57 protein-coding genes and 5 pseudogenes (2 of these 62 cut by a window edge) are annotated in these 54,552 nt (G+C 71.4%); 20 read left to right on the top strand and 42 right to left on the bottom strand.

Annotated features, from left to right (window positions below; all coding sequences use genetic code 11):
- Nucleotides 1–132: the 3' end of a hypothetical protein gene (locus D3105_RS09310; RefSeq protein WP_240646848.1), read on the top strand. Its footprint begins 498 nt before the window's first position; the window shows 132 of its 630 coding nt (coding positions 499–630); its start codon lies off the left edge, out of view; the stop codon is at nt 130–132.
- A 69-nt stretch (nt 133–201) separates the two neighbouring features.
- On the opposite strand, the gene D3105_RS09305 is transcribed toward D3105_RS09310, so the two are convergent.
- From D3105_RS09305 to D3105_RS09290, 4 genes are all read right to left on the bottom strand, one after another.
- A complete protein-coding gene (locus D3105_RS09305; RefSeq protein WP_010071835.1) occupies nt 202–1,326 on the bottom strand; it encodes a GuaB3 family IMP dehydrogenase-related protein in 1,125 nt (374 codons plus the stop codon).
- A gap of 104 nt (nt 1,327–1,430) precedes the next feature.
- A complete protein-coding gene (gene guaB, locus D3105_RS09300; protein ID WP_032782905.1) occupies nt 1,431–2,933 on the bottom strand; it encodes an IMP dehydrogenase in 1,503 nt (500 codons plus the stop codon).
- 138 nt (nt 2,934–3,071) lie between these two features.
- A complete protein-coding gene (locus D3105_RS09295; protein ID WP_006126954.1) occupies nt 3,072–3,647 on the bottom strand; it encodes a sigma-70 family RNA polymerase sigma factor in 576 nt (191 codons plus the stop codon).
- A gap of 279 nt (nt 3,648–3,926) precedes the next feature.
- The gene (locus D3105_RS09290; protein WP_003948568.1) at nt 3,927–4,538 is read right to left on the bottom strand and encodes a response regulator transcription factor; all 612 of its coding nucleotides are present in this window, start codon (nt 4,536–4,538) and stop codon (nt 3,927–3,929) included.
- A gap of 453 nt (nt 4,539–4,991) precedes the next feature.
- On the opposite strand from D3105_RS09290, the gene D3105_RS09285 reads away from it, so the two are divergent.
- Entirely contained in the window at nt 4,992–5,333 is a 342-nt protein-coding gene (locus tag D3105_RS09285) for a WhiB family transcriptional regulator (RefSeq protein ID WP_006126953.1), read from the top strand.
- A gap of 133 nt (nt 5,334–5,466) precedes the next feature.
- Here the strand turns inward: D3105_RS09285 and D3105_RS09280 are convergent, their stop codons facing one another.
- A complete protein-coding gene (locus D3105_RS09280) occupies nt 5,467–6,357 on the bottom strand; it encodes a LysR family transcriptional regulator (protein ID WP_118901961.1) in 891 nt (296 codons plus the stop codon).
- Between the two features lie 80 nt (nt 6,358–6,437).
- On the opposite strand from D3105_RS09280, the gene D3105_RS09275 reads away from it, so the two are divergent.
- The 4 genes from D3105_RS09275 to D3105_RS09260 all read left to right on the top strand — a co-directional run bounded on the left by D3105_RS09275 (nt 6,438) and on the right by D3105_RS09260 (nt 11,495).
- The gene (locus tag D3105_RS09275; protein WP_118901958.1) at nt 6,438–7,106 is read left to right on the top strand and encodes an MOSC domain-containing protein; all 669 of its coding nucleotides are present in this window, start codon (nt 6,438–6,440) and stop codon (nt 7,104–7,106) included.
- A 170-nt stretch (nt 7,107–7,276) separates the two neighbouring features.
- Nucleotides 7,277–8,872: a PQQ-binding-like beta-propeller repeat protein gene (locus D3105_RS09270; protein ID WP_118901956.1), complete on the top strand. Its 1,596-nt coding sequence runs from the start codon at nt 7,277–7,279 to the stop codon at nt 8,870–8,872.
- A gap of 105 nt (nt 8,873–8,977) precedes the next feature.
- A complete protein-coding gene (locus D3105_RS09265) occupies nt 8,978–10,711 on the top strand; it encodes a multicopper oxidase family protein (RefSeq protein WP_240646847.1) in 1,734 nt (577 codons plus the stop codon).
- Nucleotides 10,712–10,721: 10 nt separating this feature from the next.
- Nucleotides 10,722–11,495, top strand: coding sequence for an SDR family NAD(P)-dependent oxidoreductase (locus D3105_RS09260; protein WP_118901953.1), 774 nt, complete (start codon nt 10,722–10,724; stop codon nt 11,493–11,495).
- Nucleotides 11,496–11,597: 102 nt separating this feature from the next.
- Here D3105_RS09260 and groL read toward each other — a convergent pair whose 3' ends face one another.
- Together groL and groES are read right to left on the bottom strand one after the other, a co-directional pair.
- Nucleotides 11,598–13,223, bottom strand: a complete 1,626-nt coding sequence (gene groL / locus D3105_RS09255; protein ID WP_006126942.1) for a chaperonin GroEL — start codon at nt 13,221–13,223, stop codon at nt 11,598–11,600.
- Nucleotides 13,224–13,320: 97 nt separating this feature from the next.
- Nucleotides 13,321–13,629 carry a co-chaperone GroES gene (gene groES / locus D3105_RS09250; protein ID WP_003966899.1) on the bottom strand — a complete coding sequence of 103 codons (309 nt, stop codon included), beginning with the start codon at nt 13,627–13,629 and terminating at the stop codon, nt 13,321–13,323.
- Nucleotides 13,630–13,907: 278 nt separating this feature from the next.
- On the opposite strand from groES, the gene D3105_RS09245 reads away from it, so the two are divergent.
- The gene (locus tag D3105_RS09245) at nt 13,908–14,396 is read left to right on the top strand and encodes a DUF6234 family protein (protein ID WP_118901996.1); all 489 of its coding nucleotides are present in this window, start codon (nt 13,908–13,910) and stop codon (nt 14,394–14,396) included.
- Between the two features lie 36 nt (nt 14,397–14,432).
- Here D3105_RS09245 and D3105_RS09240 read toward each other — a convergent pair whose 3' ends face one another.
- Nucleotides 14,433–15,389: a polysaccharide deacetylase family protein gene (locus D3105_RS09240; protein WP_118901993.1), complete on the bottom strand. Its 957-nt coding sequence runs from the start codon at nt 15,387–15,389 to the stop codon at nt 14,433–14,435.
- 109 nt (nt 15,390–15,498) lie between these two features.
- Here D3105_RS09240 and D3105_RS09235 point away from each other — a divergent pair, with 109 nt between their 5' ends.
- Nucleotides 15,499–16,725 (top strand): THUMP-like domain-containing protein, encoded by a 1,227-nt coding sequence (locus D3105_RS09235; RefSeq protein WP_118901950.1) that lies wholly within the window; start codon nt 15,499–15,501, stop codon nt 16,723–16,725.
- 690 nt (nt 16,726–17,415) lie between these two features.
- On the opposite strand, the gene D3105_RS09225 is transcribed toward D3105_RS09235, so the two are convergent.
- The 5 genes from D3105_RS09225 to tsaB form a co-directional block, all read right to left on the bottom strand.
- On the bottom strand, nt 17,416–17,880 hold the full coding sequence (locus D3105_RS09225) for a VOC family protein (protein WP_118901947.1): 465 nt from the start codon (nt 17,878–17,880) through the stop codon (nt 17,416–17,418).
- A 113-nt stretch (nt 17,881–17,993) separates the two neighbouring features.
- A complete protein-coding gene (locus D3105_RS09220) occupies nt 17,994–18,263 on the bottom strand; it encodes a hypothetical protein (RefSeq protein WP_118901944.1) in 270 nt (89 codons plus the stop codon).
- Entirely contained in the window at nt 18,260–19,378 is a 1,119-nt protein-coding gene (tsaD, locus tag D3105_RS09215; RefSeq protein WP_118901941.1) for a tRNA (adenosine(37)-N6)-threonylcarbamoyltransferase complex transferase subunit TsaD, read from the bottom strand. The genes D3105_RS09220 and tsaD overlap by 4 nt, the downstream gene beginning before the upstream one ends.
- Nucleotides 19,378–19,887, bottom strand: a complete 510-nt coding sequence (rimI, locus tag D3105_RS09210) for a ribosomal protein S18-alanine N-acetyltransferase (protein ID WP_240646846.1) — start codon at nt 19,885–19,887, stop codon at nt 19,378–19,380. The genes tsaD and rimI overlap by 1 nt, the downstream gene beginning before the upstream one ends.
- Entirely contained in the window at nt 19,884–20,531 is a 648-nt protein-coding gene (gene tsaB / locus D3105_RS09205; RefSeq protein ID WP_118901987.1) for a tRNA (adenosine(37)-N6)-threonylcarbamoyltransferase complex dimerization subunit type 1 TsaB, read from the bottom strand. Before tsaB ends, rimI begins: the two co-directional genes overlap by 4 nt.
- Nucleotides 20,532–20,666: 135 nt before the next feature.
- Between tsaB and D3105_RS09200 the strand changes: the two genes are divergently transcribed.
- Nucleotides 20,667–21,260 carry a hypothetical protein gene (locus tag D3105_RS09200; RefSeq protein WP_165890986.1) on the top strand — a complete coding sequence of 198 codons (594 nt, stop codon included), beginning with the start codon at nt 20,667–20,669 and terminating at the stop codon, nt 21,258–21,260.
- Nucleotides 21,261–21,281: 21 nt separating this feature from the next.
- On the opposite strand, the gene D3105_RS09195 is transcribed toward D3105_RS09200, so the two are convergent.
- The 10 genes and pseudogenes from D3105_RS09195 to D3105_RS09150 all read right to left on the bottom strand — a co-directional run.
- On the bottom strand, nt 21,282–21,485 hold the full coding sequence (locus D3105_RS09195) for a hypothetical protein (protein ID WP_118901935.1): 204 nt from the start codon (nt 21,483–21,485) through the stop codon (nt 21,282–21,284).
- A 134-nt stretch (nt 21,486–21,619) separates the two neighbouring features.
- Nucleotides 21,620–22,189 carry a tRNA (adenosine(37)-N6)-threonylcarbamoyltransferase complex ATPase subunit type 1 TsaE gene (gene tsaE, locus D3105_RS09190; protein ID WP_118901932.1) on the bottom strand — a complete coding sequence of 190 codons (570 nt, stop codon included), beginning with the start codon at nt 22,187–22,189 and terminating at the stop codon, nt 21,620–21,622.
- Nucleotides 22,158–23,408 carry an alpha/beta fold hydrolase gene (locus D3105_RS09185; protein ID WP_118901929.1) on the bottom strand — a complete coding sequence of 417 codons (1,251 nt, stop codon included), beginning with the start codon at nt 23,406–23,408 and terminating at the stop codon, nt 22,158–22,160. Before D3105_RS09185 ends, tsaE begins: the two co-directional genes overlap by 32 nt.
- Nucleotides 23,405–24,400: pseudogene (locus D3105_RS36005) on the bottom strand (alanine racemase). The gene D3105_RS09185 and the pseudogene D3105_RS36005 overlap by 4 nt, the downstream one beginning before the upstream one ends.
- A gap of 60 nt (nt 24,401–24,460) precedes the next feature.
- A pseudogene (locus D3105_RS09175) lies at nt 24,461–24,725 on the bottom strand (hypothetical protein).
- 9 nt (nt 24,726–24,734) lie between these two features.
- Nucleotides 24,735–26,094 (bottom strand): annotated as a pseudogene (locus tag D3105_RS09170) (NAD(P)H-hydrate dehydratase).
- A gap of 226 nt (nt 26,095–26,320) precedes the next feature.
- Nucleotides 26,321–26,689: a holo-ACP synthase gene (locus D3105_RS09165; RefSeq protein ID WP_073820354.1), complete on the bottom strand. Its 369-nt coding sequence runs from the start codon at nt 26,687–26,689 to the stop codon at nt 26,321–26,323.
- A 35-nt stretch (nt 26,690–26,724) separates the two neighbouring features.
- Entirely contained in the window at nt 26,725–28,572 is a 1,848-nt protein-coding gene (gene glmS, locus D3105_RS09160; RefSeq protein ID WP_118901926.1) for a glutamine--fructose-6-phosphate transaminase (isomerizing), read from the bottom strand.
- A gap of 115 nt (nt 28,573–28,687) precedes the next feature.
- Nucleotides 28,688–30,061 carry a M14 family metallopeptidase gene (locus tag D3105_RS09155; RefSeq protein WP_118901922.1) on the bottom strand — a complete coding sequence of 458 codons (1,374 nt, stop codon included), beginning with the start codon at nt 30,059–30,061 and terminating at the stop codon, nt 28,688–28,690.
- Nucleotides 30,062–30,245: 184 nt separating this feature from the next.
- A pseudogene (locus tag D3105_RS09150) lies at nt 30,246–30,791 on the bottom strand (DUF6596 domain-containing protein); the annotation flags it as partial.
- Here D3105_RS09150 and D3105_RS36000 point away from each other — a divergent pair.
- Nucleotides 30,750–31,034: a DUF6596 domain-containing protein gene (locus tag D3105_RS36000; RefSeq protein ID WP_425315727.1), complete on the top strand. Its 285-nt coding sequence runs from the start codon at nt 30,750–30,752 to the stop codon at nt 31,032–31,034. The pseudogene D3105_RS09150 and the gene D3105_RS36000 sit on opposite strands and share 42 nt — an antisense overlap.
- Here the strand turns inward: D3105_RS36000 and D3105_RS09145 are convergent.
- From D3105_RS09145 to D3105_RS09135, 3 genes and pseudogenes are all read right to left on the bottom strand, one after another.
- Nucleotides 30,920–31,636: pseudogene (locus D3105_RS09145) on the bottom strand (RNA polymerase sigma factor); the annotation flags it as partial. The gene D3105_RS36000 and the pseudogene D3105_RS09145 sit on opposite strands and share 115 nt — an antisense overlap.
- A gap of 5 nt (nt 31,637–31,641) precedes the next feature.
- A complete protein-coding gene (locus D3105_RS09140; protein WP_118901919.1) occupies nt 31,642–31,992 on the bottom strand; it encodes a YciI family protein in 351 nt (116 codons plus the stop codon).
- Nucleotides 31,993–32,114: 122 nt separating this feature from the next.
- The gene (locus tag D3105_RS09135) at nt 32,115–33,473 is read right to left on the bottom strand and encodes a BTAD domain-containing putative transcriptional regulator (RefSeq protein ID WP_118901916.1); all 1,359 of its coding nucleotides are present in this window, start codon (nt 33,471–33,473) and stop codon (nt 32,115–32,117) included.
- Nucleotides 33,474–33,602: 129 nt separating this feature from the next.
- Here D3105_RS09135 and D3105_RS09130 point away from each other — a divergent pair, with 129 nt between their 5' ends.
- The gene (locus D3105_RS09130) at nt 33,603–34,142 is read left to right on the top strand and encodes a hypothetical protein (RefSeq protein ID WP_206272694.1); all 540 of its coding nucleotides are present in this window, start codon (nt 33,603–33,605) and stop codon (nt 34,140–34,142) included.
- Between the two features lie 20 nt (nt 34,143–34,162).
- On the opposite strand, the gene D3105_RS09125 is transcribed toward D3105_RS09130, so the two are convergent.
- A complete protein-coding gene (locus D3105_RS09125; RefSeq protein WP_118901913.1) occupies nt 34,163–34,789 on the bottom strand; it encodes a class I SAM-dependent methyltransferase in 627 nt (208 codons plus the stop codon).
- 62 nt (nt 34,790–34,851) lie between these two features.
- On the opposite strand from D3105_RS09125, the gene D3105_RS09120 reads away from it, so the two are divergent.
- Nucleotides 34,852–35,535, top strand: a complete 684-nt coding sequence (locus D3105_RS09120) for a TetR/AcrR family transcriptional regulator (protein ID WP_118901910.1) — start codon at nt 34,852–34,854, stop codon at nt 35,533–35,535.
- A 340-nt stretch (nt 35,536–35,875) separates the two neighbouring features.
- Here D3105_RS09120 and D3105_RS09110 read toward each other — a convergent pair whose 3' ends face one another.
- A complete protein-coding gene (locus tag D3105_RS09110) occupies nt 35,876–36,295 on the bottom strand; it encodes an ATP-binding protein (protein ID WP_118901907.1) in 420 nt (139 codons plus the stop codon).
- Between the two features lie 141 nt (nt 36,296–36,436).
- On the opposite strand from D3105_RS09110, the gene D3105_RS09105 reads away from it, so the two are divergent.
- The 7 genes from D3105_RS09105 (at nt 36,437) to D3105_RS09075 (ending at nt 41,777) form a co-directional block, all read left to right on the top strand.
- On the top strand, nt 36,437–37,279 hold the full coding sequence (locus D3105_RS09105; protein WP_118901981.1) for a helix-turn-helix domain-containing protein: 843 nt from the start codon (nt 36,437–36,439) through the stop codon (nt 37,277–37,279).
- A complete protein-coding gene (locus D3105_RS09100) occupies nt 37,276–37,467 on the top strand; it encodes a DUF397 domain-containing protein (RefSeq protein ID WP_118901904.1) in 192 nt (63 codons plus the stop codon). The genes D3105_RS09105 and D3105_RS09100 overlap by 4 nt, the downstream gene beginning before the upstream one ends.
- A 3-nt stretch (nt 37,468–37,470) precedes the next feature.
- A complete protein-coding gene (locus tag D3105_RS09095) occupies nt 37,471–37,869 on the top strand; it encodes a VOC family protein (protein ID WP_118901901.1) in 399 nt (132 codons plus the stop codon).
- A 129-nt stretch (nt 37,870–37,998) separates the two neighbouring features.
- Nucleotides 37,999–38,655, top strand: a complete 657-nt coding sequence (locus D3105_RS09090; protein ID WP_118901898.1) for an RNA polymerase sigma factor — start codon at nt 37,999–38,001, stop codon at nt 38,653–38,655.
- Nucleotides 38,643–39,644, top strand: a complete 1,002-nt coding sequence (locus tag D3105_RS09085) for a CU044_5270 family protein (RefSeq protein WP_118901895.1) — start codon at nt 38,643–38,645, stop codon at nt 39,642–39,644. Before D3105_RS09090 ends, D3105_RS09085 begins: the two co-directional genes overlap by 13 nt.
- Before the next feature lie 146 nt (nt 39,645–39,790).
- Nucleotides 39,791–40,786 carry a type I pantothenate kinase gene (coaA, locus tag D3105_RS09080; RefSeq protein WP_030084349.1) on the top strand — a complete coding sequence of 332 codons (996 nt, stop codon included), beginning with the start codon at nt 39,791–39,793 and terminating at the stop codon, nt 40,784–40,786.
- A 25-nt stretch (nt 40,787–40,811) separates the two neighbouring features.
- Nucleotides 40,812–41,777 carry a DUF389 domain-containing protein gene (locus D3105_RS09075; RefSeq protein ID WP_118901891.1) on the top strand — a complete coding sequence of 322 codons (966 nt, stop codon included), beginning with the start codon at nt 40,812–40,814 and terminating at the stop codon, nt 41,775–41,777.
- A gap of 33 nt (nt 41,778–41,810) precedes the next feature.
- On the opposite strand, the gene glmM is transcribed toward D3105_RS09075, so the two are convergent.
- The 4 genes from glmM to D3105_RS09055 form a co-directional block, all read right to left on the bottom strand.
- Nucleotides 41,811–43,169: a phosphoglucosamine mutase gene (gene glmM, locus D3105_RS09070; RefSeq protein ID WP_118901888.1), complete on the bottom strand. Its 1,359-nt coding sequence runs from the start codon at nt 43,167–43,169 to the stop codon at nt 41,811–41,813.
- A 244-nt stretch (nt 43,170–43,413) separates the two neighbouring features.
- The gene (gene rpsI / locus D3105_RS09065) at nt 43,414–43,950 is read right to left on the bottom strand and encodes a 30S ribosomal protein S9 (protein WP_006126903.1); all 537 of its coding nucleotides are present in this window, start codon (nt 43,948–43,950) and stop codon (nt 43,414–43,416) included.
- Nucleotides 43,951–43,994: 44 nt separating this feature from the next.
- Complete coding sequence (gene rplM / locus D3105_RS09060; protein ID WP_006126902.1) at nt 43,995–44,438, bottom strand: 50S ribosomal protein L13; 444 nt, start codon at nt 44,436–44,438, stop codon at nt 43,995–43,997.
- Between the two features lie 349 nt (nt 44,439–44,787).
- Nucleotides 44,788–46,407, bottom strand: a complete 1,620-nt coding sequence (locus tag D3105_RS09055; RefSeq protein ID WP_118901885.1) for an ABC-F family ATP-binding cassette domain-containing protein — start codon at nt 46,405–46,407, stop codon at nt 44,788–44,790.
- Nucleotides 46,408–46,474: 67 nt separating this feature from the next.
- Between D3105_RS09055 and D3105_RS09050 the strand changes: the two genes are divergently transcribed.
- Entirely contained in the window at nt 46,475–47,326 is an 852-nt protein-coding gene (locus tag D3105_RS09050; protein WP_118901882.1) for a hypothetical protein, read from the top strand.
- 21 nt (nt 47,327–47,347) lie between these two features.
- On the opposite strand, the gene truA is transcribed toward D3105_RS09050, so the two are convergent.
- From truA to secY, 10 genes are all read right to left on the bottom strand, one after another.
- Entirely contained in the window at nt 47,348–48,202 is an 855-nt protein-coding gene (truA, locus tag D3105_RS09045) for a tRNA pseudouridine(38-40) synthase TruA (protein ID WP_118901880.1), read from the bottom strand.
- Nucleotides 48,203–48,291: 89 nt separating this feature from the next.
- Nucleotides 48,292–48,795 (bottom strand): 50S ribosomal protein L17, encoded by a 504-nt coding sequence (gene rplQ / locus D3105_RS09040; RefSeq protein WP_030578028.1) that lies wholly within the window; start codon nt 48,793–48,795, stop codon nt 48,292–48,294.
- A 220-nt stretch (nt 48,796–49,015) separates the two neighbouring features.
- Nucleotides 49,016–50,038, bottom strand: coding sequence for a DNA-directed RNA polymerase subunit alpha (locus D3105_RS09035; RefSeq protein ID WP_003966937.1), 1,023 nt, complete (start codon nt 50,036–50,038; stop codon nt 49,016–49,018).
- 137 nt (nt 50,039–50,175) lie between these two features.
- Nucleotides 50,176–50,580, bottom strand: a complete 405-nt coding sequence (gene rpsK / locus D3105_RS09030) for a 30S ribosomal protein S11 (RefSeq protein WP_003956432.1) — start codon at nt 50,578–50,580, stop codon at nt 50,176–50,178.
- A 105-nt stretch (nt 50,581–50,685) separates the two neighbouring features.
- Entirely contained in the window at nt 50,686–51,066 is a 381-nt protein-coding gene (gene rpsM, locus D3105_RS09025; RefSeq protein WP_006126897.1) for a 30S ribosomal protein S13, read from the bottom strand.
- A 194-nt stretch (nt 51,067–51,260) separates the two neighbouring features.
- Nucleotides 51,261–51,374 carry a 50S ribosomal protein L36 gene (gene rpmJ, locus D3105_RS09020; RefSeq protein WP_003956441.1) on the bottom strand — a complete coding sequence of 38 codons (114 nt, stop codon included), beginning with the start codon at nt 51,372–51,374 and terminating at the stop codon, nt 51,261–51,263.
- Between the two features lie 59 nt (nt 51,375–51,433).
- The gene (infA, locus tag D3105_RS09015) at nt 51,434–51,655 is read right to left on the bottom strand and encodes a translation initiation factor IF-1 (protein WP_003956442.1); all 222 of its coding nucleotides are present in this window, start codon (nt 51,653–51,655) and stop codon (nt 51,434–51,436) included.
- 182 nt (nt 51,656–51,837) lie between these two features.
- Nucleotides 51,838–52,674, bottom strand: a complete 837-nt coding sequence (gene map, locus D3105_RS09010) for a type I methionyl aminopeptidase (RefSeq protein WP_118901877.1) — start codon at nt 52,672–52,674, stop codon at nt 51,838–51,840.
- A gap of 131 nt (nt 52,675–52,805) precedes the next feature.
- Nucleotides 52,806–53,465 carry an adenylate kinase gene (locus D3105_RS09005; RefSeq protein ID WP_118901874.1) on the bottom strand — a complete coding sequence of 220 codons (660 nt, stop codon included), beginning with the start codon at nt 53,463–53,465 and terminating at the stop codon, nt 52,806–52,808.
- Nucleotides 53,465–54,552, bottom strand: the 3' portion of a protein-coding gene (gene secY, locus D3105_RS09000) for a preprotein translocase subunit SecY (RefSeq protein ID WP_118901871.1). It continues 226 nt past the right edge of the window; 1,088 of the gene's 1,314 nt are visible here — the last part of the coding sequence; its start codon lies off the right edge, out of view; the stop codon is at nt 53,465–53,467. Before secY ends, D3105_RS09005 begins: the two co-directional genes overlap by 1 nt.

Raw genomic sequence — 54,552 nt, 5'->3', positions numbered from 1 at the left:
TTCTCCGAGGTCGTCGGCGACCACTTCGACGCGGTGACCAAGGCCTGGTCGCAAGAGGCCGACTTCATGACGTACCTCTTCCTCGGCCTCGGCGCGGTCGCCGCCGTCGGTGGCGCGAAGAAGGCCGGCTGACACCCCGCAGGACATACGGAAGGGCCCGGACCGCTGAGCGGTCCGGGCCCTTCCGGTACGGGGGGCGTGTCAGCGGCGGTGCTGCGAGTCCGCCACCGTCACCTCGACGCGCTGGAACTCCTTGAGGTCGCTGTAGCCGGTGGTGGCCATCGCGCGGCGCAGGGCGCCGAAGATGTTCATCGAGCCGTCCGGAGTGTGCGAGGGGCCGGTGAGGACCTCCTCCGTCGTCCCGACCGAGCCGAGGTCGACCAGCTTGCCGCGCGGCACGTCCTCGTGGACGGCCTCCATGCCCCAGTGGCGGCCGCGGCCCGGCGCGTCGGTGGCACGGGCCAGCGGAGAGCCCATCATCACGGCGTCGGCGCCGCAGGCGATGGCCTTCGGCAGGTCGCCGGACCAGCCGACACCACCGTCGGCGATGACGTGCACGTACCGGCCGCCGGACTCGTCCATGTAGTCGCGGCGGGCGCCCGCGACGTCCGCGACTGCGGTGGCCATCGGGACCTGGATGCCGAAGACGTTGCGCGTGGTGTGCGCGGCGCCGCCGCCGAATCCGACGAGGACGCCGGCCGCGCCGGTCCGCATCAGGTGCAGGGCGGCGGTGTACGTGGCGCAGCCGCCGACGATGACCGGGACGTCCAGCTCGTAGATGAACTGCTTCAGGTTCAGCGGCTCGGCCGCGCCGGAGACATGCTCGGCGGAGACCGTCGTACCGCGGATGACGAAGATGTCGACGCCCGCGTCGACGACCGCCTTGGAGAACTGCGCGGTGCGCTGCGGGGAGAGCGCGGCGGCGGTGACGACACCGGAGTCGCGCACCTCCTTGATGCGCTGCCCGATCAGCTCCTCCTGGATCGGCGCGGAGTAGATCTCCTGGAGCCGCCGGGTCGCGGACTCGACCGGCATCTCGGCGATCTCGTCGAGCAGCGGCTGCGGGTCGGCGTGCCGGGTCCAGAGCCCTTCCAGGTTGAGGACGCCCAGGCCGCCCATCTCGCCGATGCGGATGGCGTGCTGCGGGGAGACCACGGAGTCCATGGGAGCGGCCAGGAACGGCAGCTCGAAGCGGTAGGCGTCGATCTGCCAGGCGATCGAGACCTCCTTCGGGTCCCGGGTGCGGCGGCTCGGAACGACAGCGATGTCGTCGAATGCGTAAGCCCGGCGGCCGCGCTTGCCGCGCCCGATCTCGATCTCAGTCACGATGTGTGGCCTTTCCCTCTACGTCTGCGCTGACCAGTATCCCCGACACGTGCCTGAGGGGCGGTACCGGGAACTCCGGTCCGCCCCTCACCTGCGGTGATGCGTTACTTCCTGCTGTAGTTCGGTGCTTCCACCGTCATCTGGATGTCGTGCGGGTGGCTCTCCTTGAGGCCCGCCGAGGTGATCCGGACGAAGCGGCCCTTGCTCTCCATCTGGTCGACGGACGCGGCGCCGACGTAGCCCATGGTCTGGCGCAGGCCGCCGACGAGCTGGTGGAGGACGTTGGCCAGCGGGCCGCGGTAGGGCACCTGGCCCTCGATGCCCTCGGGGACGAGCTTGTCGTCCGAGGAGACCTCGGCCTGGAAGTAGCGGTCCTTGGAGTAGGACCGGCCCTGGCCACGGGACTGCATGGCGCCCAGCGAGCCCATGCCGCGGTACGACTTGAACTGCTTGCCGTTGATGAACATCAGCTCACCCGGCGACTCCTCGCAGCCCGCGAGCAGGCTGCCCAGCATCACGCTGTCCGCGCCCGCGGCAAGCGCCTTGCCGATGTCGCCGCTGTACTGGAGGCCGCCGTCGCCGATCACCGGGACACCCGCGGCACGGGCGGCGAGCGCGGCCTCGTAGATCGCGGTGACCTGCGGGACGCCGATACCGGCGACCACACGGGTGGTACAGATCGAGCCGGGTCCGACGCCGACCTTGACGCCGTCGACACCGGCGTCGATCAGGGCCTGGGCACCGTCGCGGGTGGCGACGTTCCCGCCGATGACGTCGACGCCGACACTCGACTTGATCTTCGCCATCCAGGCGAGGGCGTTGCTGTTGTGGCCGTGCGAGGTGTCGACGATGAGGAAGTCGACCCCGGCGGACGCGAGGGCCTGCGCACGCTCCAGCGCCTCGGGGCTGGCGCCGACGGCCGCGCCGACCAGCAGGCGGCCCTCGGCGTCCTTGGCGGCGTTCGGGTACTGCTCGGCCTTCTTGAAGTCCTTGACCGTGATGAGGCCCTTGAGGAGACCGGCCTCGTCGACCAGCGGCAGCTTCTCGATCTTGTGGCGGCGCAGCAGCTCCATGGCCTCGACGCCGGAGATGCCGACCTTGCCGGTGACGAGCGGCATCGGCGTCATGACCTCGCGCACCTGGCGCGTACGGTCCGACTCGAAGGCCATGTCGCGGTTGGTGACGATGCCCAGCAGCTTGCCCGCGCCGTCGGTGACCGGCACACCGCTGATGCGGAACTTCGCGCAGAGCGCGTCCGCCTCGCCGAGCGTGGCGTCGGGGTGGACGGTGATCGGGTCGGTGACCATGCCGGACTCGGACCGCTTGACCAGGTCGACCTGGTTCACCTGGTCCTCGATGGAGAGGTTGCGGTGCAGCACGCCGACGCCGCCCTGGCGGGCCATGGCGATGGCCATGCGGGCCTCGGTCACCTTGTCCATGGCGGCCGACAGCAGGGGGATGTTCACCCGCACGTTGCGCGAGATGAGGGTCGAGGTGTCGACCGCGTTGGGCAGGACCTCGGACGCGCCGGGCAACAGCAGCACGTCGTCGTAGGTCAACCCGAGCGTCGCGAATTTCTCGGGCACTCCGTCGACGTTTGCAGTCATGACACCTTCCCCAAATGGCCTTGATCGGTGCGGATGTCCATGCTAACGGCCCCGGGAGGTGTCTCATTCCACGATCAAGATCACTTGGCAGTTCTGGAGCTTCGCACGAAGCGGTCGGCGGCGGGCCCCGCCGTGCCGTTACTGCTCGGCGAGCGCCCGCAGCCTGCTGAGCGCCCGGTGCTGGGCGACCCGGACCGCACCCGGTGACATCCCGAGCATCCGTCCGGTCTCCTCGGCGGTCAGCCCCACCGCGACCCGCAGGACCAGCAGCTCGCGCTGGCTCTCCGGGAGGTTGGCGAGGAGCTTCTTCGCCCAGGCGGCATCGCTGCTGAGCAGGGCGCGCTCCTCCGGGCCGAGGGAGTCGTCTGGCCGCTCCGGCATCTCGTCGGAGGGGACGGCGGTCGACCCCGGGTGTCGCATCGCGGCGCGCTGGAGGTCGGCGACCTTGTGTCCGGCGATGGCGAAGACGAAGGCTTCGAAGGGCCTGCCGGTGTCCTTGTAGCGCGGCAGCGCCATCAGCACCGCGACGCAGACCTCCTGCGCGAGGTCCTCCACGAAGTGGCGAGCATCACCGGGAAGGCGGTTCAGCCGGGAGCGGCAGTAGCGCAGAGCGAGGGGGTGGACGTGGGCCAGCAGATCATGGGTGGCCTGCGCGTCTCCGTCGACGGCGCGGTGCACCAGGGCACCGATCACCGTGGTCTCGTCATCGCGCATCGAACCATGGTGCCCTGATGCCACTCGGTCCGCTGCACCGCCTCCGGAGTTGTGCACCGAAGCGTTATGAGCGGGTGCGCCGGATGTCATGTCCTGCGCCCTCCCCTTCCGCTCGACCGAATCGTTCCTGAGGAACTCCACGACTCAAGGATGCGTCATCGGCCGGGAAGCGTCACATGGCACCGCTGGGCGGGCGCCCGGTTACGGGGTGTGGAGCCGGTGGCCCGCTCCGTCCCCCGTCCGCCGGTCTGCGGACGGGGCGCGGTCCGGGCCGCGTCCTCAGCGGACCAGGCCCCAGCGGAATCCGAGGGCCACCGCGTGGGCTCGGTCCGAGGCCCCGAGCTTCTTGAACAGGCGGCGGGCGTGGGTCTTGACCGTGTCCTCGGAGAGGAACAGCTCCCGGCCGATCTCCGCGTTGGAGCGGCCGTGACTCATGCCTTCGAGCACCTGGATCTCCCGCGCGGTGAGCGTGGGGGCCGCCCCCATCTCGGCGGACCGCAGCCGGCGCGGGGCGAGCCGCCACGTCGGGTCGGCCAGCGCCTGGGTGACGGTGGCCCGCAGCTCGGCGCGCGAGGCGTCCTTGTGCAGATATCCGCGGGCCCCGGCGGCGACCGCGAGCGCGACCCCGTCCAGGTCCTCGGCGACGGTCAGCATGATGATCCGGGCGCCGGGGTCGGCGGAGAGCAGTCGACGGACGGTCTCCACACCTCCCAGACCGGGCATGCGTACGTCCATCAGAATCAGATCCGAACGATCGGCACCCCAGCGGCGGAGGACTTCCTCGCCGTTGGCCGCGGTCGTCACGCGCTCGACGCCGGGCACGGTGGCCACCGCGCGACGGAGCGCTTCTCGGGCAAGCGGGGAGTCGTCGCAGACGAGGACGGATGTCATGACCGTCCTCCGCAGCTGATGCGCGTCACCTTGAGCCTCCAGGCTGATACAAGTCGTCACCTGTGCGGTTGACCCCCTCGGACATGTGCCCGAGCCGGATATCCGTCAACCGCATCCGTTCCTTTAACGACGGTCACTCGAAAGAGTTACGGGTCGCGCGACCGGGTTCGGCACTCTACGTGAAGGCTCGGACACGGAGGAGAACGGCGCGGGTGATTCACCCGTCAACCGGATCTTCACTCCACGGCATGCCCTATTTGGCAGCTTTTCTTCCCTTTCGAGGGTGTCTGTGGCTAGATTCGCAATCAGTCATATTTACATCTACTAGCACCGTAGATGTACGGTCGAGACTTCGGTCACACCGATCAGAGACGGTCCGAACACAGCAGGCCGTCGATCAGGGACGGTCGAGGATGCCGCTTCCGACGCAGCACAGCTCCGAGGGGACAAGCAATGGCAGATTTCTCCCGCCTTCCCGGACCCAACGCAGACCTGTGGGACTGGCAGCTGCTCGCCGCCTGCCGAGGCGTGGACAGCTCCCTGTTCTTCCACCCGGAGGGTGAGCGCGGCGCGGCGCGGAGCGCCCGCGAGACCTCCGCGAAGGAGGTGTGCATGCGCTGCCCGGTACGGGCCGAGTGCGCGGCCCACGCCCTGGCCGTACGGGAGCCCTACGGCGTGTGGGGCGGCCTGACCGAGGACGAGCGCGAGGAGCTGATGGGCCGGGCCAGAACCCGGCTGATCAGCGCGGCGCCCTCCGGGGTCCCGGCCGCGGGACCGGGCTCCGGCGCCACCTGACACCCGTACGCCCCAACGCAACGCAGAAACGTTTCTTCGACACCTTCAGCCATCCGGCCCGCGAACGGCCGCGGCGGGCGTCCGCGTGCCGTCGCGCCCCGCGGGGCGCCTGCGCGTCGCGCCTCGCGCGGTCTCAGCGGGCGGCGGTCCGCGCCAGCTGGTCCAGGGTGGCCGCCACCGCCGGGACCCGGGCCAGGTCCGGCAGGGTCAGCGCGACGATCTCCCGCTCGATCGCGGGCTCGACCGGTACGGCCCTGGCCCCCTTGGGGCGTACCGACTCGACGGCCAGCTCCGGCAGCACCGCCACGCCGAGCCCGGCCCCGACGAGGCCCATCACCGCCGGGTAGTCGTCGGTGGCGAAGTCGATGCGGGGGGCGAAGCCGGACTGCTCGCAGACCTCGACCAGCTGGCGGCGACAGCGCGGGCAGCCCGCGATCCAGGACTCGTCGGCCAGCTCGCCGATGGAGACGCTCGGCGCCTCCGCCAGCCGGTGCCCCTCCGGGAGGAGGCCGATCAGCCGGTCGGTGAGCAGCGGCCGGACCACCAGGTCATCCCATTCGCCGCCGGTCGCCCCGTAACGGAACGCCAGCGCGATGTCGCAGTCGCCCTCGCGCAGCAGGTCCACCGAGCGCGGCGGCTCGGCCTCGACGAGCGAGACGCGGGTGCCGGGGTGGTCGGCGCGCAGGGCGGCCAGCGCGCCCGGGACCAGGGTGGAGCTGCCGCTGGGAAAGGAGACCAGCCGGACCCGGCCGGCCCGCAGTCCGGCGATGGCGGCGACCTCCTCCTCGGCGGCGGTCAGCCCCGCGAGGATGCCGGAGGCGTGCCGCACGAGCGCCTCACCGGCCTGGGTGAGGCGCATCTCGCGTCCGGTGCGGATCAGCAGCGTGGTGCCGGCGGAGGCCTCCAGGGCCTTCATCTGCTGGCTGACGGCGGGCTGGGTGCAGCCCAGTTCGCGGGCGGCGGCGGAGAACGAGCCGGTGGTGGACACGGCGCGCAGGACACGGAGGTGGCGAGCTTCGATCACCGCTCCATCATAAGGAATTCTTGGGGAAGAGGCCAATTAATAACGTACTTCTTTGGGTCGGGGGCGGTTAACGTACCCGCATGAAGCTGCTCACCGTGAACATCGGCCGTCTCCGCCCCAACCCCCAGACCGACGGCCCGAACGGCCTCTCCGGGATCGACAAGCGCCCGGTGGAGGGCCCCGTGGAGGTGCGCGACCCCGGCCCCAAGGGCGTCGGCGGCAGCGGGCTGTCCGGGGACGCGGTGTGCGATCTGCGCCATCACGGCGGCAGCGACCAGGCGGTGTACGCCTTCGCCCGCGAGGAGCTGGACGACTGGGAGCGGGAGCTGGGCGGCCGGAAGCTGGCCAACGGGATGTTCGGCGAGAACTTCACGACCCTGGGTCTCGATGTCAGCGGTGCGCTGATCGGCGAGCGCTGGCGGGTGGGGGCGGACCTGGTGCTGGAGGTGACCTCGGGGCGGATCCCGTGCCGGACCTTCGCCGAGCACGTCCAGGAGAAGGGGTGGGTCAAGCGTTTCACCCAGCAGGGCGTGACCGGCGCGTATCTGCGGGTGATCGAACCGGGTACGGTGCGCGCCGGGGACCCCATCGAGATCGTGCACCGGCCGGACCACGAGATCACCGCCGCCCTGCAGTTCCGGGCGTCGACGACCGAACGCACCCTGCTGCCGTCCCTGCTGGCCGCCGGGGAGGCACTGCACCCCGAGGCGCTGCGCAAGGCCCGGGAGTACGCGGCACAGCAGGGCTGAGGGCCGGGCGGGAAGCCGTTCGGAGAGTCTGTGGGTGACACGGCGTCACCCACGCTGCGGTTTCCGGGTCGTTGACCGGGAACTGGATCGTCCGGTGACGCGTCCACCACCAGTGACCTGCGCCCGAGAACCGGGCTTCGCGCCGAGTGGCACGTCTTGAGGGGAAGACCATGCCCGATCCGCAGCAGCCCTGGTACACGCCGGGCCCGCCGCAGCAGCCCGTTCCCGGTAACCCGTACGCCTCCGGGGGCGACGCGCAACAGGGCTCCGGGCCCCAGGGGTTCGGGCCGCCGACGCCCCCGCCTCCGCCCCCGCGGCGCCGCTCCGGCCGGGGGCCGGTCGTCGCCGCGGTCGTCGCGCTGGTGCTCGTCATCGTGGCGGGCGGGGTGTACGGCCTCACCGACTGGGGACGGGGCGAGCCCACGAAGCCCGTGGCGAAGAAGTCGCCCGGCCCTTCCGGTTCGGCGTCCCCGTCCCGTACGCCCGCGGCCGGCGGCCCGGAGCTGAGCCACATTCCGACGACGAAGGAAGTCGCGGCCGCGCGGAAGCCGGGCGAGGCCTCGGCGTGGATCGCCGACGACAAGACCGATATCCCCAAGCAGATCAACCCGGTCCACGACCTGTGGATCGTCGGCGACACCGCAGTCCAGGCGCTGTACCGGAAGGTGACGGCCTACCGGCTCTCGGACGGCGCCGAGGTCTGGAGCGTGACGCTCCCCTCCGCCGTGTGCGAGACCCCGGCCAATCCGACGCCCGACGGCAAGGTCGTGGTCTTCCGGCACGAGAGGCCCGACAACGAGCGGAGCAATCTGTGCAACCAGATGCAGATGATCGACCTGAAGACCGGGAAGCAGGGGTGGCAGAAGAAGCTCGACGAGCCCGGTGACGAGGACGGCACGTTCCTCGTCTACAGCGCCATCAGCGGCGACGTCCTCTCCGTCGCCCGGGGCCAACGGGCCACCACCTACCGGATGGACGACGGGAGCAAGCTCCACAGGATTCCCTCGGAGAAGAAGGGGGCGTGCTTCCCCACCGCAGTGGCGGGCGGCGCCGCCCGGCTGCTGGTGAGTTCCGACTGCATGGTCTCCATGGACCGGGGCAAGAACTACGGCCAGCTGCGCGAGTTCGATCCCCGGACCGGCAAGCTCCTGTGGCGCTACCGGACGAAGACCGGCTGGAGCTTCGGCGCTCTGATCTCCATGGACCCGGTCGTCTTCACCGTCTACAACAACGAGGACACCGCGAAGGACTGGCGGATCACGGTCCTGGACCCCAAGGGCAAGCACCGCGTCACCTTCGACGCCAGGGACAAGGGGTTCGAGCACTGTGCCGGCGACGGGGGCGGCGACGACATCCAGCCCTGCCGGGGCGCCTCCGTCGACAAGGGGCTCATCATGCTGGGCGGAACCGACCAGGTCGGCGCGTACGACGTGAAGTCCGGGAAGTTCCTGTGGGGCATCAAGTCCGACGATCTTCGCTACCTGTACGCGCTGCGCGCCGAGGACGGCAGGTCGATGCGCATCTACGAGGCGGCAAGTTCGCGTGAGCCCGGCCGGACCTTCCTCATGGGCCCGCGCGGCGCCGGCACGGAGACCGAGGTCGTGAAGCACCCGGCGGCGACCGCCCGGTGGGAGTACGAGATGTTCATGGGGCACACGGCCTACGTCGACGGACGGCTGGTCCTGACATCGACGATCATGAGCGGGGACGAAAACAAGAAGCCCGTCCGCGAGGCCCGCATGCTGTCCTTCGCCGCTTCACCCTGACCGGTACTGAGGGATCTCCCCCGGTCGGGCCGTAGGGGCCCGGTCGGGGGCCGTTCAGGGCTCTGCCCCATGCCCGGGGCCGGTCGCCTCGGAACGCTGATGAGCATGGAGAAGACCAGGGGACGACGGCGGCTGAAGCGGGTGCTCATCACGCTGACGGTCGTGGTGGGGGTGCTCGCGGCGGGGATCGGCGGCTCGTTCGCGTGGCTGTGGACGAGCGCCGATCTGAGCACGGTGGGCAAGGTCCGCTTCGGCAACGAGCTGGCGGTGCCGCCGCTCGCGCCCTCGACGGTGGACGAGGACGGCACACGCGTCTTCGATCTGCGGATGCAGGCGGGGAGCACGGAGTTCCGGGACGGGACGGCGACGCCGACGTGGGGGTTCAACGGGGACCATCTGGGCCCGACGCTGCAAGCCGAGCGCGGCGAGCGGGTGAAGGTCCGGGTGCGCAACACCCTGGACGAGGCGTCCAGCGTGCACTGGCACGGGATGCACCTGCCCGCAGCGATGGACGGCGGACCGCACCAGATGGTCGACGCGAGCTCCACGTGGACCCCGCACTGGAAGGTCGACCAGCCGGCCTCGACGCTCTGGTACCACCCGCATCCGCACGGGGCGACGGAGCGGCACGTCCAGCGGGGTCTCGCCGGGATGTTCCTGCTCGACGACGAGAACTCCGGCCGGCTCGCGCTGCCGAAGACGTACGGGGTGGACGATCTGCCGGTGATGGTGCAGGACGTCACCTTCGACGGCGCGAAGTTCGACCACGGGCACCGGTTCCTGGCCAACACCGGCTTTCTGGGCGAGCGGACGATGGTGAACGGCACGCTCGACCCGTACGCCGAGGTCGGCGACGAGCGCGTACGGCTGCGCCTGCTGAACGCGTCGACCGCCCGGATCTACACCTTCGGCTTCGACGACGACCGGGCCTTCGACCTGGTGGGGACCGACGGCGGGCTGCTGTCGGCGCCCGCGTCGATGAACCGGGTGCAGCTCTCGCCGGGTGAGCGGGCGGAGGTCGTCGTGACGATGCGGCCGGGCGAGCGGACGGTGCTGCGCAGCTACCCGTGGCGGGACGGGAACGGCTGGGAGCGGCGGTTCGACGGGGGCGACGACTCCTTCGACGTACTCCAGCTGCGGGCGGCCGAGCGGCTGCGCCCCTCCCCCGAGGTGCCGGGACGGCTGGCCGAGGACCGGGGGCTTGAACTGCCGGAGGCCGACGACGCGGTGCGCAGCCGCCACTTCGAGCTGCGCAGGTCGGGGATCAACGGGCAGCCGATGGCGATGGACCGGATCGACGAGACGGTCACCCGGGGCACGACGGAGGTGTGGACGCTGCGCAACGGCGGCGACATGACGCACAACTTCCATGTGCACGACGTGCAGTTCCGGGTGCTGGACGTGAACGGGAAGCGCCCGGAGCCGGCGCTGCGGGGCCGTAAGGACACGGTGGCGGTACCGATGGGCGCGACCGTGCGGATCGCCCTGCGGTTCGACGGGCCCTCCGATCCCGATGCCCCGTACATGTACCACTGCCATCTGCTGTCCCACGAGGACGACGGGATGATGGGCCAGTTCGTGGTGGTGGAGAAGGGGCAGCGGGCGGGTGAGGTGCCGGACCATGCGGGGCATCAGGGCGTGACCGGTGGATCAGGACCGGACAGGCCGCGGCGTCTGGTGCGGTCCACCGCAAGGCGCTGGAACGCCCTCATCGCGGAGCGATTCCGGCGTTTCGGCAACGCGGCGAGGGATGGGGCCTCCCCTGCTCGAGCGAAGCCGAGAGCTCGGGGAAGTGCCAGGCATCGGGGCCCCGGTCAAGATCCACCGGACATGCCCTAACGTGCCGCGTATGACGACTGCACTGATCACAGGCGCGACGGCGGGTATCGGGGCCGCGTTCGCGCGGCGGCTCGCGGCTCAGGGGCACAACCTGGTGCTGGTGGCACGGGACACCGCGCGACTGCGCGAGCAGGCCACGGAACTGCACGACCGGCACGGCATCGAGGCCGAGGTCCTGAGCGCCGACCTGTCCACGGACAGCGGTATCGAGGCGGTCAAGAAGCGGCTCGCGGACCGCAGGCACCCGGTCGATCTGCTGGTCAACAACGCGGGGTTCGGCAACAAGGGGCGCTTCCTGGAGGTGTCGATGGCCGATGAGCTGACGATGCTGAAGGTGCACTGCGAGGCGGTCCTGCGGCTGACCTCGGCGGCGGTCGCCGGGATGCGGGAGCGGGGCCGGGGCGGGGTCGTCAACGTGGCGTCCGTCGCGGCGTTCGTGCCGCGCGGTACGTACGGGGCGTCGAAGTCCTGGGTCGTGCAGTTCACCCAGGGCGCGGCGCGGGACCTGGCCGGATCGGGGGTGCGGCTGATGGCGCTGTGCCCCGGGTTCGTCCGGACGGAGTTCCACGAGCGGGCCGGGATGGGCACGGACAACATCCCGAACTGGATGTGGCTCGACGCGGACAAGCTGGTGGCGTCCGCGCTGACGGATCTGACCCGGGGGAAGACGGTGTCGATCCCGGACCCGCGCTACAAGGCGCTGATGGGGCTGGTGAAGGTCGCCCCGCGGGGGCTGCTCGGCGGGGTCACCTCGCGGACGGGGCGCAAGTACGGTCCGCAGTAGGCGCGTCGGGTGCCTTGCGGGCCGCCGCGGGCCCGCCCGGAACGCACCGAGGCCCGGTGCCCCCGCGACGGGGGCACCGGGCCTCTGACGTACCGGCAGGTACTAGTGGGAGTGGCCGTGGCCGCCGTGACCGGCGTCGGCCTCTTCCTCGGCCGGCTTCTCGACGACCAGGGTCTCGGTCGTGAGCAGCAGCGACGCGATGGACGCGGCGTTCTCCAGGGCGGAGCGGGTGACCTTGACCGGGTCGATGACGCCGGCCTTGACCAGGTCGCCGTACTCGCCGGTGGCGGCGTTGAAGCCCTGGCCCTTGTCGAGGTCGGCGACCTTGGAGGTGATGACGTAACCCTCCAGGCCGGCGTTCTCGGCGATCCAGCGCAGCGGCTCGACGGCGGCGCGGCGGACGACCGCGACACCGGTGGCCTCGTCGCCGGTCTTGCCGAGGTTGCCCTCCAGGACCTTCACGGCGTGGACGATGGCGGAGCCACCGCCGGAGACGATGCCTTCCTCGACCGCGGCGCGGGTGGCGGAGATGGCGTCCTCGAGGCGGTGCTTCTTCTCCTTCAGCTCCACCTCGGTGGCGGCGCCGACACGGATGACGCACACGCCGCCGGCCAGCTTCGCGAGGCGCTCCTGGAGCTTCTCGCGGTCCCAGTCGGAGTCCGTGGACTCGATCTCGGCCTTGATCTGGTTGACGCGGCCCTTGACGTCCTCGGTGTTGCCACCGCCGTCGACGATGGTCGTGTCGTCCTTGGAGACGGTGACGCGGCGGGCGGTGCCGAGCACGTCCAGACCGGCCTGGTCGAGCTTGAGGCCGACCTCCTCGGCGATGACGGTCGCACCGGTGAGGGTGGCGATGTCGCCGAGCATGGCCTTGCGGCGGTCGCCGAAGCCCGGGGCCTTCACCGCGACGGCGTTGAAGGTGCCGCGGATCTTGTTGACGACGAGGGTGGAGAGCGCCTCGCCCTCGACGTCCTCGGCGATGATCAGGAGCGGCTTGGAGCCACCGGACTGGATGACCTTCTCCAGGAGGGGGAGCAGCTCCTGGATGGAGCCGATCTTGCCCTGGTGGATCAGGATGTACGGGTCGTCGAGGACGGCCTCCATACGCTCCTGGTCGGTCACCATGTACGGGGACAGGTAGCCCTTGTCGAAGGCCATGCCCTCGGTGAACTCCAGGTCCAGACCGAAGGTGTTGGACTCCTCGACGGTGATGACACCGTCCTTGCCGACCTTGTCCATCGCGTCCGCGATGAGCTCGCCGACCTGCGGGTCCTGCGCGGAGAGCGCGGCGACGGCGGCGATGTCGGCCTTGTCGTCGATCGGGCGGGCGGTCGCGAGGAGCTCCTCGGAGACGGCCTTGACGGCGGCGTCGATGCCCTTCTTCAGGGCGGCCGGGGAGGCGCCGGCCGCGACGTTGCGCAGACCCTCGCGGACGAGCGCCTGGGCCAGGACGGTCGCGGTGGTGGTGCCGTCACCCGCTACGTCGTTGGTCTTGGTCGCCACCTCCTTGACGAGCTGGGCACCGAGGTTCTCGTACGGGTCGTCGAGCTCGACCTCGCGCGCGATGGTGACACCGTCGTTGGTGATGGTGGGGGCACCGAACTTCTTGTCGATGACGACGTTGCGGCCCTTGGGGCCGATCGTCACCTTGACCGTGTCGGCAAGCTTGTTGACGCCGCGCTCAAGGGCGCGACGGGCGTCCTCGTCGAACTTCAGAATCTTCGCCATGGGCTGCATCCCTCTCAAAATGAACTGCGCCCCTCGCCGCCCGGCTAGTTGTTACGCAGGGGGCCAGGGGCGCAGAACACAAGCAAACGTGGGTGAATTACTTCTCGACGATCGCGAGGACGTCGCGGGCCGAGAGGACGAGGTACTCCTCGCCGTTGTACTTCACCTCGGTGCCGCCGTACTTGCTGTACAGGACGACGTCGCCGGTCTTGACGTCGAGCGGAAGCCGCTCGCCGTTCTCGAAGCGGCCCGGGCCCACGGCGAGGACGACGCCCTCCTGGGGCTTCTCCTTCGCGGTGTCCGGAATGACCAGGCCGGAAGCCGTGGTCTGCTCGGCGTCGAGCGGCTGGACCACAATGCGGTCCTCGAGCGGCTTGATCGCAACCTTGGAGCTGGTGGTCGACACGATCCGGTCTCCCCCTTCGGAGATCTCACGGGGTTTAACAGTCTGTGGGTGGCGATCGGACCGATCCGTCGTCGCGGGTGCCGGACCTGCCCTGTCGCGCAGAGTGGTGCTGGCACTCTCCAGGGGGGAGTGCCAGACCCGAGACTATGACCGCGATTAGCACTCGGTCAAGCGGAGTGCCAATTCACCACCCGCGCGCCGTCTCGATCGGGGCTCCGTCGGATCACCGTCCGGACAACGTGGGGACGGAGCTTCACGTTCCGTACGACGGTACGGAGATGACGCACTCGGAGAGCCGCCTGCCGGGACGACCGGACGAGAGGGCCGCAGCGCGGCAGCCGTCGTCGGATCCCGGCGGGTGCGCGGACCCGCTGACGGGCGTGCTGCTGGTGGTCGCGGAGGCGGCGGTGGGGGCGCTGCTGTTGCTCGTGATCGCGTTGAGGACCCTGGCGCCGCCACACGGTCCCTCCGAAGGCTTCGCCGACGCGTGGGGCCCGGCCATCGCCCTCGCCGCCCTGGCCGTGATCCCCGCCGGCCTCGCCGTGGCCCTGCTGCGCGGTCGGTGGCACTGGGCGGGCGGGATGCAGGTGCTCGTCGCGGTGGCCCTGTGCGCCGCCGCGCTCGCGTCCGCGGTGCAGAAGCGGCCGGACCCGTGGGCGGACCGCGGCCCCGTCCCCACGATCTCCCCGTCCTCGGCCCCCACCTGGAACTCCCCGCCCTGCCGCAGCGGGGGCGACAGCGACGAGTGCGCGCGCAGCGGACGCTGAGCGCGCACTCGGGGCCGGGTACGGGGAAGGGGCGGGTCAGACGTAGTCCTCCAGCTTCGCCACCGCGTACCCCTTGTCCGTGATGGTCTTCATGACGCGGCGGACCATGTCGGGCATCGAGCCCTTCCAGTCCTCCTTGCCCCGGAAGTGGGTGAGGACGATGTCGCCGGGGTGCAGGTCCTGGTCCCACTCGCGCCATTCCATGCGGTCGGGGAAGGCCTCGGACGACCACAGGGGTACGGCGGTGATCCCGCAGGACTTGGCGACGACGAGGGTGTCGCGGTTGTAGTTGCCGTAGGGCGGGCGGAAGAGGGTGGGGCGCTTGCCGTAGTGCTGGAGGATCTTCTCCTGCTGGCCGCAGATCTCCCGCTTCTGCTCGGAGTAGGAGAGGCCGGGCAGATAGCGGTGGTTGAGGGTGTGGTTGCTGATGGTCACCCCGCGCCGCTGCATCTTCTTGAAGTAGCCGTAGTCGTCGTTGATGACGTAGTCGCTGACGAACGCGCTGTACGGGATGTCCAGCTCCGTCATCATCCGCAGCAGCTCGGGATCCTTCTCCGCCCCGTCGTCCATCGTCAGGAAGACGATCTTCTCCTTGGTCGGGACGGTGGTGAAGACCGGCGGCAGCCCCTTGTCGTTCCGGACCTCGAAGCCCTTGCGGGTGGTGATGGACGGCTTGGTCTTCGGCGGTTCGGGGGCCGCGAGCGGAACCTTGGCGAGACCCCACTTCTTCGCGGCGACGGCCCGCGCGGCCTGCTTCTTCCTGACCGTCTCGGCGTACGTGTCCGGGGCCCGGGCCGGCCCGGCCTGCGGGGCCGCGTCGCCCGACCGGCCCGCGGTGGGCTTCGCGGGTCCGCCGGGAGCCCCCGCCCCGCTGCCGCCCGTCTCCGCCGCGCATCCGGAGGCGACGGCGGCGGCCAGCAGGGCCGCCAGCACGACGACGCCCGACCTGTGCCACTTTCCGCCTGATTTTTCGTTTTGTCGTACTAGCTGCATGGCGCCGCATCCTTCCAGCCGCCACCCCGTCCGCCCTTTCGACACCGCGAGCGGGCCGGCGCCGTCCCCCGGGCGGCCCACACGGACCTCCACCGGCGCACCGGTCACAATGGACCGGGTGAACGCAACGACCCCCTCCGCCGCCTCGGCCCACGACCCCGCCCGCGCCGCCTTCGCCGCGCTGCGCACCCCCGAGGGCGAACAGCTGCTGGCCGAGCTGCGCGACCACGACCCCGCCGACGAGCTGGCCACCGCGACCCGGCTGCGCCGCACGCACCCGGCGGAGCTGGTGTCGGCGGCCCTGGGCCAGGCCCGGCTGCGGCAGCGGGCGGTCGCCAAGTTCGGGGCCGAGGACGCGTACCGGATGTACTTCACGCCCAACGGGGTCGAGCAGGCCACCCGCACCTCGGTCGCCGCCCACCGCGCCGCCCGGTTCGCCGGGCTCGGCGTGCGGAGCGTGGCCGACCTGTGCTGCGGCATCGGCGGCGACGCGATCGCCCTGGCCCGCGCCGGGATCTCCGTGCTCGCCGTGGACCGCGACCCGCTGACGGCCGAGGTGGCCCGCGCCAACGCCGAGGCGCTGGGGCTCGGGGAGCTGATCGAGGTGCGGTGCGCCGACGTCACGGAGGTCGACACCGCCCCGTACGACGCGGTCTTCGTGGACCCGGCGCGGCGCGGCGGACGCGGCAGGATCTTCGACCCGGAGGCCTACTCACCGCCGCTCTCCTGGGCCACGGCCGCCGCGCTGAAGGCCCCCAGGGCGGCGCTGAAGATCGCCCCGGGCATCCCGCACGAGGCGATCGGTCCGGAGGCGGAGGCCGAGTGGATCTCGGACGGCGGGGACGTGAAGGAGGCGGTGCTCTGGTACGGGGAGGGCTTCGCGCCCGGCGCGTTCCGGGCCACGCTGCTGCCGTCCGGGGCGACCCTGAGCGCCCCGGCCCCGCTTCCGGCCCCGCCGGTGGGCCCGGTCGGGCGCTATCTGTACGAGCCGGACGGTGCGGTGATCCGGGCCCATCTGGTCGCGGACCTCGTGGAGCGGTGCGGCGGGCGGCTGGTGGACGAGACGATCGCGTACATCACGAGCGACGAGCCGTACTCCTCGCCGTACGTCGCCGGGTACGGGATCACCGACGAGCTGCCGTTCAACATGAAGCGGCTGAAGGCGCTGCTGCGGGAGCGTCAGATCGGCGTGCTGACGGTCAAGAAGCGGGGTTCGGCGGTCGAACCGGAGGAGCTGCGGCGCCGGATGAAGCTGAGCGGTCCGGGCTCGGCGACGGTGTTCCTGACCCGGGTGGCGGGGGCTCCGACGATGCTGATCGGCCACCCGCTGGGCTGACCGGTACGACCCCGGCCCCCGTGCCCGCGCCGCCGCCGCCCATCAGCACGCGCACCACCCAGCGGCGGTGGGCCAGGGCCGTCACTCCGCCGACCAGCGCGGTCAGCCAGGCGACCATGCCGACACCCATCACCAGGGCGACCAGCCCGTACGTCTCGCGGCCCGGCCGTGCGCTCGCCGGTCCGATGACGCAGAGGGCGAGCCCCACCGCGCCCAGGACGAACGACAGCAGCAGCCAGGTGAGGCTCATCCCGGGCATCCGCAGCCGCCGGTCGCGCTCCGGGTCGCGGTCCAGCGCGCCCCACGCGTCGAGCAGCGAACGGACCTCGCGGTCCCGGGAGATGCCCAGGCAGGCGAAGACGACGGCCGGAATCAGGGCCGCCGCGCCGACGACCAGACTGAAGACTCCGGCGATCCCGCTGAAGATGTCGGCCCCCTGCTCGATGAAGACGAGCCCCGAGCCCACCACGCTCCAGCCGGTCGCGGCGAGCGCCGCCCACATCCACAGCAGCCCGAGCCGCCCCGGCCCCACGTGCATTCTCACCAGCTCGCCCAGGACCACGGCCCGGTCGGCGAGCATCGCCTCGCGGTCGGGCCAGGACCGGATCTCGACGGGCGGAGGGGGAGGCGGGAGCGGGGCACGGCGTGGCATGCGCAGAACACTACCGATCCGGCCCCGGGGGCCCGCGTTCAGGCGTCGCGCAGGGCCTGGACGTCCAGCTTCGTCATACCGAGCATGGCCTTCATCGCCCGGCCCGCCTTCGCCGGGTCCGGGTCGGCCAACAGGTGCGGCAGCTCGTTGGGCACGATCTGCCAGGACACCCCGAACTTGTCCTTGAGCCAGCCGCACCGGCCCTCCTCGCCGCCCTCGGAGAGCGCGTACCAGAACCGGTCCACCTCGGTCTGGTCGGCGCAGTCCACGGAGAGCGAGATCGCCTCGGTGAAGGGGAACTGCGGTCCGCCGTTGAGCCCCATGTAGTCCTGCCCGGCGAGCCGGAAGCCGACGGTGAGCACCGAGCCCTTCCGGCCGGGGGCCTCGTCGCCGTAGTAGGTGATGTCCCCGATCCGGGAGTCACCGCCGAAGATCGCGACGTAGTGCTCGGCCGCCTCCTTGGCCTGACCGTCGAACCAGAGACAGGGGGTGATCTTCTGCATTGACCTTCACCTCTTCGGGCCGTCCACACGTCCGGGCCGGGCGGTCCGGACGTCGTGGAAGGTAGACCGGGCCCGCCACCGGAACTCATCGGCCACGCGACGGGCCCCGCGCCTCACCCCACTGCTTCGAACCGCCACCGGTGCACGGCCCGGGTGATCAGGGCGGCGTCGGGCTCGGGGAGTTCGGGGAGGTCGTCCCCGTACGAGGCGTCAGGCCACCAGGTCATCACGAGCACCCGGTCCTGCGGCGCGCGCAGCAGTTCGCGGCGGGCGGGCTCGCGGGCCAGTTCGGCGGAGCGGGCGCGGGCCCACTCCAGGAGCTCGCCGCCCCGGCCCTCGGCGGCGCGGGCCTCCCACATCAGGACGATGGCCGTGCCGCTCATGAGTACAGGTTGTCCTTGCTGATCTCGTGCACGTGATCGTGGTCGTGGGAGTGCGCGTGGGCGTGGGCGGCCCCCGGCACGTGCGGCTCCGTCACCGGCAGCGAGGAGTCGGCCGACAGCTCCAGGTCGGAGGGGAGCCGGTTGCGGGCGACCATCTCCGCACCGAGCGCCGCGACCATCGCGCCGTTGTCGGTGCAGAGCTTCGGGCGGGGCACCCGCAGCCGGATACCGGCCCGCTCGCACCGCTCCTGGGCCAGGGCGCGCAGCCGGGAGTTGGCCGCGACGCCGCCGCCGATCATCAGGTGGTCGACGCCCTCGTCCTTGCAGGCCCGCACGGCCTTTCGCGTGAGCACGTCCACCACGGCCTCCTGGAAGGACGCCGCCACATCCCGTACGGGCACGTCCTCGCCCGCCGCGCGCTTCGCCTCGATCCAGCGCGCCACCGACGTCTTCAGCCCGGAGAAGGAGAAGTCGTACGGGGCGTCGCGCGGGCCGGTCAGACCGCGCGGGAACGCGATGGCCTTCGGGTCGCCCTCCCGCGCCAGCCGGTCGATGACCGGGCCACCGGGGAAGCCGAGGTCCAGGACACGGGCGATCTTGTCGAAGGCCTCGCCCGCCGCGTCGTCGATCGTCGCGCCGAGCGGGCGGACGTCGGCGGTGATGTCGGGGGCCAGGAGCAAGGACGAGTGGCCGCCGCTGACCAGCAGGGCCATCGTCGGCTCGGGCAGCGGGCCGTGCTCCAGCTGGTCGACGCAGATGTGCGAGGCGAGGTGGTTGACCCCGTAGAGCGGCTTGCCGAGGGCGTACGCGTACGCCTTGGCGGCCGAGACGCCGACGAGCAGGGCTCCGGCGAGCCCGGGTCCGGAGGTGACGGCGATCCCGTCGAGGTCGCGGGCGCTGACGCCCGCCTCCTCAAGGGCGCGCTCGATGGTGGGGACCATTGCCTCGAGGTGGGCGCGGGAGGCGATCTCCGGGACGACGCCGCCGAAGCGGGCGTGGGTGTCGACGCTGGAGGCGACGGCGTCGGCGAGGAGGGTCGTGCCGCGCACGATGCCGACGCCGGTCTCGTCGCAGGAGGTCTCGATGCCGAGTACGAGGGGTTCGTCGGCAGCCATCATTCCGTCCCGGTTTCTTGTTCCGTGTGCTCGTGCAGGGTGAGGCGCATGACCAGGGCGTCGATGTTCCCCGGCTGGTAGTAGCCGCGCCGGAAGCCGATGGGCTCGAAGCCGAAGCGCTCGTACAGCTTCTGTGCGCGGGTGTTGTCGACCCGGACCTCCAGCAGCACGGTGGCGCACTCGAAGGCGGTCGCGGCCTTCAGCAGGTCGGTGAGGAGTTCGGATCCGAGGCCGGTGCCCCAGGCCTCGCGGCTGACCGCGATGGTCTGGACGTCGGAGAGGTCGCCGAGGGCGGCGAGCCCCGCGTACCCGACGATACGCCCGGTGGCGGGCTCCTCGGCGACGACGTAGTGGCGGGTGGCGCCGGGGCCTCGGGCGTGGGCCAGCTCGGACCAGAACATGCCGGGCGACCAGGCGTCGTCCGGGAACAGCTCGTGTTCGAGCTCCAGCACCGGTTCGATGTCCCACCAGCGCATCTCGCGCAGGACGGCGGTGGTGGCGGCGCTCACTTGGGGGTGACCACCTTGTAGTTCTTCGGGACCTGCGCGTCGGGCCGGCGCAGGTACAGCGGCTGCGGCGCCGGCAGCTCCTGCCCGGCGGCCAGACGCTCGGCGGCGAGCGCGGCCAGCGCCCCGGCGGAGACGTGCTCGGGGCCGCGCCGGTCCGGGAAGGACTCCGGGTAGAGCACCGCGCCCGCGCCGACGACGGGGAGCCCGGCGACGGCTCCGGCGATGTCGGCGGGCCGGTCGACGGCGGGCTCGCCCGTACGGGTGCGGGCGTTCTCGTACCGCGCCCAGTACACCTCCTTGCGGCGGGCGTCCGTCGCCACGACGAAGGGCCCTTCCAAGCCGTCCTGCCCCGCGGCGTACGCGATCCCGTCCAGGGTGCACAGGCCGTGGACCGGCACGGAGAGGGCGGAGCCGAAGGTGGCGGCGGTGACCAGGCCGACGCGCAGGCCGGTGTACGGGCCGGGGCCGACGCCGACGACCACGCCCGTCACGGCGTCGAGCTTCGTCCCGGCCTCGGCGAGGACCCGGTCGACGGCGGGGAGCAGCAGCTCCCCGTGCCTGCGGGCGTCGACCTGTCCGGAGGAGGCGATGACGGACGTACCGTCGTGCAGGGCGACGGTGACGGCGGGTGTGGCGGTATCCATGGCGAGCAAGAGCACAGCAAACAGCCTACGGCTCCGCCGACGGCGTTACGGCGCCCGTACGGCGTCCCGGCCCGCACCCGCGCTGCTGCTACCGTCACCGGGTATCCGCGGGTACGACCTAAACGCTTGTACGACATGCGGCAGACGGCCGCCGAAAGGGGAGTTCAGGTGGCAAGGAGCAGCTCGGGAATCGTGGCCGGGCTCACCGCGGCGGCGGTCGCCGCGGTCGCCTTCCTCGCTTACCAGGCCTCGGTGAACGCCCCCGACTCGGTGGCTTCCACGCCCGGCCCGAAGACCTCCGCCACGGCCCCGGCCGAGCCCTCCGCCAAGCCGAAGCCGGCCGACCCGCTGGCGATCCCGGCGGCGTCCGGCACGGGCGAGCGCGTGGTGTACGCGCTGAAGGACCGCCGGGTGTGGCTGGTCAACGAGGACGAGAAGTCGATCCGGACCTTCACGGTCATGCCGAGCCCCATCAGCCCGCCGCCCGGGGTCCACAAGGTCACGTCGCGCTCCGGCACGGTCCAGGGCTCGGACGGCGTCCCGATCGAGCACGTGGTCCGCTTCGCGAACGTGGACGAGGTGGCGATCGGCTTCAGCGCCGCGCAGGACGGCTCGATGGCCAGCCCGGACCCGACGTCGAAGACCGGTGGCGTGCGGATGAAGCGCGCGGACGGCAACGCGATGTGGACCTTCGCGACGGTCGGCGCGAAGGTCGTCGTCGTCCCGTAGCCGTCGGGTCCGCGCCTTGCTCTAGGCCGCGTGGCGCCGGACGGCGTCCGCGTGGCCGCCGGTCCCATCCCGGTCTGCCGCGTCGGACGCTTCGCAGGCCTCCGTGGTGTCGCTCGGCGGGGTGGAGACCGCGGTGGCCGCGGCGCACGAGGCCAGCAGGTCTCTCATCGACAGGACGGACGGGGCGGACGGAGTCGGTCGCGCTGCGCGCTCGGGCGTCGGCATGGATGCCTCCTGGGGGCTCCGGTGGAGGGCGCGGTTAGGTAAGCCTAACCATGCCTCGTACCCATGTGACCATGACCACGGTCTCCCGCGCAACAATTTACCGACGCCGTGTCGGGAAGGCCACCCCCGGGGTGTTACGCCAGCTGCTCCCGGAGCCCCGCCCAGCGCGCCCCGATGCCCACCAGGGTCACCTCGCGCCGCTCGTCGTCGGTGTCGCCGGTCGCACGGTCGATGAGGACCCGCAGCCGGTCCTCCGAGAGCTCCTCGACCTTGCCGTCGCCCCACTCCACGACCACCACCGACTCGGGCAGCGACACGTCCAGGTCCAGGTCCTCCATCTCGTCGAGCCCGCCGCCCAGGCGGTACGCGTCGACGTGGACCAGGGCGGGGCCCTGGACCAGCGAGGGGTGGACGCGGGCGATGACGAAGGTGGGCGAGGTGACCGCGCCGCGCACGCCGAGGCCTTCGCCGAGGCCCCGGGGCAGGGTCGTCTTCCCGGCGCCCAGCTCGCCCGTGAGCATCACGAGGTCGCCGGGGGCCAGGACCCGGGCGAGGCGGCGGCCCAGGTCCTGCATCTGTTCGGGGGAGGTGACGGTGAGCGTCACCGCGACGGCCTCGGGTACGGGCCTTACGGCCTCGGGAACGGTCGCCCCGGCGGGCTCGGATACGGTCTCAGCGGCCGGGCTGTTGTGCGGTGCTTCCATGTCCGCCAACGTTAGCGGCCGACACCGTGCCGCTGCGTACGAGCAGGTCGGCCAGCCGGTCCGTGACGGTCTCCGGGTGTTCCAGCATCACCAGGTGCCCGGCGTCCGGCACGATCACCAGCTCGGCGGCGGGCAGGACGTCCGCGATGGCCTCGCTGTGCGAGCTGGGCGTCACCAGGTCCTTGTCCCCGGCCAGGATCAGCACGGGCACGTCCCGGAACCCGGGCAGCGCACCGCTCTTGTCGTGCTCGGTGAACGCCGGGTAGAACTCGGCGACCACGTCGATCGGGGTGGCCTCGATCAGCCGCTCCGCGAACCGGGCGACCGCCGGGTCCACGTCCTTCGAGCCGAACGAATACCGCTTGATCAGCCCGGCGAAGAGGTCCGCGGTGGCCCGTCGCCCCTTCTCCACCAGCTCCGCCTGCGAGCCGAGCGCCTTCAGCACGCCCGGCAGCACCCGGCGCACCGCGTTCACGCCCGCCACCGGCAGCCCGAAGTCGACCTCGCCGAGCTTGCCGCTGGAGGTGCCGATCAGGGCGACGGCGGCGACCCGGTCCCGGATCAGCGCCGGGTACTGGTCGGCCAGCGCCATCATCGTCATGCCGCCCATGGAGTGCCCGGCCAGCACCACCGGGCCCTCGGGGGCCGCCGCGTCGATGACCGCCTTCAGGTCGCGGCCGAGCTGGTCGATGCCGACCGGCACCCCGTCCGCCTGGGACCGCCCGCGCCCGGAGCGGCCGTGGCTGCGCTGGTCCCAGTAGACGGCGCGGACGAGGCCGCGCAGGGCGGCCCGCTGGAAGTGCCAGGAATCCTGGCCGAGGCAGTAGCCGTGGCTGAAGACGACGGTGACCGGGGCGGGGGCCTTGCGCCCGAAGAGCCGGCGGCGACGGGAGCCGGAGGCGCCCTCGTCGGCCGACGAGGGCGCGGCCTCCACCTCGTCGATCTCGTAGTACAGCTCGGTCCCGTCGTCGGCCACGGCCCGGCCCGGCGTACCGCGCAGCGAGCCGTAGGGCCCGGTCGCGTCCAGCGCGAGGCGGGCCTTCTTGCGCATGCCGCGCCCGACGGTGAGCCGCTCGACGGCGACCCCGGCCGCCGCCCCGGCGGCGAGCACCCCTATCGCGGCCCCGGCGATCCCGGCCCGCCGCCAGCCCGCCGCACCGGCCGCGCCCGCCACGTTCGCGGTCGCGGCCACGACGGCCTCCGCGCTGCTCTCGCTCACCGCGGCACGCCTCCGGTCACCTCGTCGGCCGTCTCGTTCACGTACACCCGGGGCACGCGGGCGCCGATGCGGGTGACGATCTCGTACGCGATGGTGCCGGCGGCCTCCGCCCAGTCCTGCGCGGTCGGCTCGCCCCGGTCGCCCGGCCCGAACAGCACCGCTTCCGCGCCCGCATCGGGCCGGGTCGCCATGGACCAGTTCGTCGTCGACCTCGAAGGCGACCGGCCCGATGCGGGCGCGGAAGCGGTGCTGTTCGGGCCGGGCGACCGGGGCGAGCCGACCGACCGGGCGCAGCCCGAGCTCGGCGGATGTGCCCAGCTCGGGGGCGGGCGAGATGCCGTACATCGCGATGCCGGTCCGTACGAGGTCGAAGTGCGCCTCGGGGATCGTGAGCGTGGCCGGGGAGTTGGCCAGGTGCCGCACCTCGGGCTCCACGCCCTCCTTCTCGGCGTACGCCACCAGGTCGCGGTAGACGGCGAGCTGGGCGGCGATCGAGGGGTGGCCGGGCTCGTCGGCGCAGGCGAAGTGGGACCAGAGTCCGGTGATCCGGAGGTGTCCGGCCCGTTCGGCGTCGCGGGCGGCGCCGACCAGTTCGGGCCAGTCGGCGGGCTGGCAGCCGCCCCGGCCGAGGCCGGTGTCGGGGCGGCGACGATCTCGCGCAGCGCCCACATGCCGCCGGCCGACACGTCGATGTCGGCCTCGATGGCCTCGCGCCAGGGCCCGCCGGGCGTCCACAGCCAGCACATGATCCGGCCGTCGAGCCCGGCCGCCCGCAGCGCGAGCGCCTCGTGCGGGGTCGCGGTGCCGAGCCAGGTCGCCCCGGCCGCCCGCGCGGCCCGCGCGCAGGGCACCGCGCCGTGCCCGTACCCGTCGGACTTCACGACGGCCATGAGCTGCGCACCGGCCGCCCGCTCGCGCAGGACGCGCACATTGGCGCGCAGCGCGGCGAGGTCGATCTCGGCACGGGCTCTCAGGGACGCTGTCTCGTTCATCGCGCCCAGTCTCTCAGAGGCGTCCGCCGCCTCCCCGGCAGCGCACGCCGGTATCCGGACTTATGTACGTTTCATCACATGCTTGAGGTGGTCGACCAGCACCGGGACATGGCTGTCGGCGACGTCCTTGGCGGCGGTGATCAGGGTGACCGGGCCGCCCTTGCGCACGAGAGCGGCCAGCTGCCCGACCGCTTCCGTGTGGGGCGGGTCGTCCAGCGGGTCGACCAGGCCAGAGCCGGTCGACCAGCACCCGGGTGCCGTCGTCGTCCTCGACCGGGTCGTAGGCCCTGCGTACGCGTACGGATTCCCTCACGTTCTCCACCATCGCCCGGCCTCACCCCGCCCGCACGTCGCGCCAGGCCGCCGGGATGCCGTCGGCGACGTCCTGGGCGGAGACCGGGGCCCCGTCGGAGCCGTGCCGGGCGGCGAGCCCGTGCAGATAGGCGCCCACGGACGCGGCGTCGCGCGGGGCGAGCCCGGCCGCGAGCAGGGAGCCGGTGAGACCGGAGAGGACGTCGCCGCTGCCCGCCGTGGCGAGCCAGGACGTGCCGGTCGGGTTGACCCGTACGGGGGTGTCGCGGGCCTCCGCGATCAGGGTGGTGGAGCCCTTGAGGAGCACGGTGGCTCGGTAGCGGGCGGCCAGTTCGCGCACGGCGGTGAGCCGCCCGGACTCGACTTCCTCGCGGGCCGTGCCGAGCAGCGCGGCGGCCTCCCCCGCGTGCGGGGTGAGGACGGTCGGGGCGGTCCTGGTCCGTACGGTCTCGGCGTCCAGCAGCCGCAGCCCGTCCGCGTCGACGAGCACGGGCACGTCGGCGGCCAGCACGTCGGCGACGGCGGATTCCGCTCCCCGCCCGTCCCCGAGCCCCGGCCCGACCACCCAGGCCTGCACCCGCCCGGCCTTCGACGGCGGCCCGGCGTGCACCAGCGCCTCGGGGAACCGGGCGATCACCGCGTCCGCGCCCGGTCCGACGTACCGCACGGCCCCGGCCCCGCCGCGCAGCGCGCCCGCGACGGCGAGGACGGCGGCGCCCGGGTAGCACTCGGACCCGGCGACGACGCCGACGACGCCACGCCGGTACTTGTCGCTCTCCGCGCCCGGCACCGGCAGCAGCGCGGCCACGTCCGCGTACTGGAGCGCCTCCAGGTCCGGCGTACGTCCCGAAGGTGACGGTGGCGTCGGCCCGGACGGCCTCGCCGTGCACCTCCCCGGTGTCGGCCTCGACCCCGCTCGGCAGGTCGACGGAGATCACCGGCGTACGGTCCCGGGTCACCGTGTGCACCAGCTCGGTGGCGTCCTCGCGCAGCCCGCCGCGCCCGCCGATCCCGGTGATGCCGTCCACGACGAGGTCGAGCACGCCGAGCCCGTCCGGCCCGTCGACGACCTGTCCCCCGGCGGCGCGGAACGCGGCGAGCCCGCCGGGGTGGGCCCGGTCGGGGGCGAGCAGCAGGGCCCGCACGCCCGCGCCCCGGCGGGCGAGGCGGGCGCCCGCGTGGAGCGCGTCACCGCCGTTGTCGCCGCTGCCGACGAGGAGCAGGACCCGGGACCCGTACACCCGCCCGTTGCGCCGCAGCAGATCGCCGCAGGCGGCGGCGAGCCCGGCGGCGGCGCGCTGCATGAGCGCACCCTCGGGCAGGCGTTGCATGAGGGCGGCCTCGGCGGCCCGTACGGTCTCCACGCTGTAGGCACGTCGCATGGGTCCAACCCTCCGCGATCACGGGGCGGGACGCCAGCGTCGTGGGGCGTGGCGGAGTTCATCGGTGCGGGCGCTCACCCCTCCGCGAGGGCGACGGCCGAGGCGCGCCGCGCGGCGACGGAGGCCGAGTGCGCGATGCCTCCGCGACGACGAAGGCCGACTGCGCGATGTCCCCACGACGACGAAGGCCGACACGGCGGCACACCGCGAGGGGCACCGGGCGCGCTCACCCCTCCGCGATCACCACCGCCGACGCCACCCCCGCGTCGTGGCTGAGCGAGACGTGCCAGCCCCGTACGCCCAGTTCGGCGGCGCGGGCGGCGACCGTGCCGCTGACCCGCAGCCGGGGCTGCCCGCTCTCCTCGACCCAGACCTCCGCGTCGCTCCAGAGCAGCCCGCCCGGTGCGCCGAGCGCCTTGGCCAGGGCCTCCTTCGCGGCGAACCGGGCGGCGAGCGAGGCGATCCCGCGCCGCTCGCCGCTCGGCAGCGTCAGCTCGCTGCCGACGAAGAGGCGTTCGGCCAGCTGGGGCGTACGCTCCAGCGCCGCGCCGAAGCGCTCGATCTCGGCCACGTCGATGCCGACCCCAATGATCACGGCCCCCACCCTCGCTCGCTCACTTGCTCACTCGCTCACTCCACGGTCACGGACTTCGCCAGATTGCGCGGCTGGTCCACTTCGTTGCCGCGGGCCGTCGCGAGCTCGCAGGCGAAGACCTGGAGCGGCACGGTGGCGACCAGCGGCTGAAGCAGCGTAGGCGTTGCGGGGACGGTGATGAGGTGGTCGGCGTACGGGAGGACGGCGTCGTCGCCCTCCTCGGCGACGACGATGGTGAGCGCGCCCCGGGCCCGGATCTCCTGGATGTTGGAGACGATCTTGTCGTGGAGGACGGAACGCCCGCGCGGTGAGGGGACGATGACGACGACCGGGAGGCCCTCCTCGATGAGCGCGATGGGCCCGTGCTTGAGCTCGCCGGCCGCGAACCCCTCGGCGTGCATGTAGGCGAGTTCCTTGAGCTTGAGCGCGCCTTCGAGGGCGACGGGGTAGCCGACGTGCCGGCCGACGAAGAGGACGGTGTCGTGGTGGGCGAGGGAGCGGGCCAGTTCGCGGACGGGCTCCATGGTGGTGAGGACGCTCTCGACCTCGGCGGAGATCGCGGAGAGCTGACGCACCACCGTACGGATCTCGTCGCCCCATTTCGTGCCGCGCACCTGGCCGAGGTAGAGGGCGACGAGGTAGCAGGCGACGAGCTGGGTGAGGAAGGCCTTGGTGGAGGCGACGGCGACTTCGGGTCCGGCGTGCGTGTAGAGCACGGCGTCGGATTCGCGCGGGATCGTCGAGCCGTTGGTGTTGCAGATGGCGAGCACCTTCGCGCCCTGTTCGCGGGCGTGCCGGAGGGCCATCAGGGTGTCCATGGTCTCGCCGGACTGGGAGATGGCGACGACGAGGGTGCGCTGGTCGAGGATCGGATCGCGGTAGCGGAACTCGCTGGCCAGCTCGGTCTCGCAGGGCAGCCGGGTCCAGTGCTCGATGGCGTACTTGGCGATCATCCCGGCGTGGAACGCGGTGCCGCAGGCGACGATGACGACCTTGTCGACCTCGCGGAGTTCGACGTCCGGGATGCGGACCTCGTCGAGGTGGAGCGCGCCCTCGCCGTCGACCCGGCCGAGGAGGGTGTCGGCGACGGCCTGGGGCTGGTCGGCGATCTCCTTGAGCATGAAGGAGGCGTAGCCGCCCTTCTCGGCGGCGGAGGCGTCCCAGTCGACGTGGTACTCCCGTACGTCGGCGGGCTCCCCGTCGAATCCGGTGACGGTGACGCCCTCGGGGCTCAGCTCGACGACCTGGTCCTGGCCCAGCTCGATCGCGGAGCGGGTGTGGGCGATGAAGGCGGCGACGTCGGAGGCGAGGAACCACTCGTCCTGCCCGACGCCCACGACGAGCGGCGAGTTGCGCCGCGCGCCGACGACGACGTCCGGCTGGTCCGCGTGCACGGCGACGAGGGTGAAGGCCCCCTCCAGCCGCCGGCACACCTCCCGCATGGCGTCCGCGAGGTCCCCGCCCGCCGAGAACGCCTCGGCCAGCAGATGCCCGACGACCTCGGTGTCCGTCTCCGACTCCAGGGCGTGCCCGCGCCCGGTCAGCTCCCGCCGCAGGGCCGCGAAGTTCTCGATGATCCCGTTGTGCACGACGGCGACCCGGCCCGCGTTGTCGAGATGCGGATGGGCGTTGACGTCGGTCGGCGCCCCGTGCGTCGCCCACCGGGTGTGCCCGATCCCGGTCCGCCCGGCGGGCAGCGGCCGGTCGCCCAGCTCCTTCTCCAGATTGACGAGCTTGCCCGCCTTCTTCGCGGCGGCGAGCCCGCCGTCCGCGAGAACGGCGACACCCGCCGAGTCGTAGCCCCGGTATTCGAGGCGCTTGAGTCCTGCGACGACGACGTCCTGCGCCGACTGCATACCGACATAACCCACGATTCCGCACATAGCGGCACCATAAGGCCGGAGGCGGCTCCACGGCAGGGCGGGCCGCGCCCGGCGGCATGTCACACCGCCCGGCGCGGCCCGCTGTTCCGCTCCTCGGCCCCTTACGGGTCCTGGTCTAGGAGCAGTACTGCGCCTCCTTGCCGATCGACCGGTACATGCAGTCCGCGTTCTCGATCAGTTGCAGCACCGCGTCCCGGTTGCGGGAGGTCTCGCGTTCGATGACCTCGTCGGGCGGGTAGAAGCCGCCGCCGGAGGCCGAGCGCGGATACATCTCGAAGGTGTAGCCGAAGATCTTCTGCGAGCCCCACAGCCAGTCGTCGATCGACCCGTCGGTGATGTACAGGTCGCTGGACTGCTCGGCGGTGTAGCCGTTGCTCGCCGCCATCTTCCGGCCGACGGCCGCGAACGCGTTGCGGTCGTCGGCGGTCATGCCGGGGGCGGTGTCGTTGTACGTGTAGCCGAAGGGCCACAGCACCAGTTCGCTGTACGTGTGGAAGTCGATGGCCGCCGTGATCTGCTGCTTGCCGCCGACCACCCGGCTGCGCACGAAGTCCGCGACGACCTTCGTCTCGGGCGCGGACTCGGCGGCCCGGCCGCGGTAGGTGTCCGAGGACGGGCTGGAGGAGGATCCGCCGCAGCAGCCCCACTTGTAGGCCCAGTTGCGGTTGAGGTCGGTGCCGATCGCGCTGGAGCCGGAGTTGGGCTGCCGGTTCTTGCGCCAACTGCGGTACGAGCCGGAGGCGATGTCGTACTCGCCGCCGTCCGGGTTCATGTCCGGCACGATCCACAGCTCACGGCCGTTGACCGCCTGCGTGATCCGGGAGTCGGTGCCGTAGCCGGCGGCGAACTCGCGCAGCAGGTAGAGCGACATCTCCACGGTCAGGTGCTCACGGGCGTGCTGGTGGGCGGTGAACAGGACCTCGGGCTCGGCCTCGTCGGTACCGACGTTGTCGCTGACCTTGACGGCGATGATGTCCCGGCCCTGGTACGTCTTGCCGATGACCCGCTTGCTCATGATCGACGGGTTCGCGGCGATGCGGGCGTCGATCGCCGCCGTCATCTCGGCGTAGTTGTGGTAGCGGGAGTCGGCGGGCGGGAAGTCCTGGACGCCGACGCCGTCCGCCGCATGGGCATGCGCGTGGGCGTCGGGCGCGGGCAGGGCCTCCAGGGTGTGCCCGCGCGCCCGGAGCTTCTTGGCCTGGGCGGCGTCCGCGGTGATCACGATGCCGTGGTCGTGCACCTCGTCGATCGAGACGCCCGCGCGGGCGATGTCGGTGCGGGCGGCGGGGGTGGTGCGCCCGGCGATCTCGTACTGGAGCACCCGCTCGTCGGCGGCGACGGCCGCGTTCGGGGCGGAGGGCTCGGCGGTGGCCACGGCGGTCGCGGGGGCCGCGAGGCCGAGGGCGAGCAGAACGGCTAGGGCGGTGTTGCGGCGGGTCCTCGCAGGCCGGGTTCTCGGCCGGGAGGTCCGTGGGGTGACAAGTCGCATGCTGGCGTCTCCTGGGTCCGTCGGGGTGGGGGGGTGGAGCTGTGCGACGGGCACAGGATGGAGTCATGTCATGAGCGGGTCAAGATGCGGATTCCGGCCATCGCGCCCCTTTTGGCCGAAGGGGAAACGACAGGGAAAAGGCGCGGGGAGCCCGGGAGGACGGAGATGCCGGGCCCGCCCCCGCCTACTCCCCCAGCTTCCGCCGCAGCGCCGCCCGCTCCGGCTCGGTGCCCGCCGCCTCCAGCGCCTCCCGGTACGCGACCGCCGCCTCCCCCTTCCGCCCCAGCCGGGTCAGCAGATCCCCCCGGGCCACCGCGTACGGCGGGTACGTGCGCAGCCTCGGCTCCCCCGCCAACGCGTCCAGCAGCGCGAGCCCGGCCCCCGGCCCGTCCCGCATCGCCACCGCCACGGCGCGGTTCACCGCCACCACGGGGGACGGCGTGAGGGCGAGCAGCACGTCGTACAGGGCCACGATCTGCACCCAGTCCGTGGACTCCACGTCGGCCGCCTCGTCGTGCAGGGCGGCGATGGCCGCCTGCACCCCGTAGGGCCCGGCCGGTCCGCCGGTCAGCGCCTGGACCACCAGGTCACGGCCCTCCTCGATCATCGCCCGGTCCCAGCGCCCCCGGTCCTGCCCCTCCAGGAGCACCGGCTCGCCCTCCGGGCCCGTCCGCGCGTCGCGCCGGGCGTGGACGAGGAGCAGCAGCGCGAGGAGCCCGGCGGTCTCCCGGAGGAGCCCGGCGGCCTCGAGGCGGTCCGCCTCGCCCGGATACTGCGCCGCCTGCTGCCCGCCGAACGGGAGACCGCCGGGCTCCTCGCGCTGCTGCTCCTCGTCCACGCCCGGCGCGACGCGCGGACGGCGGGCAGCAGGCGGCGCAGTATCCGGGCGAGGCGGACCGCCTCCTCCGCCAGGTCGAGCCGCTGGAGACGGGGGCCCGAGCTGGCCGCGTACCCCTCGGTGAACACCGAGTAGACGACCTGGAGCACCCCGGGCAGCCGCTCCGGCAATTCGTCGGGTCCGGGCACCCGGAACGGGATCCGGGCCTCGCGGATCTTCTTCTTCGCCCGCACGATGCGCTGGGCCATGGTCGCCGTCGGCACGAGGAAGGCACGGGCCACCTCCGGTGTGGTGAGCCCGGCGAGGCAGCGCAGGGTGAGGGCGGTACGGTCCTCCGCGGCGAGGGCCGGGTGCGTGCAGGTGAAGAACAACTGGAGCCGCTCGTCCGGCAGTTCACCGGCCCCGGTGGCGTCGGCAGCGGGCGCGAGGGCCTCGTCCCGTTCCGCGTCGGCCCGGAGGACGGCGAGCCGGGCCGCGTACGCCTGGTCGCGCCGCAGCCGGTCCACGGCCTTGCGCCGCGCGGTCGTGAGCAGCCAGGCCCCGGGCCGGGCGGGGACGCCCCCGGCGGGCCAGTGGCGCAACGCCGCCTCGATCGCCTCGGACGTCACCTCCTCGGCCAGGTCCAGGTCTCCGAACCGGCGGACGAGGGAGGCGAGCAGCAGCCCGCGCTCCTCCCGGAACACCGCCTCGACGGCTTCGGCGGCCCCGCCGACCGCCGGAAGGTCCTCGTCCGCCACCGCTCTCAGGCTCCGAAATCCGCGACCGGCCGGACGACGACCGCCCCGCCGTCGCGCGACCCGGGACAGCGCGCGGCCCAGTCGAGGGCGGCGTCGAGGTCGGGCACGTCGATCACGAGGAACCCGCCCAACAGCTCCCTGGTCTCGGCGAACGGCCCGTCCGTCACGGTCCGCTCCCCCGTGGGCGAGACCCGCACGGTGGTCGCGGTCACCAGGTCGGCCAGCGACTCCCCGGAGACGTGGATCCCGGCGTCGCGTACGGCCTTGTCGTAGGCCATCCAGTCCTCGACGGTGCACGAGGGCGCGCCGCCCTGCTCGTCGACGGCCCCGCTGTGGATCAGCAGCATGTACTTCATGATCGGCTCCTGTCGTCTGTCGGGACCCTTGTCCGGTCCCCTGTGGTCCCAGCCCTCGGGGCTGGCTTACACCATGACGACGAACGGGACCGGGCCCGATCGACACACCGCCCGCATCCTTTTTACGACGCCCCCTCCGCCCCCGGCCGCCCGCACACCCCCAGGCTGCACCAGCGGCGCCGGCCGCCCGCGTCGAGGAACAGCCACCCGCAGTCCTGTCCCGGACAGGACCGAACGGTGAGGCGGCGGGGGTCGGCGAGCAGGTCCGCGGCGCGCTGGGCCACGGCGTGCAGCGGCAGCCGGAGCCCGGAATCCGGGTGCGGGCTCCAGCGCCCGAGGCCGTCCTCGCCCCGGACGAAGACGGCCTGGCGCATGGCCTCCTGGACCACCTCGGCGACCCGCCCGAAGCCCCCGCCACGGCCCTCACCCACTCGAGGCTCGCCCACGAGGCACCCGTACAGCGCCCCCCGGAACTCCCGCGCTCCTTCCAGCACGGCGCTCGCCTCCTCCGGCCGCTCCTGCGCCCTCCGCAGCAGCCGGGTGACCGTACGGTCGTCGAGGAGATCCAGGTGCCCGGCCCAGATGGCGAACGTGCGGTAGCCGCGCAGCCACTCCGAGCCGGGCAGCCGCTCGCCGCCCCACCCGGCGTACGTGTTGCAGAACTCCAGGGCGGGGTCCCCGCCGGTGTTCAAGGGCAGCCACTCCCCGCGCACCCGCACCGCGTACGTGGGCGTCTCGGCCCGCCGCAGCGCCGGGTCGTCCCGGCGCACCCGGTCGTACAGGGTCCGCAGGTCCCGCCCCGGCTCGGCGTCGAAGGCGGACCGCAGGGTGCCGCGCACGGACCGGTAGAGGCGCAGCGCGTCGGCGGACCGGCCGCTGCGGTGCAGGGCGAGCATGCTGTCGGCGACGAGGCGTTCCCGTTCGGGGTGCTCCTCGGCGAGCGGCGGCAGCTCGGCGGCGACCCGCTCGTGCCGCCCCAGTGAGAGCAGGAGCCGGGCGCGCTCCTCCGCCGCGGACAGCCGCAGGGCGGCGAGCCGTTGCCCGATCCGGTCGCGCAGGGACGCGTCCGCGACGTCCGCCAGCAGTTCGCCCCGCCACAGCGTCAGCGCCCGGTCGTAGCGGAGCACCCGCTCCTCGTCGCCCACGGCCGCCGCGGCCTCCCGTACACCGTCCTCGAAGGCCCGGGTGTCGATCAGGTGTCCGTCGGGGCGGAGGAGGTAGCCGTCGTTGCGCGTCTCGACGTGGACGCCGTCGGGCCCGAGGGCGGCGCGGAGCCTGCCGACGTAGGTGTGGAGGGTGGACCGGGCCCCGGCCGGGCCCTCGCCGTTCCAGAGCAGGTCGATGAGCCGCCCGGTCGGAACGGCCCGGTCCGCCTCCAGGGCGAGGACCGCCAGCAGGCACCGTTCCTGACGGCGCAGACCGGTGTCCACCGGGCGGCCTTGGTGGAGGACGTTGAACGGTCCGAGCAACTGGAATTCCATCGGGAAAGCATCCGGCCGCGCCCGCTCCCGGGGCCACCCCCCGTGGTGAGCGTTTGGTGAGCGCCCCGGCAGATCATCGTCGGGCAGGCCGCGACCCCGGCCTGCCGGACGGACGATCGGGGAGTTCTCATGCGTAAAAACGTTCTCGGCACGGCTGGTACGGCTTTCGGCACAGCGTGCCTGACCGTGCTGGCACTCGGACTCGGCACGGCCCCCGCGACAGCGGCCCCGCCCGCCGCCGCCCAGGGTTCCGGCTGGGAGCCGGCCCCCTCGGCCCCCTGGGACGTCCCGGCGGGCGAGCGGTGCGCGTTCGCCGTCCACGGCGAGCCGATCGTGGACGAGGTAGTCAGCCGCGAACTGCCCCCGCCCGCCGAGGGGGTGACCAGGACCGCCTACAAGGGCGACCTCGTGATCCGCGTGACGAACAAGGAGACCGGAGCCCACTTCGACGCCGACGTGAGCGGCACCGCGCTGGTCGACGCGTACGCCTCCGGGGCCCAGCTCTGGCGGGTGCTCGGCCCGGTCCTGGTGGGCGTGGGCGAGGGCAGCCTGGCCCGGGGCCTGTACGTCGTCGACGGCGCTTACACGATCGACATCAGCCCCACGGGCATCAAGACCGTGGCCGGTCCGGCGGTCAGGACGGACAGCATCTGCGCCCGGATCGGCTGATCCACTGATTCACGCGCCGATCACGCGGGGGCGGAGTCGCGCACCAGCGTGAACCAGAAGGTGGGAACCGGATTCGTCCCGGGTGTCACGTCGGCCGGCTGCCACCCGGGGAACCTGCCTCGGAGTTCGTCCGCCGTCACGCCGGACCACGAGTCGTCGAACGCCCCGGGCCCGTACCCGAACATCAGCAAGCGCGCACCGGGCGCGGCACGCCGGGTGAGGCCGGCCGCGTAGGCGTCGCGGCGGTGCGGCGGGATCCCGCAGTAGCAGCTCAGGTCGAAGAACAGGTCGTACGGGCCGGACACGCCCACCTCGTCGAGGCGGGTGGCGTCCCCGCACAGCACAGTGACGTCCGCTCCGGCCGCGTCGGCCTTCTCCCGGGCCTGCCGGACCGCGAGCTCGACCAGGTCGACGGCCGTCACCCGCCAGCCGTGCCGGGCCAGGTACACCGCGTTGGTCCCGGTGCCGCAGCCGAGTTCGAGCGCCCGCCCCGGCGTCAGCGAGCCGGGCCCCTCCACCAGGGCCACCAGCTCGGGCGGCGTGACGCCGCTGTCCCACGGCGGCTCGCCGTCCCGGTAGAAGCCCTCCAGCACGCCTCGGACGAAAGCCTCTTGCTCGATCTCGGCAGCAGTCCCGTGCTCACTCATCGCGACCCTCCAGAAGATTAGAGTTCGACTCTAGTGTTTGACTCTAGAGATAAGCTCCTGCAATGGATGCGGTCAAGGGTTCCGACGGACAGAACGCCAGACGCCCCGGCAAGAGGGACGAGCGCTCGCGGCGCACCCGCGAGAAGATCGTTGCGGCGGCGCTGGAGCTGTTCGTCGCGCAGGGGTACGGGGCGACCAGCCTTCAGGAGGTCGCGGACCGCGCGGGCGTGGCCGTCCAGACCGTGTACTTCGTGTTCCGGAACAAGCGCACGCTGTTCAAGGACGTCGTCGACACGTCGATCGCGGGCGACGTCGAACCGGTCGCCACGATGGACCGCGACTGGTTCCGCGCGGCGTGCGCGGAGCCGACCGCGGCCGGACAACTGCGCGCCCACGTGCGGGGCGTGCGCGGCATCCTCGGCCGGGTCGCCCCGGTCATCCCGCTGATCGCGGCCGCGGCGGCCACGGACCCGGAGATCGCCGCGCAGTGGCCCGCCGGCCCCGACCCGCGCTACACCGTTCAGCACGCCGCGGCGGAGGCACTGACCTCCAAGCCCGACGCCCGCCCCGACGTCGACACCGCACGCGCCGCCGACCTGCTGTACGGGCTGCTCAGCCCCGAGCTGTACCTGATCTTCACCCGCGACCGGGGCTGGTCCCCGGACGCCTGGGAGGCATGGGCCTGCACGGCCCTGCTGGCCCAGCTCTGCAAGGACGAGGAGTGGACGGCCGGCCCGGACGACTGACCGGCCGCCTCACGCGCCGATCAGGCAGGGCTCGGCGTACGCCCGGGCATCGCGGCACTCCCGGCAGCACCCCGGTACGGACGACCGGAAGGCCGGGTCGCGGTCGTCGCGGTTCCGGAGCGGGACGACGGGATGGCTGCGGGCAGGGAGAGGCCTCGGTCGCTGGGAGAGCCGGCTGGAGATGATCGTGTAGCCGTCGGTGAGCCGGATGTTGATGTGTACGACCCCGGCGGACGGGGCGCGCGAGGGCGCGCTACGTCGTGGGTCACCACGTCGCTGCGGACCGCGACCCGGTGACCCACATTCCCGGCCCCTCGCCCGCCCCACCGGATCGCGGCTGTCACGATCCGGTGAGCGCCACCTCGGCCCAGACCGTCTTGCGCGGGAACGGGCCGTGTTCCGTACCCCATCGCGCTGACAACGCCTCGACGAGCAACAGCCCCCGCCCGCCCTCGGAGTCGGCGTCCGGATCCCGCCTTTCCGGGATGCGGTCACCCCGGGTGTCGGCGACCTCGATCCGCAACACGTCGTCGTACACGCTCAGCGTGATCCGGAAGTCGCGCCCCGGCACGTACCCGTGCAGCGCCGCGTTGGTGGCCAGCTCGCCGATGACGAGACTCGCGTCCTCCAGCGGGAGCCCCCAGGAGCGCAGTTGCTCGGTGGCGAGCAGACGGGCGAGGCGGGCGCCCCGGCGGGTGGCGGAGAGCTGGACGGCGAACTGACCGGTGCGTGCACGCGGGTGGGTGATTTTTCGGTTCACGTCACTCAGCGTGGCCGCCCGTATCTACGCTGAGAAGCACTGACACGGGTACGGACCATCACTGTCCCTGGTGTGTACAGGCCTGTCCCCGTACGTACGGTGCCCGCCGCGCGGGCGCACGGGATGAAGGCGGGACGGCAGATGATCGACGGAACCGAAGAGGACCGGGAGTTCGGCCTGGAGGACGACTCCGGAGCCGTCATCGCGGCCGTGGGCCGGCAGATCAAACTGTGGCGCGAGGAAGCCGGGTTACGCGCCGCCGAGCTGGGCTCGATGATCGGGTACAGCGAGAACCTGGTCTTCAAGGTCGAGGGCGGCCGGCGCATCCCGAAGCCGGAGTTCCTGGACAGGACGGACACGGCCCTCGGGGCGAACGGCAAGATCTCGGCGATGAAGAAGGACGTGGAGGAGGCGCGGTATCCGAGGAAGGTCCGTGACCTGGCGAAACTGGAGGCGGAGGCGATCGAACTCGGCGCGTACGCAGGGGTGGTGATCCATGGGCTGCTCCAGACCGAGGAGTACGCCCGCGCGCTGTACGCACAGCGGCGACCCGCGTACGCGGAGGACGACATCGAGCGCCTGGTGGCCGCTCGGATGGCCCGGCAGGTGGTCTTCGGCCGCCGCCCCGCTCCCCTGCTGACGTTTGTCCAGGAAGAGGCGACGCTCCGGCGGCGGACCGGGGGCAGAATGGTCCTGCGACGACAGCTCGAACACCTGCTTGAGCTGGGCCAGTTGCGGCATGTCGAGATCCAGGTCATGCCGATGGACGCGGCGGAGCACGCGGGTCTGGGCGGCTCGCACCGCATCCTTAAGCTCAGGGACGGAAAGACCGTCGGGCACAACGAGGTTCAGCTCATCAGCGGGCTGATCACCGATCCGAGGCAGGTGCAGATCCTGGAGATGCGCTACAACCTCATCCGATCGCAGGCCCTCACGCCCCGGCTGTCGCGGGAATTCATCGAGAAACTGCTGGGAGAGACATGAGCGCCACTGAGCTGACGTGGTTCAAGAGCAGCTACAGCACCAACGACGGCCCCGACTGCGTCGAGGTCGCCGCCGCCCCCACCACCATCCACGTACGCGACTCCAAGCAACTCCCCACCGGCGGCCCCCACCTCGGCTTCACCCCGGCCGCCTGGGCGGACTTCGTGACGTACGCGTCGGAGGCCTGAGCCATGCCCGTACCGCCGGTCGTCCGGGTCAAGGACTTCGACCACCTCGTCCTCAACGTCGGAGACGTCGAGCGAGCCCTTGAGTTCTACTGCGGGCCGCTCGGCCTGGAGCCGGTCCGGGTCGAGGAGTGGCGGGAGGGCAAGGTCCCGTTCCCCTCGGTCCGGGTCAGCCCGACGACGATCATCGACCTGCTGGACCGTCCGCGCGGCGAGTCGAACGTCGACCACATCTGCCTCGTCGTCGACCCGCTCGACTGGCAGGAGGTGATCGACTCCGGGGTGTTCACGGTGAAGGAGGGGCCGGTTCCCCGCTTCGGGGCCCGGGGATCGGCCACCTCCGTCTACGTGCTCGACCCGGACGGCAACACGGTCGAGCTGCGCTGGTATCCCCAGGACGCGTGAGACGGGGGCCGGGCCCGCAGCCCGCTGCGGGCCCGGCCCTCTCGCTCCACGGGCCACCCGTGAACCTTTCCGGCCGCTGCGGACAACAGGGGGTGACAGACACACCGACCGACGCACCCTGGAGGCGCAGTGACCGGACCACCTCCGGCCCGCCCGGGCACCTCGGGCGACGGCAGGGACGACGCCGACGTCATCGCCCAGTCCCTCGACGAGCCCGAACTGTTCGCCGGGCTCTACGACCGGCACGCCCCGGACATCCACCGCTACGCCGCCCGCCGCCTCGGGGAGGGCGCGGCGGACGACATCACGGCGGAGACGTTCCTCATCGCGTTCCGTACCCGGGCCCGTTACGACACGGCCCACCGGCTGGCCCGGCCCTGGCTGTACGGCATCGCGGCCAACCTGATCGGCAAGCACCGCCGTAGCGAGGTCCGCGCGCTGAAGGCGCTGGCCCGGACCGGGCACGACCCGGTCGCCGCGTCGTGGAGCGACCGCTCCGACGACCGGGTCGCCGTCCAGGCGCCGCTCGCGGGGGCGCTGGCCTCGCTCTCCCCCGGCGACCGGCACGTCCTCCTGCTCGTCGCCTGGGCGGACCTCGGCTACCAGGAGGTGGCCGAGGCGCTGCGGATCCCGCTGGGCACGGTGAGGTCCCGGCTGAACCGGGCCCGCCGCAAGGTCCGCGAGGCGCTGAGCAGCAACCCCGCGTTCGCATCCGCGCTCGACTCGGCGCTCGACGCATCGCCCCCCACGGCCGGACAGGAGCTGAGCCCGTCATGGACGAAATGACCCGGCTACGGGAGCTGCGCGCCGATGCCCCCGTACCCCACCGCGCCGCCCTGGCCCCCGGCCGCAAGCGGCTGACCGACTCCATCGAGGGCGGGAGCCGCCGCACGTTCCGGCTGCGGGCCGACTGGCGGATCGCCTCGCTCGGCGCGGTGGTGGCGATCACCGCGGCGGCACTCTTCGTCACCCAGATCGTCGACACCTCGGACCCCCGGCAGTCGGGTCCGGCGACCGTGGCGGGCGACCTCGACCTGTCCAGCCCGGCCGGCGCCCTCGGGCAGGCCGCCGACTTCCTGGAGCGGCAGGAGGTCCCTCCGGAGCCGCGGGCGGACCAGTGGATCTATCTCCGGCAGGGAAGCCCTGAGCAGGAGAAGTACTGGAAGGAACTTCCTGCCGAGATCCGGAAGCAGACGAGATGGTCCTACAGTCCGGACTCCTGGATTCCGTACGACGACAAGGCCGCGGAGAACGACACGTCCGACACCGACTACCGGACCGCCCGCGAGTCCTACCGGATCGCCGCGGGACTGCCGGAGGACCCGGATGCGCTCCTCGCGGAGCTGCGGAAGGTCTTTCCCTCCGGTACCGGCCCCGAAAGTGTTCCCGAGACCAAGGACGCCCACAGCTTCCGCGCCCTGACCGCCCTGCTGGAGTCCTACCCGCTGCCGCCGGACGCCCTGGCCCGGATGTACCGGGCGATGGCCACGATCGAGGGCGTCGGCGTGACGGACCACCTGATCCGGGACGCCTTCGGCCGCCAGGTCATCGCCGTGACCCGGGGGTACGACCGGAACACGCGGCGCGAGATCCTCATCGACCCGGTCGACTACAGCTACGCGGGCCGGCGCGAGGTCGTCATCAGGACACACGAGGTCTACGGCCCCGAGGACAGTGACGGGCCCGACCGCACGGTCCTCAAGCGTGGCGACATCCTGAGCAATATCGCGAGGACCGCGGCGGCCGTGGTCGACGCCGAGGGCCAGAAGCCCTGACCGGACGGCTCGCACGAAGCCCGGGCGTGGGCCCGGTGTCCGGCACAGGGGAGCGGACACCGGGCCCACCGCCGTTCCGAGAGGGGCCGCCACCCACGTGACCGACCCCACCCCCCACTCCGTCAAAACTCCCGCAACAATGAAGGGTGATCACTTCGCCCGCACGGAGCCCCCAGCGCCGCACCGAGCATGCGCCGACCCCGTACGTCGACCTCTCGCGCGACGAGTGGAGCGCGCTGCGGGACAAGACGCCGCTGCCGCTGACCGCCGACGAGGTGGAGCGGCTGCGGGGGCTCGGGGACGTCATCGACCTGGACGAGGTGCGGGACGTCTATCTGCCGCTCTCCCGGCTGCTCAACCTGTACGTCCAGGCCACCTCCGGGCTGCGCGGCGCGCTGAACACCTTCCTCGGCGACGCCGGGAACGGGCACGGGGCGCAGCGCGGGACCCCGTTCGTCATAGGGGTCGCGGGCAGTGTCGCCGTCGGCAAGTCCACCAGCGCCCGTATCCTCCAGGCTCTCCTGGCCCGCTGGCCCGAGCACCCGAGGGTCGAGCTGGTGACCACGGACGGGTTCCTGCTGCCGATGAAGGAGCTGCGGGCGCGCGGGCTGACCTCGCGCAAAGGGTTCCCGGAGTCGTACGACCGGCGGGCGCTGACCCGGTTCGTCGCGGACATCAAGGCGGGCAAGGACGAGGTGACCGCGCCCGTCTACTCGCACCTGATCTACGACATCGTCCCCGGCGAACGGCTCACCGTGCGCCGCCCCGACATCCTCATCGTCGAGGGCCTCAACGTCCTCCAGCCCGCCCTGCCCGGCAGCGACGGCCGTACGCGCGTCGGGCTCGCCGACTACTTCGACTTCAGCGTGTACGTGGACGCGCGCGCCGAGGACATCGAGACCTGGTACCTGAACCGCTTCCGCAAGCTGCGCGCCACGGCGTTCCAGGACCCGTCCTCGTACTTCCGCAAGTACACCCAGGTCTCCGAGGAGGAGGCGCTGGACTACGCGCGCACCATGTGGCGGACCATCAACAAGCCGAACCTCCTGGAGAACGTGGCTCCGACGCGCGGCCGTGCCACCCTGGTGCTCCGCAAGGGTCCGGACCACAAGGTCCAGAAGCTGTCCCTGCGCAAGCTCTGACACCTCACCCGGGAGGGCGTGCCGCGTGCTGCACCTGCGTCTGATCGTGCCCGCCGACACCACGGACGAGGTCGTCTCCCTGCTGGGGTCCACCGTCGGCACCGCCCACCTCGTGGTCCTGCCGGGCGCCGCCCGCTCCCCCGCGGGCGACGTGGTGATGTGCGACGTGGCACGCGAGGCCGGCGACGAGCTGATCGAAGAGCTCCGCAGGCTCGGCATCGACAGGACCGGGGCGATCAGCCTCGAAAACCTCGACCTCACCCTCTCCTCGCACGCCGACAAGGCCGAGCACGAGGCCCCGGGCGACAGCGCCGACGCGGTCCTGTGGGAGGAGCTGACGGAGGCGACGCACGAGGAGTCGACGTTCTCCCTCACCTACGTCTCCTTCCTCGCCCTCGCCACCATGCTCGCCGCCTGCGGTGTGATGCTCGACAACGCGGTGCTGATCGTGGGCGCGATGGCGGTCGGCCCGGAGTTCGGGCCGCTGGCCGGGATCTCCACGGCCATCGTGCAGCGCGCCCCGCGCCTGGTCGCCCGCTCGCTGTGGGCGCTGATCGGCGGCTTCGCGCTGGCGATGATCGTCACGGCCGGTTTCGCCTGGCTGCTGGACGCGTTCGGCCTGTTCACCCACGACATGATCGACAGGCCCCGGCCGAACACCGGCTTCATCTGGCACCCGGACTGGATGTCGTTCGTCGTGGCGTTCCTGGCCGGCGCGGCCGGGACCCTCTCCCTCACCTCGGCGAAGTCCGGGGCCCTGATCGGCGTGGCGATCTCCGTGACGACGGTCCCGGCCGCCGCCAACGCGGCCGTCGCGTTCAGCTACGCCGACTACCAGCAGACCGTCGGCTCGGGACAGCAGCTCCTCGCCAACCTCGGCGGAATCGTCCTGGCGGGCACGCTGACACTGCTGCTCCAGAAAGGCCTGTGGAGGATCCGGCGTACGCAGAAGCCCCCGGCGAGCACGCCGGGGGCCTCGGTGGGGGCGTGACGGACCGCTTACGCGGCCGCAGGGCTCAGGGCCTCACCCCAGCGCGGACTTCACCACATCGGCCAGTCGGCCCGCGACGGCGCGCGCCTGCTCGATGTCGGCGGCCTCGACCATGACCCGCACCAGCGGCTCCGTACCCGACTGGCGCAGCAGCACGCGCCCGCTCTCGCCGAGCTCGGCCTCCGCCTCGACGACCGCCGCGGCCAGCTCGGCCGAGGTGTTCACCCGGGTCTTGTCGACGTCGGGGACGTTGATGAGGACCTGGGGCAGACGCTGCATGACCCCGGCCAGCTCGGCGAGGCTCCGGCCGGTGGCGGCGACGCGGGCCGCCAGCATCAGGCCGGTCAGCGTGCCGTCGCCGGTCGTGGCGTGGTCCAGGACGATGACGTGCCCGGACTGCTCGCCGCCCAGCGCGAAGCCCTCGGCCTTCATCGACTCCAGGACGTACCGGTCGCCGACCGCCGTCTGGACGAGCCGGATGCCCTCGCGCTCCATGGCCAGCTTGAAGCCGAGGTTCGACATGACCGTGCCGACCACGGTGTCCTTGCGCAGCTGCCCGGCCTCCCGCATGGCGAGGGCCAGCACGGCGAGGATCTGGTCGCCGTCGACCTCCTCGCCCGCCCCGTCCACGGCCAGGCAGCGGTCGGCGTCGCCGTCGTGCGCGATGCCGAGGTCGGCCCCGTGCTCGACGACGGCGGCGCGCAGCAGCTCCAGATGGGTGGAGCCGCAGCCGTCGTTGATGTTGAGGCCGTCCGGGTCGGCCCCGATGGTGACGACCTCGGCGCCGGCCCGGGCGAACGCGGCGGGCGAGACCCGGGCGGCGGCGCCGTGCGCCTCGTCCAGGACGACCTTCAGGCCGTCGAGCCGGTTGGGGAGGACGCCGACGAGGTGGGCGACGTAACGGTCGAAGCCCTCCGTGTACTCGGTGACCCGGCCGACGCCGGCGCCGGTCGGGCGGTCCCACGGCTCACCGGTGCGGTGCTGCTCGTAGATCGACTCGATCCGGTCCTCCAGCTCGTCGGCGAGCTTGTGGCCGCCGCGCGCGAAGAACTTGATGCCGTTGTCGGGCATCGCGTTGTGGCTGGCGGAGAGCATCACGCCGAGGTCGGCGTCGAGCACGCCGGTGAGGTGGGCGACCGCGGGCGTCGGCAGCACGCCGACGCGCAGCACGTCCACCCCGGCGCTGGCCAGACCCGCCACGACGGCGGCCTCCAGGAACTCTCCGGATGCCCGCGGATCACGTCCGACCACGGCGGTCGGGCGGTGGCCCGCGAAGGTGCCTGCCTCGGCGAGTACGTGCGCCGCCGCGACCGAGAGACCGAGCGCCAGCTCGGCCGTCAGGTCGGCGTTGGCGACACCCCGTACTCCATCCGTACCGAAGAGTCGTCCCACTGGTGTCCTCCGAAGTGCTCCGAAATCACAAACCACTACTGCACAGCAAATGAAACTGAGAAAAACAAACAACGAAAGCGACGAAAAGCCACAAAAGGGCACGTCGGGTGGCATCGTTCACGCCTGGTGCGTCCGGGCCGATGAACGTCTCATGCCGTTATACGCCCGCGAGCGTCGATAAACGAACGCCCCGGCAGCACGGAGTGTGCCGCCGGGGCGAACGTGACAGTCGAGCAGGCGATATTTAGCGCTTGCTGTACTGCGGGGCCTTACGGGCCTTCTTGAGACCGGCCTTCTTGCGCTCGACCGCACGGTCGTCGCGGGAGAGGAAGCCGGCCTTCTTCAGCGTGGCGCGGTTGTTGTCCACGTCCGCCTCGTTCAGCGCGCGGGCCACGCCGAGGCGCAGGGCGCCGGCCTGACCGGAGACGCCGCCACCCGAGATGCGGGCGATGACGTCGTAGCGGCCGTCGAGCTCGAGCACCTTGAAGGGCTCGTTGACTTCCTGCTGGTGCACCTTGTTGGGGAAGTAGTCCTCAAGGGTGCGACCGTTGATCTTCCACTTGCCGGTGCCCGGAACGATCCGGACGCGGGCGATGGCGTTCTTGCGACGGCCCAGGCCGGCGGCGGGCTGCGGGTCACCGAAGCGGCCCGCGAGGGACTCGCTGGTGTACTCGCCCTCGACGGGAACCTCGGACTCGAAGGTGGTGACCTCGGCGAAGGTCTCCTCGCCCTCGGTGCCCACCGTGTCGTCGGCGGTCGTCTCAACTGTGGTCTCGGCCACGATTCTCCTCAGATCTTTCTGTACGTCTTAGGGGGTGGCCGGAACTACTGCGCGACCTGGGTGATCTCGAACGGGACCGGCTGCTGAGCAGCGTGCGGGTGCTGGTCGCCCGCGTAGACCTTGAGCTTCGAGAGCACCTGACGGCCCAGGGTGTTCTTGGGGATCATGCCCTTGATGGCCTTCTCGACGGCCTTCTCGGGGTTCTTCGCCAGCAGCTCGTCGTAGCGCACCGAACGGAGACCGCCCGGGAAGCCCGAGTGGCGGTACGCCATCTTCTGGGTCTTCTTGTTGCCGGACAGGTGCACCTTGTCGGCGTTGATGATGATGACGAAGTCGCCCATGTCCATGTGGGGGGCGTAGATCGCCTTGTGCTTGCCACGGAGGAGGTTGGCAGCCGTGGTGGCCAGACGGCCCAGGACGATGTCCTGAGCGTCGATGATGTGCCACTGGCGAGTGACATCGCCGGGCTTGGGGCTGTACGTACGCACTTCGTAGCCTTCGCTTCTTAGTGGATGAGGTCCAGACAACACATGGCACCCCTGAAGCGATCATGCAGCTGGGGCTCACAGCGCCGGGACGATGCCCGTATGCGAGCCACTGGTAACTGCTCCAGAGAACCTACGTAGGGGCCCTGAGCGCCACGAGGGCGCGGCCGATACGCATAACAAAGAGGAAGCCTACAGTCGACCCCACACGCTGGTCAAAACGCCCTGGAGTCGACCAGCCCGGCCGCACGAGTGCAGCCCGCCGGCGCTTGAGGCGATCCTTTCAGCCCCGCAGGCGTTTGAGGCGCGGGGGCCCGGGGGCAGCACCCCCGCAACGGCGCCGCACGGCACCTCACCGCGACCGCTCAACCCTCCGCTCGTCCCACACCGGCTCCGCCGTCTCCCGCACCACCCCGTCCGACCCGAACACCAGATACCGGTCGAACGACTTCGCGAACCACCGGTCGTGCGTCACGGCCATCACCGTCCCGTCGTACACCTCAAGCCCGTCCTGCAGCGCCTCCGCCGACTCCAGGTCCAGGTTGTCCGTCGGCTCGTCCAGCAGCAGCGCCGTCGTCCCCGCCAGCTCCAGCAGCAGGATCTGGAACCGCGCCTGCTGCCCGCCGGACAGCTTGTCGAACGCCTGGTCCCCCTGCCGCTCCAGCTCGTACCGCCGCAGCACCGACATCGCCCCGCCCCGGTCCTTGGCGTGCTCCGACCAGAGGATGTCGACCAGCGTCTTCCCCAGCAGCTCCGGATGCGCGTGCGTCTGCGCGAAGTGGCCCGGCACGACCCGCGCCCCGAGCTTCCACTCCCCCGTGTGCGCCACCGGCTCCCCCGCCAGCAGCCGCAGGAAGTGCGACTTGCCGGACCCGTTGGAGCCGAGGACCGCGACCCGCTCCCCGTAGAAGATCTCCAGGTCGAACGGTTTCATCAGCCCGGTCAGCTCCAGGCCCTTGCAGGTGACCGCCCGCACCCCGGTCCGCCCGCCGCGCAGCCGCATCTTGATGTCCTGCTCGCGCGGCGGCTCCGGCGGCGGCCCGGCCTCCTCGAACTTCTTGAAGCGGGTCTGCATCGCGTGGTAGCGGTTCGCCATGTCGGGGCTGTTCGCCGCCTGCTGCCGCATCCGCAGGACGAGCGCCTTCAGCCGGGCGTGCTCCTCCTGCCAGCGCCGCAGCAGCTCCTCGAACCGCGCGAACCGCTCCTTGCGGGCGTCGTGGTACGTGGCGAAGCCGCCACCGTGCACCCACACGTCGCTGCCCGCCGGGCTCGGCTCGACGCTGACGATCTTCTCCGCGGCCCGGGACAGCAGCTCCCGGTCGTGGGAGACGAAGAGGACCGTCTTACGGGTCTCCTTCAGCTTCTCCTCCAGCCACCGCTTCCCCGGCACGTCCAGATAGTTGTCCGGCTCGTCCAGCAGCAGCACCTCGTCGGGCCCGCGCAGCAGCGCCTCCAGCACCAGCCGCTTCTGCTCGCCGCCGCTGAGGGTGCGCACCTCGCGCCACTGCGCCTTGTCGTACGGGACCCCCAACGCGGCCGTCGTGCACATGTCCCAGACGGTCTCGGCCTCGTACCCGCGCGCCTCCGCCCAGTCGCTCAGCGCCTGCGCGTACGCCATCTGCGCGGCCTCGTCGTCGACGGTGAGAATGCGCTCCTCGGCAGCGTCGACGGCCTTCGCGGCCTCCCTGATCCGGGGCTGGGCCACGGACACCAGCAGGTCACGTACGGTCCGCTCGTCCCGCACCGAGCCCACGAACTGCGGCATCACGCCGAGCCCGCCGCTCACCGAGACCGTGCCGCCGTGCGGCTGGAGCTCACCGGCGAGGAGGCGCAGCAAGGTCGTCTTGCCCGCCCCGTTCGCCCCGACGAGCGCGACGACGGCTCCGTCGGCCACCCGGAACGAGGCGTCGCCGAGCAGCACCCGCCCGTCCGGAAGGTAGTACTCAAGGTGGCCCGCTTCGAGATGTCCCATACCGAGCATTGTCACGGTCCGCGAACTCCAGGCCCAACCGGTTTACCGCACCCCCTAAACTGCGCGCATGAGCTTTGGGCAAGGGGGGGCCTCCTGGGGGCCCGGGGGCGACGGGACACCGGACTGGGCGGCGCTGGCGGATCAGTCCGCGGCGCGGGCCCGCCGCAGGAGACTGCTGATGATCGGCGGCGGGGCGCTGGCCACCGTCGCGATCGGCGCGATCGTGACCACCGCCGTGGTCACATCGAACGGCGGCGACGCCGGCAAGGGCGACAAGAACGCCGGCCAACTGCCCGCCCCCGCCGACCTCCCCGAGGACACCTCCGCGCCCTCGCCCTCGTTCTCCTCGGTCGCACCGCCGCCCCCGCCGGACCCCAAGGACTTCATATCCAGCGCCGACAAGGACAAGGCGCCGGTGACCGTCGACGGGTTCTTCCCCGGCAAGAAGCTCACCATGGGCGACCGCGTCCACCTCAAGGGCGCGACGAGCAGCTCCGCGAAGTGCGCCACGGGCACTCAGGGCGCCCTCGGCTCCGTCCTCACCAACAACGGCTGCAAGCAGCTCATCCGGGCCACCTACCGCAAGGACGGGGTGGCCGTCACGGTCGGCGTCGCCGTCTTCGACACGGAGGCCCGCGCGAAGAAGGCCGTCGACCAGGCCTCGGGCGGCCTCGCCTCGCTCAGCGGCGGAGGCGTCAACACCTTCTGCCGGGGCGGCACGGTCTGCCTCCGCACGTCCAACTCCTACGGCCGCTACGCCTACTTCACCATCGGCGGCTTCCTCAACGGCAAGCGGGTCACCACCACCGACGAGAACGTCTACGCGGTCAACAAGGACCTGACGAACTTCACCTTCCGTCAGATCCACCGCCGAGGCCAGATCCAGGCCTCCCAGGCCGCCGCCGACCCCAACGGCTGACCGGGGCCCGGGGGTCGGGGATCAGCAGCAGCCCGCCCCCGGCAACGTCCTTACGTTCCGGGCCTCTTCGGCCCGCGCCGCCAGCAAGTCGTCCGCCGGGTACGCCACTTCCTCCAGCGTCAGCCCGTGCGGGCGCACCACGTGCACCCCGGGGTCGCGCACCTTCGCCGCCAGCACCTCGGCGGGCCAGGAGGCGGGCCGCCGCCCGTCGCCGACGAACAGCGCCGCCCCGATCAGCGCCCGCACCATGTTGTGGCAGAACGCGTCCGCCTGCACGGTCGCGGTGAGGACCCCGGACTCCGGGTCCCGTACCCAGCTCAGCTTCTGGAGCGTACGGATGGTCGTCGCACCCTCGCGCTTCTTGCAGTACGCGGCGAAGTCGTGTTCGCCGACCATCAGCGCGGCCGCCTCGTTCATCGCGTCCAGGTCCAACGGCCGGTCGTGCCACAGCACATGACCGCGCGTCAGCGGATCGACCCCACCGGGCCGGTCGCCGACGCGGTAGGCGTACCGCCGCCACAGCGCGGAGAAGCGGGCGTTGAACCCTGCCGGGGCGGGGGCCGCGCGCCAGATCCGTACGTCCAGCGGCAGTCGGCCCGCCAGCCGCCTCAGCAGCTTCTCCTCGTGCTCCGCCCAGACCGACTCCGGCAGATCCACGTGGGCCACCTGGCCACGCGCGTGCACCCCGGCGTCCGTGCGGCCCGCCACCGTCAGGTCGTACGTCACCGACGAGCGGGTCACGGTCCGCAGCGCGTCCTCGATCTCGCCCTGCACCGTGCGCCGGCTGGTCTGCTTCGCCCAGCCGGAGAAGTCCTTGCCGTCGTAGGACAGGTCCAGTCGTACCCGTACGAAACCGGGCTCGGCCTCGTCACTCACCGCGTCTCCCTCTCCACACCCTGGTCAGCGAAACGGGCCCGCACCGCCCCGAAGGGTGATGCGGGCCCGTCCCGTGGTCGCTAGAACGCTCAGGCGTCCTTGGACTCAGCGTCGTCGGCCGGCTTGGCGTCCTCGACGGACTCGGCCGCGGGGGCCTCGTCCTTCTTGAGGGCGTCTTCCTTGACCGCACGCTTCGTGGCGGCCTCGGCCTCACCGGTGGCCTGCTGGGCCACGGTCAGCGCCTCGACCAGCTCGATGACCGCCATCGGGGCGTTGTCGCCACGACGGTTGCCGATCTTGGTGATACGGGTGTAACCACCGGGGCGGTTCTCGTACCGGGGAGCGATCTCGGTGAAGAGCGTGTGGACGACGCTCTTGTCCGTGATCGTCTGGAGCACCAGGCGACGGTTGTGGATGTCGCCCTTCTTCGCCTTGGTGACGAGGCGCTCGGCGACGGGGCGCAGGCGGCGAGCCTTGGCCTCGGTCGTCGTGATGCGGCCGTGCTCGAACAGCGACTTCGCCAGGTTGGCGAGGAGCAGACGCTCGTGCGCGGCGCTGCCGCCCAGACGGGCACCCTTGGCGGGACGCGGCATGGTGATTCTCCTTGTGTGCTGCACCGGCCGTATCAGGTACCGGTGTCAGTTCCCGCGAGGCGGTCGCCTCACGGAAGTCTTCGGACGTGAGCCACATTCAAGCCCGCCCGACGTTCGCGCCGGACACAGGCCAGATTCAAGCCCGTCCGGCGATTGAGGCCAAAGCCTCAGCCCCGGCCCGGGGCACCCTCACATCAGGGCACCCCGGCCGGGAGGCGACTCAGTACTGCTCGGTCTCCACGAAACCCGCATCCGCGTCGTCGTCGGCGCCGAAGGCGTCCGCCGCGGCGGTCGGGTCGAAGCCGGGAGGCGAGTCCTTCAGCGCGAGGCCCATACCGGCCAGCTTCGCCTTGACCTCGTCGATCGACTTCGCACCGAAGTTGCGGATGTCGAGCAGGTCCGCCTCGGAACGGGCCACGAGCTCACCCACGGAGTGGATGCCCTCGCGCTTGAGGCAGTTGTACGAACGGACCGTGAGCTCCAGCTCCTCGATCGGCAGAGCCAGATCGGCGGCGAGAGCGGCGTCCGTCGGGGACGGGCCCATGTCGATGCCCTCGGCGTCGATGTTGAGCTCGCGCGCCAGACCGAACAGCTCGACCAGGGTCTTACCGGCCGACGCCATGGCGTCACGGGGACGCATGGCCTGCTTGGTCTCGACGTCGACGATCAGCTTGTCGAAGTCGGTGCGCTGCTCGACACGGGTCGCCTCGACCTTGTACGTGACCTTGAGCACCGGCGAGTAGATGGAGTCGACCGGGATACGGCCGATCTCCTGGCCGACCTGCTTGTTCTGGACGGCGGAGACGTAGCCGCGACCGCGCTCGACGGTCAGCTCCATCTCCAGCTTGCCCTTGCCGTTGAGCGTGGCGAGAACGAGGTCGGGGTTGTGCACCTCGACACCGGCCGGGGGCGCGATGTCGGCGGCGGTGACCAGACCCGGGCCCTGCTTGCGCAGGTACATCACGACCGGCTCGTCGTGCTCCGAGGAGACGACCAGCTGCTTGATGTTGAGGATGAGGTCGGTGACGTCCTCCTTGACACCCGGCACGGTGGTGAACTCGTGCAGGACACCGTCGATCCGGATGCTGGTGACAGCGGCACCGGGGATCGAGGAGAGGAGCGTGCGGCGGAGGGAGTTGCCGAGGGTGTAGCCGAAGCCCGGCTCCAGCGGCTCGATCACGAACCGGGAGCGGAACTCGTCGACGACCTCTTCGGTCAGCGACGGACGCTGAGCGATAAGCATGCGGTGATCCTTCAGTCGTGGGCACCCACTATTTGATGCCCGACAGATGTAACAAGGGTACGGGCGGTACGCCCCGTAAGAGGTGTACCGCCCGGACCCGGCGCTACTGACGCACGGCCGTCACCGGCCGTAGCGGGTCAGACGCGACGACGCTTCGGCGGACGGCAGCCGTTGTGCGGCGTCGGGGTGACGTCCTGGATCGAACCGACCTCCAGGCCGGTGGCCTGGAGCGAGCGGATCGCGGTCTCACGGCCGGAGCCGGGACCCTTGACGAAGACGTCGACCTTGCGCATGCCGTGCTCCTGCGCGCGGCGGGCGGCCGACTCGGCGGCCATCTGCGCGGCGAAGGGGGTGGACTTGCGCGAGCCCTTGAAGCCGACGTGGCCGGCGGAGGCCCAGGAGATCACGTTGCCCGAGGGGTCCGTGATCGAGACGATGGTGTTGTTGAACGTGCTCTTGATGTGCGCGTGGCCGTGAGCGACGTTCTTCTTTTCCTTGCGACGCACCTTCTTGGCTGCGCCCTGACGACCCTTGGGGGGCATGTCTTGACTCCAGATGGAGAGGGGAGGTGATCGGTCCTACAGCGAAGACCGCTGGTTGCTGCGGGTCCCGGGAGAACCGGAGGTCCGCAGTGCGTCCGCTGAGGACTACTTCTTGCCCGGCTTCTTCTTACCGGCGATGGCGCGACGCGGGCCCTTGCGGGTACGCGCGTTCGTGCTGGTGCGCTGACCGTGGACGGGCAGGCCACGACGGTGGCGGATGCCCTGGTAGCAGCCGATCTCGACCTTGCGGCGGATGTTCGCCTGGACCTCGCGGCGGAGGTCACCCTCGGTGCGGAGGTTGGCGTCCACGTGCTCGCGGATCTTGACGAGGTCTTCCTCGGCCAGGTCGCGAACGCGGGTGTTCGGGTTCACGCCGGTGGCGGCGAGGATCTCCTTGGACCGGGTGCGCCCGATACCGAAGACGTAGGTGAGGGCAACCTCCACGCGCTTTTCGCGCGGGATGTCAACACCTGAAACGCGTGCCATTCAATGGCTCCAGTTGTTAGATCGGGGGTCTTCCGCAGTTCCACTCCCGACCGCCGACCGCTCACGAGGAGCAGTGGTACGTCCGGGTCCCCGGCCCCCGCCGGAGGTGTCGTCAGCCGTGGCTTGGACGGGTACTGCGTATGTACGTATTACGTGCGTCGCGCGAAGAACTGCGAGATGCAGGCGGTCGTGCGTCAGCCCTGGCGCTGCTTGTGGCGCAGGTTGTCGCAGATGACCATGACCCGACCGTGACGGCGGATCACCTTGCACTTGTCGCAGATCTTCTTGACGCTCGGCTTGACCTTCATGGGATGTCAGGTTCTCCGGGTCAGTGCCATCACCCGCCGAAACGGGGTGGGGGCAAGATCTACTTGTAGCGGTAGACGATCCGGCCACGCGTCAGGTCGTACGGAGAGAGCTCCACCACAACCCGGTCATCGGGGAGGATACGGATGTAGTGCATCCGCATCTTGCCGCTGATGTGCGCCAGGACCTTGTGACCGTTCTGGAGCTCCACCTTGAACATTGCGTTCGGGAGGGACTCGATCACGGTGCCCTCAATCTCGATGGCACCTTGCTTCTTGGCCACGCTTCGCCTTTCGAATCGGCTACCTTGATCGGCTCCCGCCATCCGGTACCCGCCATGCGATTGCATGTGGACACACGGATGCACCAGAGCCGACGAGTCAGTCTACGTCAGCGGACCCCAAAAGACGAATCCGTCAAGTTTGCCCACTCCCGGTGATCCTTAGACCTGCCGGAAGGGTTGCGTCAGCCCAGGGGGTCGGGCGCCGCCTCGATCCCGTACTGCGCGAGCCTCGCCTTGCCGCAGTCCGGGGCGGTCAGGACCAGCGGGCCCTGTTCGGTCAGCGCGATGGAGTGCTCCCAGTGCGAGGACCAGGTGCCGTCCGTCGTGATGACCGTCCAGTCGTCGGCGAGGGTCTCCGTCCGCGCCGTGCCGAGCGAGACCATGGGCTCGATCGCCAGGCAGACGCCGGGGACCAGCTTGATGCCCTTGCCGCGCTTGCGGGAGACGTAGTTCAGCAGATGCGGGTCCATGTGCATCTCGGTGCCGATGCCGTGGCCGCCGAAGTCCTCGATGATCCCGTACTTCCCGGTCGCCGGGCGGGGCTGGCGGCGGATGTAGGTCTCGATGGCCCGGGAGATGTCGACGAGCCGGTTGTTCACCTTCATCGCGGCGATCCCGGCCCACATCGACTCCTCGGTCACCCGGGAGAGCTCGACCAGCTCCGGAGCGTGACCGGTACCCACGAAGGCGGTGTAGGCCGCGTCACCGTGCCAGCCGTCCACGATCGCGCCGGCGTCGATGGAGATGATGTCGCCGTCCTTCAGGACCGTCTTCTCGTCCGGGATGCCGTGGACGACGACCTCGTTGACCGAGGTGCAGATGGTCGCGGGGAACCCGCCGTACCCGAGGAAGTTCGACTTCGCGCCGTGGTCGGCGATCACCTTGCGGGCGACCTGGTCCAGGTCGTGCGTGGTGGCCCCGGGGACGGCCGCCTCACGGGTGGCGGCGTGAATGGCAGCGACCACCAGGCCCGCCTCGCGCATCTTCGCGATCTGCTCGGGGGTCTTGATCTGCACCATTGCTCGGCGCCTCTCTGCATCGACGGTGACGGGTACGGCTCGGCGTGTTCAACGATACGGGGGCAAGCAGTCGGCCGCGGCGCCCAGAGGCGCCGCGGCCGGCTTGCACAGCGGGTGATACGGGGTGACGCTCAGCCCTTGTCGGCGGGCTTCAGCGCGTCCATGGCACGGGCGGTCACGTCCGCGACCTCGCCGAGCGCCGAGATGGTCACCACCAGGTCCTGGGCCCGGTAGTAGTCGATGATCGGCTCGGTCTGCGTGTGGTAGACCTCCAGCCGGGTACGGACCGTCTCCTCGCTGTCGTCGTGGCGCTGGTACAGCTCGCCGCCGCAGACGTCGCAGACGCCCTCGGTCTTCGGCGGGCTGTACGACAGGTGGAAGACGTGCGAACTGTCCTTGCGGCAGACGCGGCGACCCGCGATCCGCTTCACGACCTCGTCCTCGGGAACCTCGAGGTCGAGAACCGCGTCGAGCTTCACGCCCTCGTCCTTGAGCATCACGTCAAGGGCTTCGGCCTGGCCCACGTTCCGCGGGAAGCCGTCCAGCAGGAAGCCGTTCACGGCGTCCGACTGGGACATGCGGTCCTTGGCCATCCCGATGGTGACTTCGTCCGGCACCAGCTGACCCGCGTCGATGTAGGCGCGGGCCTGCTTGCCAAGGTCGGTGCCCTGGCTCATGTTGGCGCGGAAGAGGTCACCCGTGGAGATGTGCGGAATCGACAGGTTTTGGGCAAGGTACGCAGCCTGCGTTCCCTTGCCGGCACCCGGAGGCCCGACGAGGACGATGCGCATCAGCGGAGGAACCCTTCGTAATTGCGCTGCTGGAGCTGACTCTCGATCTGCTTCACGGTTTCCAGACCCACACCCACGATGATGAGGATGCTCGTCCCGCCGAACGGGAAGTTCGCGTTCGCACCGCCGAAGCCCGCCAACGCCATCGTCGGCACAAGAGCGATCAGGGCCAGGTACAGCGAGCCTGGCCAAGTGATCCGGTTGAGCACGTAGCTCAGGTATTCGGCAGTAGGACGACCTGCGCGGATACCCGGGATGAAGCCACCATACTTCTTCATGTTGTCGGCGACCTCGTCGGGGTTGAACGAGATGGCCACATAGAAGAACGCGAAGAAGACGATCAGCAGGAAGTACGCCACCATGTAGTACGGCTCGTTCTGCTCCACGAAGTTGTCCGTGATCCAGGTCGCCCAGCCCGCGTTGGAGCCGGAGAACTGGACGATCAACGCCGGGATGTAGAGCAGCGACGAGGCGAAGATGACGGGAATCACACCCGCCTGGTTCACCTTCAGCGGGATGTACGTGGACGTACCGCCGTAGGAACGGCGTCCGATCATGCGCTTCGCGTACTGCACCGGGATGCGGCGCTGGGCCTGCTCGACGAAGACGACGAGGCCGACCATCACGAAGCCGATGAGGATGACGGTGCCGAACTCGATCCAGCCGTCGGCCAGCTTGCCGCTCTCCTTGATGGCCCACAGGGCGCCGGGGAACGTGGCGGCGATCGAGATGAACATGAGGATCGACATGCCGTTGCCGATGCCCCGGTCGGTGATCAGCTCACCGAGCCACATGACGGCGGCCGTGCCCGCGGTCATCGTGATGACCATGATGATCGTGGTGAAGACCGACTTGTCCGCGACGATCTGGTCGCCCACGGTGCAGTTCTGGAAGAGCGCGCCGCTGCGGGCGGTGGCGACGAGGCCGGTGCCCTGGAGGACGGCCAGCGCGACCGTCAGATAACGCGTGTACTGCGTGATCTTCGCCGTGCCGGACTGCCCCTCCTTCTTCAGGGCTTCCAGGCGCGGGATCACGACGGTCAGCAGCTGCAGAATGATGCTGGCCGTGATGTACGGCATGATGCCGA

This window comes from Streptomyces globisporus, from assembly GCF_003501885.1.
GTDB lineage: Bacteria > Actinomycetota > Actinomycetes > Streptomycetales > Streptomycetaceae > Streptomyces > Streptomyces globisporus_D.
This window is presented reverse-complemented; position numbering and strand designations above follow the sequence as displayed.

Excerpts from the sequence above, each read along its gene's own strand:
- rpmJ (WP_003956441.1), bottom strand. The coding sequence starts at position 51,374 with ATGAAGGTCAAGCCGAGCGTCAAGAAGATCTGCGACAAGTGCAAGGTG.
- D3105_RS09260 (WP_118901953.1), top strand. The coding sequence starts at position 10,722 with ATGACGACTGCACTGATCACAGGCGCGACGGCGGGTATCGGGGCCGCG.
- D3105_RS09265 (WP_240646847.1), top strand. The coding sequence starts at position 8,978 with ATGGAGAAGACCAGGGGACGACGGCGGCTGAAGCGGGTGCTCATCACG.
- D3105_RS09290 (WP_003948568.1), bottom strand. The coding sequence starts at position 4,538 with ATGACATCCGTCCTCGTCTGCGACGACTCCCCGCTTGCCCGAGAAGCG.
- D3105_RS09275 (WP_118901958.1), top strand. The coding sequence starts at position 6,438 with ATGAAGCTGCTCACCGTGAACATCGGCCGTCTCCGCCCCAACCCCCAG.
- rpsK (WP_003956432.1), bottom strand. The coding sequence starts at position 50,580 with ATGCCCCCCAAGGGTCGTCAGGGCGCAGCCAAGAAGGTGCGTCGCAAG.
- D3105_RS09225 (WP_118901947.1), bottom strand. The coding sequence starts at position 17,880 with ATGCAGAAGATCACCCCCTGTCTCTGGTTCGACGGTCAGGCCAAGGAG.
- D3105_RS09125 (WP_118901913.1), bottom strand. The coding sequence starts at position 34,789 with ATGAGTGAGCACGGGACTGCTGCCGAGATCGAGCAAGAGGCTTTCGTC.
- D3105_RS09270 (WP_118901956.1), top strand. The coding sequence starts at position 7,277 with ATGCCCGATCCGCAGCAGCCCTGGTACACGCCGGGCCCGCCGCAGCAG.
- D3105_RS09240 (WP_118901993.1), bottom strand. The coding sequence starts at position 15,389 with ATGCAGCTAGTACGACAAAACGAAAAATCAGGCGGAAAGTGGCACAGG.
- tsaD (WP_118901941.1), bottom strand. The coding sequence starts at position 19,378 with ATGGCTGCCGACGAACCCCTCGTACTCGGCATCGAGACCTCCTGCGAC.
- D3105_RS09195 (WP_118901935.1), bottom strand. The coding sequence starts at position 21,485 with ATGCCGACGCCCGAGCGCGCAGCGCGACCGACTCCGTCCGCCCCGTCC.
- D3105_RS09105 (WP_118901981.1), top strand. The coding sequence starts at position 36,437 with ATGATCGACGGAACCGAAGAGGACCGGGAGTTCGGCCTGGAGGACGAC.
- map (WP_118901877.1), bottom strand. The coding sequence starts at position 52,674 with ATGGTGCAGATCAAGACCCCCGAGCAGATCGCGAAGATGCGCGAGGCG.
- D3105_RS09050 (WP_118901882.1), top strand. The coding sequence starts at position 46,475 with ATGAGCTTTGGGCAAGGGGGGGCCTCCTGGGGGCCCGGGGGCGACGGG.
- D3105_RS09295 (WP_006126954.1), bottom strand. The coding sequence starts at position 3,647 with ATGCGCGATGACGAGACCACGGTGATCGGTGCCCTGGTGCACCGCGCC.
- groL (WP_006126942.1), bottom strand. The coding sequence starts at position 13,223 with ATGGCGAAGATTCTGAAGTTCGACGAGGACGCCCGTCGCGCCCTTGAG.
- D3105_RS09220 (WP_118901944.1), bottom strand. The coding sequence starts at position 18,263 with ATGAGCGGCACGGCCATCGTCCTGATGTGGGAGGCCCGCGCCGCCGAG.
- D3105_RS09200 (WP_165890986.1), top strand. The coding sequence starts at position 20,667 with ATGCGGCAGACGGCCGCCGAAAGGGGAGTTCAGGTGGCAAGGAGCAGC.
- D3105_RS09085 (WP_118901895.1), top strand. The coding sequence starts at position 38,643 with ATGGACGAAATGACCCGGCTACGGGAGCTGCGCGCCGATGCCCCCGTA.
- D3105_RS09245 (WP_118901996.1), top strand. The coding sequence starts at position 13,908 with ATGACGCACTCGGAGAGCCGCCTGCCGGGACGACCGGACGAGAGGGCC.
- D3105_RS09135 (WP_118901916.1), bottom strand. The coding sequence starts at position 33,473 with ATGGAATTCCAGTTGCTCGGACCGTTCAACGTCCTCCACCAAGGCCGC.
- tsaE (WP_118901932.1), bottom strand. The coding sequence starts at position 22,189 with ATGGAAGCACCGCACAACAGCCCGGCCGCTGAGACCGTATCCGAGCCC.
- D3105_RS09035 (WP_003966937.1), bottom strand. The coding sequence starts at position 50,038 with ATGCTTATCGCTCAGCGTCCGTCGCTGACCGAAGAGGTCGTCGACGAG.
- rpsM (WP_006126897.1), bottom strand. The coding sequence starts at position 51,066 with ATGGCACGCGTTTCAGGTGTTGACATCCCGCGCGAAAAGCGCGTGGAG.
- glmS (WP_118901926.1), bottom strand. The coding sequence starts at position 28,572 with ATGTGCGGAATCGTGGGTTATGTCGGTATGCAGTCGGCGCAGGACGTC.
- D3105_RS09005 (WP_118901874.1), bottom strand. The coding sequence starts at position 53,465 with ATGCGCATCGTCCTCGTCGGGCCTCCGGGTGCCGGCAAGGGAACGCAG.
- D3105_RS09130 (WP_206272694.1), top strand. The coding sequence starts at position 33,603 with ATGCGTAAAAACGTTCTCGGCACGGCTGGTACGGCTTTCGGCACAGCG.
- D3105_RS09095 (WP_118901901.1), top strand. The coding sequence starts at position 37,471 with ATGCCCGTACCGCCGGTCGTCCGGGTCAAGGACTTCGACCACCTCGTC.
- D3105_RS09155 (WP_118901922.1), bottom strand. The coding sequence starts at position 30,061 with ATGCGACTTGTCACCCCACGGACCTCCCGGCCGAGAACCCGGCCTGCG.
- D3105_RS09140 (WP_118901919.1), bottom strand. The coding sequence starts at position 31,992 with ATGAAGTACATGCTGCTGATCCACAGCGGGGCCGTCGACGAGCAGGGC.
- rplQ (WP_030578028.1), bottom strand. The coding sequence starts at position 48,795 with ATGCCGCGTCCCGCCAAGGGTGCCCGTCTGGGCGGCAGCGCCGCGCAC.
- D3105_RS09100 (WP_118901904.1), top strand. The coding sequence starts at position 37,276 with ATGAGCGCCACTGAGCTGACGTGGTTCAAGAGCAGCTACAGCACCAAC.
- D3105_RS09235 (WP_118901950.1), top strand. The coding sequence starts at position 15,499 with ATGGACCGGGTGAACGCAACGACCCCCTCCGCCGCCTCGGCCCACGAC.
- tsaB (WP_118901987.1), bottom strand. The coding sequence starts at position 20,531 with ATGGATACCGCCACACCCGCCGTCACCGTCGCCCTGCACGACGGTACG.
- D3105_RS09120 (WP_118901910.1), top strand. The coding sequence starts at position 34,852 with ATGGATGCGGTCAAGGGTTCCGACGGACAGAACGCCAGACGCCCCGGC.
- guaB (WP_032782905.1), bottom strand. The coding sequence starts at position 2,933 with ATGACTGCAAACGTCGACGGAGTGCCCGAGAAATTCGCGACGCTCGGG.
- D3105_RS09055 (WP_118901885.1), bottom strand. The coding sequence starts at position 46,407 with ATGGGACATCTCGAAGCGGGCCACCTTGAGTACTACCTTCCGGACGGG.
- D3105_RS09285 (WP_006126953.1), top strand. The coding sequence starts at position 4,992 with ATGGCAGATTTCTCCCGCCTTCCCGGACCCAACGCAGACCTGTGGGAC.